Genomic DNA, 42,057 nt, shown 5'->3' on the forward strand with positions numbered 1-42,057 from the left:
TCCAGAACAGTTGCCTGATCTGACTTTCGCAGAACCGGATGGCGCGCGGCTCTATCTTGACGACACGCAGACCGAAATGGTTCCGACAGCCGATGGTACCGTGGCGCGCCGGGATTTTCAGATATCTGTCGTACCGACCCGTGGTGGTCAGGTGACATTGCCAGAGATTTCGGTCGAGTGGCTGAACACCGAAACCGACCAGACGGAAACCGCGACACTGCCCGCCTTGTCGATTGAGGTCGAGGGCTCAGTACCGGTGTCTGGCGCGGCCAGCACGGGGCCGGCTGATACAGACGTCGCAGCCGTGCCCGCGCAGGCAGCAACCGCTATGCCGATGTCACGCTTATGGGCAGGGGCGCTGGCGGTCGTTTTTGCCGCGTTCGGTATCTTTGTCTGGTATTGGCGCAAAACGCGCAGCTCGAATACAGCCGAGAAGTTTGAGGACCAAACCCTTACCTTGCGCCGTTGCGCCCACAGCGGTGACCAGGCTGGCTTTTATCAAGCCTTGCTGGCGCTGAAGGCTAATCCCGGTCAGGCCGATCCGGCGGAACTGGGAGAGGTGATCGCCGAGTTCGAACGCCTCGCCTTCGCCAGGGATGCCAAGGGTGCAAGGCCGGACCTGAACGCGATGCTGAAACGCGTACTTCCGCGGAAAACCTCAGGCGCGATCAAACCGTTTAAGAAGCAAAAGCACCTGGCACCGCTCTACCCGGCGTCCTGATCAGAGAACCGGGCCAATGGTGGCGATTACATTGTGCCAGATACGCAGGTGTCGGGGCCACGCCCGCACCTGCGACAACGCCACGGGTGTTGATCGCGAAACATAGTTCTGCTGCCGCTGATAGATGGTGGCGGTTGTGTCCACGTCCTGAAGCAGAATGTTGTTTTCGTAGTTCAGGTCGAAACTGCGTAGGTCGAGGTTCGACGATCCGATCAGGCTGACCTTTCCGTCGATTGTCAGTGTTTTGGCATGGAGGAGACCGCCATTGAACTCCTGTATTCTGCAGCCTGCCTCTAGCAATTTGCGGTAATAGCTGCGGCTGGCGGCAGCAACGATCCAGCTGTCATTCACCTTGGGAAAAATCAACTCGACCCGTACCCCGCGATGCGCGGCGGCGCATAACGCTTCGAGAACAGTGGCATCCGGTACGAAGTACGGAGTCGATAAGGTGAGTTCTTTTTGCGCGCAGGCTATCAGGGTTGAAAACAACTGTGGTGTTGCGCCCCGGCGCTCTGTGGGGCCGTCCCCCATGACCTGTGCCGGAAATCCGTTTTTGACAGGTTCGGATATCAGTTCAAAAGCGCTGAGATCTTCACCCGTTGCCTGCATCCAATCGCTGGCAAACAGCAGCTGGTTTTGTGCAACAACCGGACCCTCGAACCGCAGCATGATATCGACCCAAGGAGCGTATTTTGCCTTGATCAGGAACTCTGGATCAGCGGAGTTTCGGCTGCCGCAATAGGTGATGCGCCCGTCAATGACGGTGATCTTTCGGTGATTGCGCAGATCAAGCCTGCTGGTCAGGATTGTGTGGATCGGGCGATCAAGCGGCAAAGCAATTGCGAGTGTGACACCTGCTTCTTTCATGCGCTGCCAGAGATCGGATTTCAGCAGCAACCTCGACCCCAGCCCGTCAGCCATGGCGCGGCACGTTACCCCCCGCTGCGCCGCCCGGATCAGCGCTTCGGCAACGGCGGTGCCGGTATTGTCGGCCAGCCAGATGTAGTAGAGAACGTGGACATGATCGCTTGCCGCGTCGATATCCGCGACCAGTCTTTCACGCGTTTCCTCTGCATCTGCCATAAGATCGGCCCTGTTTCCGTCGACCGGATAGAAGCCGTTGATTGAACTGGCGTAGGAGAACCCCGGATGAAAAACGGGATCGATCAGTTCAGAGATGCCATCGGGATCGCCCATAAAATTCTCCGCTTCGCTGCGGATGTTCTGAAAAATCTCTTTGTGGGTTTGGTCCGCGTGCCGACCCAGGTCGATCTCGCCAAACAAGAAATAAATCGCGCTGCCAAAACAGGGAACAATGGCGATGACGGTAAACCAAGCCAATCGTGCAGGCGGCGAAAAATCGTCGCGAAGAAGGATGCGAATTGTGAAGACCAGGGCGAGGCTGATGTGTAACAGAAGGATCCACGTCATTTTGCGATGTCCTTTGTCGAGTGGTCAGCGTGCTGACGGTCCGAGATCTGGATGGCTTGGTCAAACAGATTGACGCCCCCTTTTACTCCGAAATCAAGTGTTGTGACGTTGTAAGCGAGTGAAATGGATTCTGCCTCGAACCTGTCGTGAATACCTACCACTGCGTCATTCATCGCGGTCAGGTAATCTGTTTCGCGGGTAAATTTGATCCAGAAACGTACCTCGAAATTGAAGGTGGAACTGCCAATGCCCGTAAAGTAGAAATCGATTTTCTCGTCTCTAAGAACGCTTTCGATTTTTTGAATTTCATCCAGTGTCACCTTGCGAACCTTGTGCAGGTCATCGCCGTATGAGACACCGGATTTTAGGGTGACGCGCCGTTTCCCATAGGTCGAATAATTCTTGAATGAGCCGGTATAAATCACCTGGTTGGGTATGAATACCAACTGCCCGGACATCATCTTGACTTCAGTTGTAATGGCTCCGATGCGTTCGACCGTTCCAAACGTGCCATCTATCTCGACCCAATCGCCGATCCGGAACGGTGATTGGGTGTTCAACAGCAAACCCGCGAAACTGTTGGCCGTGAGGTCTTTGACCGCGAAGCCGATCACAATCCCGACGACCCCGGCGCTGGCTAGTAGCTTTGTTAACGTGTCTTCTAGGCCCAAGGCGTTGATGGCAAGAAATGTTCCGAACAACAGGATGCCAATGTAGACGACCGTTGATGCGATTGAGGCCAGACGCTTGCGTGGCGTGGAGCGTCTCCCGAAGAACCGCCGACTGATCCGGCGGCTAAGGCTAGCCAGAATAAAAAATGCGGCGAAGGTGAGAACCCCCAGAACCAGATTAGGAGCAAATGTGATCAGCGCATTTTCCCATTGTTCCAACGTCTTCGATACCAGATCGGCTAAGTTCATAGGTCGTTCTTCCTCGTCCCGCGCATTTGAATCTGACGTACAGTTTAGCGTCTCATAAGGCTATAGGTATGTTTACTCTCTGTTTTGAACGGTGGCAGAGTGCGCCGGGCAATACTGAACTGAATTGGGGGCAACCGTTGTCGCACTGGCACTTAGAATCGTTGAATTGGTTGGATGCTCTGCCGGAACCGGCGCAAGACCGATTGCGGCAGCGGGCTCAGACGAAACTCTACAAAAACAAAGAAACAATTTTCGCCCCCGAGGTGGACCCCGAGCAGGTGTACATACTGGAAAAGGGATTGACCCGCATTTTCCGTAGCACAGAATCCGGTGGAGAATTCACACTTGGGTTTGTGGAACCTGGTGAAGTGTTTGGCGAACTGCCTGTTCTGAACAACGCTTCCCGCGAGAGTTTTGCCGTGGCAATCGACAATTGTTGTGTCTTGAAACTGCCGAAATCGCTGTTTCTGGACCTCATGGGCACCATGCCGGATTTCAGCCTTGCCGTGTCACGCCAGGTTGGAAAACGATTGCAGCGGATCGAAATCCGTGCCGAGGATTTGATTTTCCGGAGTGCCACATCCAGAATTGCACGAGTCATTTCAATGTTGGTTGATGATTTTGGCCAAGCAGATGACAACCATGTACTGGTCCATCTCAAATTGACGCAGGCTGAAATTGCTACCCTTGCCGGGTGTTCACGCCCGACTGCCAGTCTCGCAATTGCGGATTTTCGCAAACAAGGGCTGTTGGATCTGCGGTCCGGACACATAACTGTGTTTGATGTCGACGCGTTACGCGACATTGCTGCGGCAACAACGCACTCTTGAAATCTGCGTGTTGTATCTGTTGTCAGAGCAGACCCGATCTTGTGTTTGAAGTTCAGATTTCCCTTAAAATTTCGAGGCTTGGATAAAATCACGACCGATGAGTCTTTACATTTCGGGCCGACCCGTATCTTCTGTCGGCTGGTTCACAATATACTTGGGCCTTCGATTGATCTGTTAGTTCGCGAACAAATGACGCCACGGGGTTGGAATTTTGCCTAGCATGTTAGGCAGCGAACAGATGCCGAAATGGCCTGTCTTTAAGTAACTGACAAAGTTTCAGGATATAGCGCAGAGCGGCTGAGACGATCGAAAGCCAAATCGGAAAACCGGGAATATTTCATTGACCGAAACCAAACATCAAATCGGTGTCATCGCGCTGACATTGATAACCGCAGCATTGTTCATGACATTGCGCAACATGCCCATGATGGCACAGACCGGGATGAAGATGGTCATCTTCAATGCCATCACAATCGTCGCCTATCTTATCCCTGTGGCACTGGTGTCAGCCGAACTGGCCACCGGCTGGCCCAAGAACGGTGTGTTCCATTGGGTCGAGGCGGCCTTTGGCTCCAGATTGGGGTTTGCCGCTGTGTGGCTGCAATGGGCGCAGAGCATCTTTGGCATCACATCGATTGTTGCCTATGTCGCGGCGTCTTTGGCGTACGCATTTGATCCGTCTCTTGGGTCAAACAAGTACTTTATCGTTGCGGTCATCCTTATCGTTTACTGGGCTGCGACCCTTGCGAATTTCCGTGGATCAAAAAGCTCGGGGCTGATCAGCAGCGTCGCGGTTTCTGTTGGTGTTCTGCTGCCAACCATTGTCCTGATTGGCTTGGGCGCCTTATACGCTGCCGAGGGCAATACGCTGGAGATCGATACGGCATTGACCGCAGAGAACTGGGTTCCATCCTTGTGGGAGACGGGGAACCTTGTTCTGTTTCTCAGTTTCATATTCGGTTTCGTCGGTGTCGAGGTTTCCGCAAGCCATGCGCGAGAGGTCAAGAATGTCCACCGGACCTATCCGTTGGCTGTTTTTAGCGCTGCGGCAATCGGTTTTGTCCTGACTCTGCTTGGCGGTCTTGCTGTCGCCGCGATCCTGCCTGCAGCGTCGATTGATCAGATCAACGGTGCGATGCAGGCGTTTTCGGCCTTCTTCTCGCATTTCGGTCTTGTTTGGCTCACGCCAGTTGCGGCGGTTCTGGTTGCATTTGGCGCCGCCGGACAGGTCAGTACCTGGATCGTCGGGCCCGTCAAGGGCATCCTGGCGGCAGGCCAGGATGGAAATCTTCCGGTCTGGGCGCAGAAGGTGAATGATCAGGGTGTGCCGACGAACCTTCTGATACTGCAAGCCGCTTTGATTTCGCTGATCGCCATGTCGTTCTTGTTGGTGGACAACGTCAATACGGCGTTTCTTATTCTGACGTCGATCGCCGTTCTGATCTATTCCTTGATGTATGTCCTGATGTATGCCGCTGCGATCCGGCTGCGCTATAGCCACCCCGAGGTTCAACGCGCCTATCGTGTGCCGGGAGGAAATGCGGGAATGTGGATTACCGCCGGTATCGGTCTGCTTGCTGCCGTGGCCTGTTTTGGCATCGGATTTATCCCGCCTGCGGTCGGTGGCCTGTCAATCCTGTCCTTCGAACTTATGATGGTATTGGGTGTCGTGCTTGTTTCTGCGGTACCCTTCCTGATTTACGCGCTCCGTCGTCCCCAATGGGTTCGGTTCAGTGAGACACAAAATGCAAAAAAGGTAGAGTCATGACCAAGAAACCTACGCCTTCCTCTGATACTGAATCTGTTCTCACCCCGGCTTATGGGGGGCGTTTTATGCGCGAACCCATTCCCAAGTACAGTATGCCCGAAAACGAGATGGATGCGGATTCAGCCTATCGTCTGATCCATGACGAATTGATGCTGGACGGAAATGCCCGCCTGAATCTGGCGACTTTCGTGACCACATGGATGGAGCCTCAGGCAGAGCGGCTGATGTCGGAAACCTTCGACAAGAACATGATCGACAAGGATGAGTACCCGAACACCGCAATGATCGAAGAACGTTGTATCAAGATCGTGGCAAATCTGTTCAATGCACCAGAGAATGCAACCGGCTCGTCCGCCATCGGATCGAGCGAGGCCGTGATGCTGGCGGGTATGGCGATGAAATGGAACTGGCGTGCGCGGCAGCGTGCAAAGGGGAAGCCGACCGACAAGCCAAACCTCATATTGGGTACCAACGTTCAGGTCGTCTGGGAAAAGTTCTGCCGGTATTGGGATGTCGAACCCCGGTACGTGCCGATGGCCGAAGATCGCTACGTGATCGACCCGGAGGACACGATTTCCAAGATTGATGAGAACACCATCGGGATCATCGCTATTTTGGGAACAACCTTCACCGGCGAATATGAACCGATCAAAGAGGTGCACGATGCGCTGGTCGCCTCAAATTCCAAAACGGGTTTTGACGTTCCATTACATGTCGATGCGGCCAGTGGCGGCTTTGTCGCGCCGTTCCTGCAACCGGATCTGGAATGGGATTTCCGACTGCCGCAGGTGAAATCGATCAACGTGTCCGGGCATAAATATGGCCTGGTCTATCCTGGTGTCGGCTGGGTCGTCTGGCGCGACAAGTCGGAACTTCCGGAGGATCTGGTGTTCCATGTCAATTACCTGGGCGGCGACATGCCTACTTTTACCCTGAACTTCTCTCGCCCCGGGAACCAGATCGTTGGTCAGTATTACAATTTCCTGCGGCTGGGTCGGAACGGATATGCGCAAGTGATGGGTAATCTGGGTGCGATCGCCCAGCAACTTGCGGCGCGGATCGCCGATCTGGGGCCGTTCGAGCTGCTCAGCGATGGCAGTACTATCCCGGTGTTTGCATTCAAGGTAAAAGACCCTGACAATTTTACCGTGTATGACGTGTCCGACCAGTTGCGTCAGTACGGCTGGCAAGTGCCTGCGTATTCGATGCCCGAAGGCGCAGAGGATATCCATGTTCTTCGCATCGTCGTTCGCGAGGGTTTTAGTTTTGATATGGCTGAGATGCTCTTGCAGGACATGGGCAAGGTAATTGCGAAGCTGGAAAACCAGTCGGCCAACGGAAAGGACGGTTCGACGGTCTTTGCACACGTGTAGAGAGTCTGGCCAAGATCCGGTGGTGCGTTTTGTTCGACAAGGCGCGCCATCGGGCCAGAGGTATCTGTATCGTCCCGTTCTGCAATCTTGTAGGCGCAGCACAGTGACAACAGAGCGGCATTGTCAAACAGAGCCGAATTGACCGCTCTGTTTTCAACTGGGCAACTATTGGAAATTCAAAGATAAAGCGTTCCTGCGCAATCTGACAGGCAGGTTCCTTGGCGACACCTGCAGCGTCAGTTTTCGGCAAGTTTGTGACTGTCTTCAGCTGTCAAATCTAACCCGTAGGCTGCGCGCATCTGATCAATAAACTCGAGAGTATCTGCCTCGAAAGGTGACTTTCCCTCGAAGCTGTAGAGTACGATACCTTCGACCAGGTCACCCAGACTAATCTCATGCCGGGCCGCGACAGCCTTGAGGACCTTGAGAATGCGTTTATCAATACGCACCCCGGTCTGAACGCGTTCAACCTTTTTCCAGTTATCGGTCATCTAACTCCCTCTACTGCTTCTGGTGTGCCGTCGTACCGGCACCATAAGAACTTCATGTTCAATTCACAACGAACGTATTCCCAGACCCGGCCTGAACTTGGCGGCGTGTTTCCGTCGCCATCGCAAGGCCATCCACAACTGCCGTAAAGGTAGCCCCGCTCAGGATTTCAGCATTTGGAAACAGGTCTTTGAGGGATTGGCGAACAAGCTTCATTTTGCCGCCGCCGCCGACTTCGATAATCTGTGACACATCTTCGGCCGCGCAATGCGCCTTGGCCAATGTCTCTTCAATCTCGCGTCTCAGGATGTCCGAGCTTTTCATGATGGCCGCATCGAACTCATCAACGGTTATGTCTGTCGTCAGGCCCGAGTCGAGTAACGACAAATCAACGTGTTGATATCCCTGATCCGTCGTGTTCAACGCGATCTTTGTCGCCTCGGTCAGCATCGCAAGCTCGTGGCCGCTTTCGAACTCGATAACATTCTTCAAACGTTCAAACGGGCGTTTTTTCGGTGCCAGATAGATAAGCTCCCGCACCTCGCGAAGCGTTTTCGCATTATAGAGGAACGGGATTTTTTCCCAGGTCGATAGATCGGCAAAGATCGAGATCGGGGCGGTTACAGTTTCATCGGCCATCGCCCGTCGGATTTTTGATTTGTGCCCGAGATGGGGCATAAAGAAATTCAGGCTGGTTTGACGGTCGAAATCCGTTCCACCCAGCCGCAGACCATGTGAGGCCAATATGTCGATCAATCGGTATTCTGTTGCCTCTTTGCCTTTGCGGAACAGCGTGAAATCTGATGTTCCGCCGCCGATATCAACTACGAGACCAAGAGAGTTGCGATGCAGCTTATCCTGTTCGGACAGCGCAGCGGCTTCCGGTTCTGCCATAAAGTCCACATGCTCAAACCCAGCGCGCAGAAAGCACTGTTTCAGATCGGCCTCGGCCTGTGCGTCTTTCACTTGGTCGCGCGTGTGGAAATGGACGGGCCGACCCGCAAGAGCGTGCGAAAAGGAAAGGCCGGTGCAGTCCTCTGCCCGGGCTTTGATGGTGGTCAGATAGTCGCATATGATATCGAAGCCATCCATACGCCGTCCGTTCAGCAGCCGGCTTTCTGACATTATGGGCGACCCGAGAAGGCTTTTGAGTGATCGCATGTAACGGCCGGGTTCCCCTTCCGACAGGGCAATGTTTGCCGCGGTGCCGTAATAGGTCGAGTTGTCATCGGCGTTGAAGAACACCGAAGTCGGAATCGTATCACGGTCTGGCTCAAGCGGCAGCCGGGTGATCTTGCCGTCGGCAAGCATCGCCGCGGCAGAGTTCGAGGTTCCGAAATCGACGGCGAGGATCGGGGCCTTTTCCTGTACTGGCATTGGAAATGCCTCCTGCGTTTGACCAGTGATAGCGATAGTCGGTCCGACGGTTGATTCGACAGTGCCCGGAACCCTGTCGTACGGTTCGGTAAAGGTTGATTGGTACCAAGTTACCATATTAAGTGCAAGCAGAATCGAGTTCTGAACCTACATGTAAACGACACCGGGAGAGTCGAATGGAGCAATTGATCGGAAATCTCGGGTGGTTTGCTCTGACCGTGGTCCCGCTTATCCTGACACCCGGACCCGATATCCTGTTGGTTATGTCGCAGGGTTTGGCACTTGACCGCAAGGCGGTACTGAAGGCCGTCAATGGAATATCATTGGGGTACGGAGCCCATGCAATCCTGGCTGCAGTGGGAATTGCTGCCCTGATCAGCGCATCTCCCTTCCTGTTTGGGCTGCTCAAGATGGCGGGCGTTCTGTATCTTGCCTATCTGGCAACAAGCATGATCGGGCGGCATTTTCGGGCGCCGTCGCAGCGAAGGTGCAAAAGGCCAAAAAGCTGACAATCTGGCGCGGCTTTCTGACCAGCTTCCTGAACCCGAAGGGTATGCTGGTTTTCTTTCTCTGCTGCCCCAGTTTGTTGATGAGGCCGGCAGCAGGCCAGGGTTGCAGGCTATTGTTTTGTCTCTGGTTTTCATTGTGTTGTGTTTCGTGGTCTACCTGACCATTGGTTTGCTGGCCCGGGGACTGGCTGCGCGTGGATCATCCAGCCCGTGCGGACAGAGGATTGCAAACGGCCTTGGTGGTGGGTTGCTGAGTTTGGCAGCCGTGCGCATGGCCATAAGCTAGTCTGGAAGCGGAGTGGTTGATCAATGCAAATCAAGCGGTCTTGACACTTAGAGTTTAGATACTAAATATAATGCCATGACCGAGGATACGAACAAGACGATTGGGCAGATATTTGATCTGATAGATCAGATATTGTTCATGGAAAAGAAATCACGCGTGCTGGTAGGCGACGTAACATTTTTCCCGTCCGAAGTTAACCTGATCCTCTTTATTCACATGAACCCGGACGAAAATGTGACGCAGATGGCGACGCAGTTGGGGATTACCAAAGGCGCTGTGTCCCAGACCCTCGCCAGGCTAGAGAAAAAGGGTGTGTTGAGACGGTCCAAGATACCCGGCACCAAAAACGAGTCTCTGGTCGAGCTGCTGCCGTTTGGTCTGGACGTTGCCAACCGGTGTTTGCTGGTAAGGCGGGAACTGGATGCCAAATTCGGTACCTACCTGACAAACGTGTCAAGCGAAGAGAAAAAGACGATCTCTCGATTTATGGGCTATCTCATCGAAACCTTCAATGAGGAAACCGAGAAGCTTCAGTAGATCGGAAAAATTTTGGCCAAAGTGTTTAGCTTCTAAACGTATTCTGCGCCAATCACCTCTGCCAGAAGACCTGGCGGGCAATACTCTGAAAGGAAATGCTATGACCACCAAACTGAACACAGTGCCTTCGGATGAGAAGATCGCTGAATACGAAGCAGCGGGCCCCCAGTATGTGAGATCTTCTGGAAGGTATTACGCTTTCCGCATTCGAAGGTGCCTCGCCCTTTGCATATGCTGAAAGTCTGGAAACCATCGAACGGATTTGTGCTGCGTTTGATGTTGATCCTGCATCCTATGCAAATGCTGTTGGGGAGCCGTCCGAAGATGCTTGACTGAGAGATCTTTGTATTCGCCGCCGCTCTGGGTCTCGCTGCTGCCACACCGGGCCCCGGCCTAGCAGCGATCCTTGCGACCGCAATGGCGCAAGGTGCGCGCAGGACGATCTGGTTCTGCCCTAGAAGACTTGGAACGCCCCGGTGTCCGTTGGACCAGGCGCGAAACAATCGCGTCAAACAAGCCCGGTGACCCGTTTTCTGGGTGGCTTTGCCGTCACCATGGGTAATCCGAAGATGATGCTTTTCTACATTGCTCTGCTGCCCAGCGTTGTGCCCGCAGACAGAATTGACACGGGAATGGCTATTGCCCTTGTGATTACAACACTGGTGGTGTTGTCGGTTGTTTTAGGTATCTACCTTTTTGCCGCTGAAGCCGGTCGTAACGCGATGGCAAGCCGGCGGTCGGTGCAGAGGTTCAATCGTGCAACCGCAACCGTTCTCGGGGGTGCTGCTGTTTGGATCTTCAGTCGCCAGTAGCCGGGATTGAATTTCTACGTTGAGCCCTTGGGCCTCAAGCAAGTTCAATCGATCTTCGACGGAAGATAAATTCCCAAGAAATCCTTCATTCCGCCAGAGATACCCGCTGTGATCGGTAGGATCTGGGTGAGACCTTGTAAGATTTTGAAAAGGTGCGTGAAAAATGGGCGGGATCTGAAAACCCCGTATCCATGGCGATCTGTGTGATATTTCTGTCCGAGTTCAACAGCAGCCACCGTGCGTGTTCCAGCTGCATCGAGCGCCTGAACTTGCCGGGGCTCATTCCCGTATGCCCGATAAAAATCCGGTGCAATTGTGAAGTGCTCATGCCGATACTGGCTGCGATCTCACTAACGTCCAACGGTTGGCTCAGGTCTTCACGCATCAATTGGATGGCCATACGAATCCGCCCGTCTGCGCTGGTTTCGTATTTGGTCAATGGTGTCATTGCCATGTCGGTAGAAGCGCGGAACCTGTCGACGCTCATTTCAACAAGACCCTTCAATGCTCGTTGACGGCCCAGTTTCCGCGCGAGCAGGTTAATCGCCAGATCGATTGAGGCCGTTCCGCCTGGGCAGGTAATAATCCGTTCATCTTCTACGAATATGTCTCTGCTGCTGACCTGAACATTCTTGTAGCGCTCGATAAAGTCACGGCGATGCCGGTGATGTACAACCGCGTGTTTCCCTTTCAGTAGACCCGCCTGAGCTATAATGAACGATGCTGTGCAAAGCCCGACCACCGTCCCGCCACGTTCGTGGTATTCCCTCAAATACTTGAGGGTCGCAGATGGCACCTGGTCAATATGCGGCATCAGACCACCCACAATAACCAGGTAGTCGGGATCGGCTAAATCCCGAAATGCCACGTCAGGATAGACCTTGATGCCGGCGCTTGACGTGACCGGCAATCTGTCTGGCCCGCATATGTCCCACCGACAATATATCTGGCGATTGCGGTTATCGTCGTCGGCGGCATGGCGCAACGTGTCGACAAATCCGCTCAGTGCCAGAATCGGAAACGTGTGGGTCATGGTCAGCCCGAAACTGATTTCCGGTTTGCTTGGGCTCTCGCGCTGGCTGGCGGAATTCATCGAAGCAGTCATGCAGGTTTTCTACAAGAAAATGCGATAAAAATGCAAGTCTAAGCTGGATGCCTCGGTAGTCTTAAGACAGTGACGCGCAATAATAAGGATAACTCATGAAGCTGGATCGAGAAATTGAGCTGCTTGGTGTTCATGCAGAAGGTGAAATCGGTCGGGTTATCGTAAGTGGGGCGCCAGACATTCCCGGCGCCACGATGGTCGACAAGATGAACCACATCAACAATGTCGATGACAGCCTGATGCGGGTCTGCCTGTACGAACCACGTGGCGCGTCCCAGATGACAATCAACCTGCTGACGCCGCCCTGTCGCGAGGGTGCGGATATGGGGTTCTTTCCCATGCAGGCAGACGGTGCCCATGCCATGTCGGGTTCGAATACCATTTGTGTGACCACCGCACTTCTGGAGGCCGGGATCGTTCAGCCGACCGGGCCGAAGACTGTGGTGAAGCTGGATACGCCCGCGGGCCTTATCGAAGCAACCGCCGACTGGACAGGCGACAAGGTCGAGCGTGTCACGATCGACATGCCGGTGAGTTTTGTCGAGCATCTGGACCATCCGCTCGAGGTTCCGGGTCTTGGAACGATCCACGTGGATGTGGCGTTTGGGGGGTGCTACTTCGCCCTCGTTCGAGCCGAGGATCTGGGCTATAAGATCGCGCCGGAAGAAGCGCGCGATCTTGTCGAACTGGGTGCACGCATCAATGCAGCCGCTCAGGAGCAGATCGAGGTTCAGCATCCCGAGGTGGAAAGCTTCAATCGCGTCGAATATCCGATGTTCGTCGCAGGCCACGGCAAAGAAATCCGCAATGCGACGATCATCTTTCCGGGCCGCATTGACCGGTCTCCGTGCGGCACGGGCACCGCTGCCCGCCTAGCTGTGATGCTGGAGCGCGGAGAGATATCGGCCGAGGATGTGGTGTCCTCGCGCTCGATCATCGATGGCGAATTCATCGCAACAATCAAGTCGATGACAACCTGCGGAGATCGCACCGCGATATGTCCAACGGTCTCAGGTCGTGGCTGGATCTATGGTCGCCATTTCCTGGGAGTTCATCCAACCGATCCGTTTCCGCTGGGATACACGCTCTCGGACTGTTGGGGCGCAGAAAAGCCCCGCTAATCAAACCGCTACAGCCATGTAGCACATTAACCCAGACTTTAGGGAGGACTCGAATGTCTATTTTCTCAACTTTGAAACTCAGCGCTGCGGCCGTGCTTCTGCTTGGTGCAACCAGCGCCATGGCGGATGATGTAAAGCTGCGTCTCGCCGGTCAGCACCCCGTTGATCACAACGCGACAAAAGTGCTCAAGGAAACCATCGCCGAGATCGAGGGTGCGGGTGTCGGGATCGACATCAAGCTGTTCCCCGCGGGCCAGCTGGGCAACGGTGAGGTCGTGTTCGAAGACACCGCTGCCGGTGTCATCGATATCGGTCATACCTTTATCTACAGCCACAATGACCCGGTGCTTGAAATCAACTCGCTGCCTTATCTCGTCAGCAACTATGAAGAGATGGAGAAGGTCTATTCGCCGGGCTCCAAGTTCTACGAAGTCTATGAAGAACACATCGCTGCACAGGGCCTGAAGCTTCTGGGCGTGTTCGCCGAAGGCTTTATCGGTGTCGGATCGACCAAGGTGCCGGCTGACGTGGGCGGCGTTGGTGATAAAGACCTAAACATTCGTGTCTGGAGCGCCGAAGTCGGACGCCTGACAGCGCAGGAAATGGGCTTCAAAACCACCACGATGAACTGGGGCGATGTCGTGCCCGCGATCCAGCAGGGTGTGATCGAAGGTGTGATCGGCGGAACCGCCGAATCCAACTACACCGTCTTTGGCGATAGCGTGAAATACTTCACGCCCTACAACGCCTTTGTTGAAAACACAGCGTTCTACATCAACCAGAACGTCTGGGACGGTCTTTCGGCCGAGCAACAGTCGGTTATGACTGATGCATTTGCCAAGGCCGCCGAGAAGTCTTTTGCGCTCAGCAAGGCTGTCGACAAGGAATACCTCGTACGCCTGCCGGAAAAAGGCATCGAAGTGGTCACTCTGTCGGATGAGCAGTTGGGTGGCATCGCCGAGCATGTTCGCGCGACCGTCTGGCCTGCACTTGAAGAGAACCTGGGTAAAGAGCTTCTCGATGCGATCAAGGCAGACCTGAAGAACTGATCAAATCATACGAGACGGGGCGGTTTATCCGCCCCGTTCACCTTAGGGGAGGATCTGCGATGGGCCTGCTGGTCAAAATAGAGCGAACAATAGTATTCACCTGCAGCCTGTTTCTGGCGTCAGTGTTTTTTGCCGTTGTGCTGATGCGCTATGTCTTTGAAACCGACCTTTTCGCGTATGAAGAATGGGCGCTGGTCATCGCATTTCTGATGTATTTCGCGGGTGGGGCTCTGGCGTCGAAAACCGACAGCCACATCAAGGCGGATCTGATTTCCGAGATAATCAAATCGGAAGAAGCAAAACGGATTTATACCGGGATACTCCAGCTGGTCGAAGCGGCGATCCTGATCGGTCTCAGCTATTTCGCGATCAAGATGTTTCTGCATGAGTTTGCCCGCTGGCCCAATATTCCGACGTCGACAGTGTACAAGATACCTCTCGCTGTTCCCCGTTTCTTTATCACTGCCGGATTCATCCTCATGGCGTTTCACGCGCTGGTGAATGGCATCCAGATTCTGCGCGGACATTCCGTCGAAGAGGAGACTGCGTTATGACGCTCTTCATCGTGTTCATCATGCTCTGCGTGCTGCTGGTGGCAGGGCTTCCGGTACCGTTCGCCTTCGGGGCTGTTCTGCTTTATCTCGGCTGGGTTGCCGAGACCGATGTCGCCAATTTCCTGTCTTCGGGCCACTGGCGCATGAACAATATCGTTCTGCTGGCGATCCCGCTGTTTATCCTGTCGGGCTCCATCATGAACCGGGGCAAGCTGGCCGAACCGTTGGTCGATATCGCCGCCGTCTTCCTGGGCCGTATCCGGGGCGGTCTTTCCGCCGCGGCAGTTCTGGCCAGTGCGGTGTTCGGCTCGATCTCCGGATCGGCAGCCGCAACGCTGACCTGCATTGGCGGTGTGATGCTGCCCCGTCTGGAACGCCACAAATATCCTAAAGGCTTCTCCGCCGCGCTGATCGCCAATGCCGCCCCATTGGGGCTGCTGATCCCGCCCAGTTCGATTCAGATCATCTATGCCTGGGTGACGCGCCAATCGGTTCTCAAGTGTTTTCTGGCGACGGTTGTCCCAGCGATCATCCTGATCACACTGCTTTGCCTGGTGAACTGGATCATGATGCGCAAACGGCAGGAGATCGAGCTTGAAGAACTGCCCGACGATTTCTTTGTCGAGACCGGTCGTCGTACCTTCAAAGCGACGCCCGCGCTGTTGATGCCGCTGATCATTCTTGGTGGTATCTACGGCGGTATCATGACCCCGACCGAAGCGGCGGCGATAGGTGTGTTTTACGCCATTCCTGTCGGGTTCTGGGTGTATCGGGGTCTGAATTGGGAGACCTTCAAAGAGGCGGTGATCGAATCCGGCGTCACGACAGGCGCGGTCATGGTCATGTTCTTCATGGTGATGATCGTAAGCCGCCTGCTTGTTTTCGAAGATATCCCGGGTATCGCCCAAGCGTTCATCTTCTCGATCTCGGAAAACCCGATTGTCATTCTCATGATGATCAACCTTGTGCTTGTCGCGATCGGGATGCTTATGGATGACGTATCCGGCGTGTTGTTGTCGGCCCCGTTGTTGCTGCCGATCGTTCAGGACCTTGGCGTTGATCCCGTTCAGTTCGCTGCCATCATCGGTGTCAATCTGGGTATGGGCAACATAACGCCGCCAACCGCTCCGCTGCTCTATCTCGGCGCGCGGGTTGGGGAAACGTCGGTGCAGTCGATGCTCAAGCCCACTCTGATCATGATCGCATTCGCGTGGATTCCGACGCTGATCCTGACCACATACATCCCGTCAATCGCTTTGGCCCTGCCAAACTACGTTCTTGGTTACTGAGGAAATCCAAATGACCAAAAAAGCAATCTCAGAAAACTTCGCACAACATCTCAACAACCAGTTGGACGATCTCAGAACGAACGGTCTGTACAAAACCGAGCTTCCGATTGCCTCACCGCAACAGGGTGAGGTGACTCTCGAAGACGGTTCGCGCCGGATCAATCTGTGCGCCAACAATTACCTTGGCCTTTCCAACCATTCCGACCTCGTAGCCGCTGCGAAAGGGGCAATGGACCGCTTTGGGTTTGGCATGTCTTCGGTGCGCTTCATCTGCGGGACGCAAACCCCTCACAAAGCGCTTGAGCAGAAACTGAGCACGTTTCTGGGCATGGAAGACACCATTCTTTTCCCAAGCTGTTTTGATGCCAATGCCGGCCTTTTTGAAACGCTGCTGACCCACGAGGACGCGGTGATCTCGGATTCTCTGAACCACGCTTCCATCATCGATGGCGTCCGGCTGTGCAAGGCCATGCGCCTGCGGTATCGCAACCGCGATATGGCGCATCTGGAGGAACAGCTTCAGGCCGCGCAGGATTGCCGCTTTCGGTTGATCGCCACGGATGGCGTGTTCTCGATGGACGGGTATATCGCAGATCTCGAAGCAATTTGCGATCTGGCGGAAAAATATGACGCACTGGTGATGGTCGATGACAGCCATGCTGTTGGTTTTATGGGAAAGAACGGTCGCGGCACCCATGAACATTGCAATGTCATGGATCGGATCGACATCCTGACCGGCACGCTGGGCAAGGCACTTGGCGGGGCGTCCGGCGGGTATGTATCGGCTAACAAGGAAATCGTGGACTGGCTGCGGCAGCGGTCACGGCCCTATCTGTTTTCCAACACTCTGGCACCTGTCATTGCCGAAACCAGCTTGTCCGTGCTGGATCTTCTGGAAAACGAACCGGAACTGCGTGAAAGGCTCTGGCGCAACGCCGCGCATTTCCGCACGGAAATGACGGCGCTTGGGTTCGAGCTTTTGCCCGGTGAGCACCCGATCATTCCGGTCATGCTGCGCGACCCCCAACTGGCCCAGGACTTTGCAGCCCGGGTGCGCGAGCTTGGCGTTTACGTCGCGGCGTTCTCCTTCCCCGTGGTGCCGAAGGAGCAGGATAGAATCCGCACGCAGATGTCTGCGGCCCATTCGATCGAAGAGCTTGATCGCGCCATTGCAGCCTTTGCCCAGGCAGGGCGCGAACTTGGCGTGATAAATTGAGGACAGTTTGATGTTTACACTTCAGGGACACACCGCAATTGTGACCGGCGGAGCCAGCGGCATTGGTTTGGCGACGGTGGAAATGCTGGCGAAACTCGGCGCAAACATTGTCATCGCCGATCTCAACGACGATGCGGGCAATGAGGTCGTTTCAAAACTGACGGCCACCGGATCTCAGGCCCTGTTCCACCGCACCAATGTGGCCGAGGCCGACGACGTGAATGCGCTGATTTCCGCAACCCTTGAGCGGTTCGGCTCGCTGGAAATCCTGATGCATTTTGCCGGGATCGGTCTTGAGCAACACGCGCTTGATACAACTCGTGAAAACTGGGACCGCATCATCGGCATCAACCTGACGGGCAGTTTCCTCGTGATGCAGGCGGCGGGCCGCGCGATGGTGGACAAGGGCTATGGCCGAATTGTTGCGATGTCGTCAATCGCAGGCATACGAGGCGGCACGGGCCGAACCGCTTATGGTGCGTCTAAAGGTGGTGTGGCGGCCATGATGCGCGTGATGTCGATGGAGTGGGCCAAATCGGGTGTGACCGTCAATGCGCTGGCTCCTGGCGCAATCGAAACGGCTCTGGTCAAGAAAATGCATGATCAGGAAACCCGGCGTGCGTATCTGGCTGGCATTCCAATGGACCGTTATGGAACCCCTGAAGAGGTAGCCGCAGCCGCCGTGTATCTGGCGCTTCCTCAGTCGTCCTACATCACGGGCGTAAACCTGGCCGTCGACGGGGGCTTCGAAGCAGCGGGTGTGATCAAGGAAACGTAACGTACGCCGGGATACTAAGACTGTTTGACCCTAAAACCCCCGGGTCGAAACCAATTCGGATTACCATCGCGGTTTGCGATGCCTTTGGAGAAACTAAAACTCAGGGTCCCTCCCAGCACTGTTTAAACAGTGCACCAGGTGCTGCCAATCTACCCCCTCTTGGCAGCACCTACCAACAAAATATTACTCACTACGCGTCCCCAAACTTGTTGCCACAGTGGCTGTAATTGCCGGACGCTTGCCTGAAAATACTTCAAATTTGATGATGAATAGCAGAATGCCTCTTCTTGGAGTATTTGTTTGCGTCCCTCGGCGGTTCGCTTTGTCTTCGACAGATGATCATTGATTAAGAATTCTGCCGGCCCTACTCGTTTGAGAAACTACCCACTTGCAAACGAAGAAAGTAAACATCAGCCCCCACGTCGCTGAGAACAGCATCGCATCATATTTATAATGCTGCATAATGTGTTGATATCCAAAAACATACCAAGATCCGTATGTCGCCAATATCCACAGTAGTATTAAAAAACTGCGTTTATCTTTGGAAAATAAGCACATCACCACTGTCAATAGCACCACTAAAAACCTTGAAATGGAAAATATGTCCTCAAACGCAAAAGCATTTTCAGTCATGCGAAATGCAATAATCTTGAAGAAATCGAGTGACATTGGAAAGGGAACTCGATCTAAAGACGCAATGCGCAGCCCAACATTCTCGAAAACATAGCGCGAAGCCGCTGAGAACGCGACCTGTTCCACCTGCATGACACGATAATGGTGGATCGCAACAGCTATCAGAAATGAAACGCAAACAGCGGCGAAACCAGCACCACCTACCCATATCGGTTTGGTTGTTGTCTTGGTCGACGCCAATATGACCGGCAGGAGCCACATCAGAGCAAATGTCGTTGCGAACTCGTATCGCACAGAAAAATAAAGCAACCCGAAGAGGAAACCCATTAAAATAAAAAGAAAAGTCCTGCCTGCAAGCAGAATGGGGAGCGTCAGCAGTGGTGTAAACATCATCCAATACGTCCAGTAGAGATTTGCGCCAAACAAGGCCAAGCCAGCCGACATTGACATTAGACACGTTGCCAGAAGGGCAATCACACGAGATGAAAGTAGGGTGAGAAAGAATATATAAAGAATGCAAACGGCGATAAGGCAGTTCATCAGCCGAAAGCTCTCAAATAGAATAGATGAATTGGCTTCCGTAAGTTGACCGCGAAATTTAGCGATCACTTTATATATTTCCACTTGTAGACCGAGTTGCGAATGGTAACGCCGGGTACCCACCGGGTCGTAAGCAATATTGGATGGATATCCGCGGGTCCAGATGAGCGATCCGCTTACATTCTCGTCACCTACAAAAGCATTGACCACGGTGTTACGGATGATCTGCTCGGAGTATGCATCACCCCTGTCAGCGTAGTTGGGGTATCTTTCTGGGTCGCCCTGTCTTGAAAGTCCAGTCCAGATCGAGGCTGCGATCAGGAAGATCGCAACAGGGACGATGACTATTCGGAATAGAATTCTATCCTGAAACGACTGGATCATGGCTTAAAGCTCCCCAAAGCGGCGAGAACCGTCTGTCGAAGAATCTTTAGTTTCCCGGAGAGACCTGTGATCTTTGTTGGCGTTTTACCCATCTCCGGATACCGCCGTGTGACTGGTACCTCACCGACACGAAAGCCAAGCTGTCCAGCGCGAACGCTCAGATAGAAAAGCAACTCATAAGAGACAAACACATCGCGAAATGGCTGAACGCGTGGAGCGAGTAGGTAACGTGCCGAATAAGCGCGATAGCCGTTGGTCGTATCTGTGAGCCGAGTACCGGAGGCGAGGCTAAGCAACGGAGCATGGATTAGGCGATTTGCGAGTGTGCGCTCGAGTGGTGTGTTCTTATGCCCGCCACTAGGAAGATAGCGGGAACCTTGAACGTAGTCGTAGCCGGCAGCGAGTTTGTCCAGGAACAGAGGGACAGCCTCCATTCCATCTTTGCCGTTGCCATCGACCGTCAAAATCCCGTGATACCCTTGCCTGAGAGCCCATGCATAGGCCATGCGAAGTTGCGCACTCAGCCGTCCTTGGCCGGTCTTGGTAAGCAGGGCTCGAACTCTGACCTCGGTTAAGAATGCGGGTTCGAGTGATCCGTCAGTCGAACCACCATCGGCGACAACTACGTCTACCGGATGATCAAGCGAAGCAAGGACCCGCAATTGGCTTTGAATGCGCTCGCCTTCATTCAAAACCGGAATGATGAGGACAGCGTCATGGCATTTCGGCGCAAGCTCAAGAACCTCAAACTCTGGTATTTCCCAGTCAGTATCGTCGACGTATGTGGCAACGTCAGGCATGGATATCATCCTCTTCGTCTTCTGATGGCTTATCATGCCGGGAGAACACCCAGTTTTTTGAAAGCAGGAAATTCACTACAAAGGACACCGCAGCAGCGGCAATGAGAATTAGCAAAGGCCGGCTTTGGAACCGTAAGGCTTCTTCCAGTATCCAAACGGTCCCGGCCCTAACTGCCATAGTGATACCCAACGCTCCGAGATAGCGCAGAGGGCGCGCAACGGCGGTCACATTCTTTGGCCCCGCAAAGGCCCAGAGTTCTAAGAGAATGTAGTTAAAGACCGCGCCGGCAGCGACCCCGATGATAGCGGCCAATTCAAGTTGTAAGCCAAAAGCAACCGCTGTGCGTGCAGCGGTCAGGTCAACGGCTAGGCCGAGTGCGATAGTGATGCCGTAACGCAGGAATTCACGCCGAGGCTGTGACATGGCGTTTCCAGTCCGAGACCACATACCGAAGATCGGCCTTCGCAAGGTGCGGGCTCACTCTGCTTAGATGGGAAAAGAGGTCATAGATGTTGTCGATCTTACCACCAAGAACAGAGGTCACGCGTCCGATCTGAGGTTCCTTGTGGACAAGGATCGGCCGCCCGTCGTCGCTCTCGTTTTTCATCAAGACAGTCTTGACTTCGTAGATCGATTGCCCGTTCCTGATGCTGCCGACGCATGGCATATAACGAGCTGCATCCAGGACCATGTGTTTCAAACGGCTTTCAAGAGGGCTTTCGGCCATAACTGCATAAGGTGGCACAGGCTGCGTCTGATCTGTCCAACTTAAGTGTGGCGTATAGCGGACATGCGTAATCGAGTATTTGTCCGAAGACGGATAGGGCATGAGTGAGAAAAACGGGCCGTCCATGACGGTCACGGCATAGCGCTGTATTTCCTCCGGCGGATCAATCAGGCAAATTTCGGTTAACTCATGCTTTAGCCGAGCTAGTGGCAGCCCGGACTGCCTGAGCGTATGATTGATCTGTGAATATGTGACGTTGAACACATGGCGTGCATTTATTGTGCTGCCGTCGGAGAGATGAACCACCGCGCTGTCGGAGCCGGGGAGATCATCAACCGACACGACTTCCGTGCCGAGCCGTATGTCCAGGCTGACTGCGTCAAGCCGGGATGCGAGGCCGCGCGCGAGTACAGAGTAGTCGAATGCAAATTCGTCTGCGCGAAACACGGCCTCGATCCGGCGCTCATCGAACAAAGCGACTTCGCTTGGCAGCGCCGGAGTGATGGGGGCTTGCATGTTCTCAAACATCATGCGGAACCGATTGGCTGAGACTTTCGACCGCTGCCGGGCTATGGCGTAGAGCATTTGAAAGTCCGATACGATTGCTTCCGGGAAATCTTGCGCAAACTGTCGGCAGAGCTTACGGGATTTGAGCGCCGTCATCATCGATCGGGGGTAGTGGAAGCCGGAGTGTAGCCGCGCCTGATTAACTCGGGACGCGCGGGTCATAATGGCTTCTTCCGCCTCAACGAGCACCACATCACGGACGGCCGAACGTAGATACAGAGCGAGGCAGCACCCATAGAAACCACCCCCGATTACCACATAGTCTACGTTTCGTGACGCATTCATGCGCCATTCCTTCCGGACCGAGAGGGCGCGTTGATTTCCAAAGGCTCGGCTGGGAGCTCCTGATGGTCTCTATCGTCGGTATCCACGTTCAGAGCGTGGGCAACACTTTCAAAAAGGTCGACAGAGCTATGCTCGGCAATCAGATAATCTGTTGCGCCGCCACGAGTGGTTTCGGCCACTTTGCGAAGGGTGATAGAGATGGCGAACAGAGTGATGCCGAGGAAGCCCAGCATCCCCGAAATCGCAAGTGAGAGGGTCGTCCAGCCTTCGGCGATGTCCGCTTTGGTGAAGTAGACGATCACGACATAGATCGCGAACAGGAAGGCGCTTATGGAAATCACAACAGAAAGAAGTGCGACCGCGCCAAGGATTGACGGACCAGCTTCAGTGACCATTCGCATGAGTAGGTCGAGGCGGGAGAAGGCCCTTGCTGAGCGCCCCTGTATGGGCGGTGTTGTTCTAGTGGTGTCTTTGCTCTGCGCCTTGCGCAGGACCGAAAGCGATGAATCGCGCGGTGGAAAGCGAATTGCAAGCACCGGATTGGGGTGGCTTAAAAGCCGGTTCAGGGCGGTGCGGGGAAAGGCTACCGTCTTCATGTCGCGGGTACTGGCCTGGAATCCGCTGGCTCGGCCGAGTGCTATGATCAAGGGCTCTGCAGCGGCCGTCGCTCGACGTAAGCCAAGGATGACCGCGTCGTTAGCATTTGCCTCTTCGATCATGGCGGGGATATCCATCGTATCGACCTCTTGCAGGGATGTAATCACCACAATATCGCCGATCGCTTCGGACGCCGCGACCAAGCGGCGTTGGCTGTCGTCGAGACCCTGCGCCACCGAGAGATAGCGTAGGTTTGGAAGCGCCATCAGCGTCTCCTCGAACTCCTCTTCAAGGCCAGCTTCGTTTACGATCAGGATTTCCCAGTAGCGGTACCGCGCCTTAAGAATCTCCACCAAAGCCGCGAGGCAGGCGTGGGTCGGCTTGGGAGCATTTGCATCCGAGAAGCAGACGGATATCAGTATGTCATCTCGCAGATTCAGCAATTTCTTGCCCTTCCTGTCGCAGACGCTTCAAGGATGTTCCGCGCGACAGCAAGATTCCGTAAGGCCTCGTCGAGCCCGGTCAATCCATTCTCGGGCTGCCGCATCTCAATGGAAACGGCGTGTTTGTAGCCGATATCTTGCAGAGCGCACAGTACGCGCCCGGCCTCGGTCGGATCGGCAGGTGCCAGAGAGAGAAACGGCTCACTGATGTGTACATGGCTGATCGTATCCCCCGCATCTTCGATCAGGCAGTTCACTTGGGCAAACGTACCCGTAAGGTAGCTCGCGCCGATATCAAAATTGAGTGCAATTGCAGGATGTGCGGCATATCTCACGAAGGCCAGTGTCTCGTCCGGGGTTGTCAGGAAGTTCGTTCCGTAGTCCACTGGGTTGCATTCCATGGCAATCCGTATCCCGCTCGCAGCGGCCTTGTCGGCCAAGGGCCGAAGTATTGCCGCAGCGTGCTCCATTGCGGCCTCTGAGGTCATGCCTGCTGGGCGGATGCGTTGCTTTGGAGAACCCAACACGAGATTCGGGAGGCCGAGACGCGCGGCCAGATCAATAGCTCTTCCTAGCCCTCGGCTGAACGCGATTTGCCCCTCGGCATCTCCAAACAAATCCGCTCCAGAAACCCCAAATAGCAGAGACTGCATCGATACCAAGCTCAACCCATACGCTGAGATTTCATCCAAGACCGCTGCGAGCTCGCGTTCGGTGGGTAGGAAAGGGTCCTCACTGTCCGAGAACAACAACCCCGGCGCGACCTCGAGCCCGGTTATCCCGGCCCTCTCGAGACGTGCGTAAGCCGCCCGTCGGTCTGACGCCTGCCAAGCGATGTTCGATACCGCAAACTGCATCCTATTAACGCTCCAATTCGGCGTTAAAAAACGGGGTTAGCGTGTCAAGTACATCCTCGGGGCGGTTCATATAGGGTCCGTTACGCCCCCAGAGCTGAGCATGAAGCGTTCGCATGTCCTCGTTGTGAACGCGGCCATGGGTCTCTGGCATCTCATGGCCCTTGAGCGCGCTGTATATTCCAGATGTTTTGAGAGGGGCCGGGGCTAGGTGAAGAACATCCAGCCCGGCACCCAAAGCGAGATCAATGTCGTCAACCAGTCGAGACATATCGTAGAACTGAAAAGTGGTCTCCCGGTTGTGGAACATCATAGCGTTAATTCCCAACTGATCCGCTTCCGCCGTGAGGGCTTCACCGTCGGGCTGAGTGCTGAGCGCTGCGCGATTAATCACATACATCCCCAGAGTCGTATCAAGCGCATAGATTGTTTCAAGCGATGGTAATAGCGATGCCGAAAGGCCACTTTGTAAGGTCTGATAGGCCTTCTCGTTCAGCATCGTCGGCATCGGATTGATGAGGTCGAATATGAAGTTCTTTGCCAGCCCCGGTCCAAAGAGTGCTGGGAGGCGCACCACTAAACAACGAGGGAAATGGGCATGGCAAGCAGCTTCCAAGCGCCTCCGGTTAACGCCATATGGCGTGGTCTCCTGGTAACGGTGGTCTGTCTCGGTACGGCCTGCATCAAAGGCGTCGAGCACAGCGATCGTGGAAATCAAAACGAAACGTTCGGTGTGCATACGCGAGATTGAGGCTATAAGTGCATCAATGCGCTTCGCATCCCGCTCTGGATACCTGTTCGCCTCGAACATCGAACCGGGTGCAGCCGCGCAATAGAGCGTCTCGAAGTTGGCGTTTTCAGCTTCACCCACGGTGCGCGAGTTAAAGCCCTGCGCTGTCGTAAAGCTCCGCGCGATTGTTGAGCCAACAAAACCCGTGCTTCCCAGTATGCCGATGTTACGCGGCTCTAACATTTACTATTTCCGTACGTTAATTGATTCCAATTTATGCGCAGCGAGAATTGAATACATCTATACTATACCCGTCAAATTCTTTGGCGTTTTCGGTAGCGTCGATCACGCCCCCGGCGCGGCCTCCGGCGGCTATCAGGGGGTCAACAAAACGGGCGACCGACCGCCTCACCCGGTGCCGCATCGCTCTGATGTTGCTGTAGGTTCCGTTCGCGGCCCTGTCGATGGGCCAAGATTCGCGTCTTGGATACCCCCTGCAAAATTGTGCTTTGTGTGATGTTAAGTTCGCACCGTCGTGCGATATGAGATGGGATTGCCACGCATCCGCCTTAGCCTCTGGCGATGGCCGAAAGGGTCCGGAGACGATATCTGTATCCAGAATGATCAAACCGCCGCTCAGTCGAAGCTCGGCGGTTCATGAATGGGTTCAGGCAAAGCTGCAGTGATCTCCTCCTTGTTCGGACCCACGCAGCGATTGCGCCGCTTTGATGTCTCGCCGCCGATGGCGTGGCGCAGGGATTCTCTCATATCCTCATCTATCGAATGCCCATGCCCGGAGCCTCGGGCCCGCTTCTTCGATCTGTCATTCAGATTTCGGATCATGATGCTGATCACAGGCATCTCCCCTAGATTTGGCTCAGTGTAATCAATGATTACATTTCAATCCAGCCTTCTTGAATCCGGCGTCAGTCGGGGTTTGTGTTCTCAGCTCTCATCTGTCCACTCTTGCTTCCCGTACTTGTCTCTGAGTGGCTGTGCGGGTTTCCTGGCTGCACGTACCCTCGCTGGATAAAAGCAGTAAAGTTCGCGCGGCTGCGCAGCATTCCCATATTATTGGATCACCCCGATGATTTGTTCGTAACCAAATCTGTGTTTCATAGCGCGCCCAGTGCTTGGGCGGACTACCAACACCTTGATCGACTGGTTTCAGAAGGCAGCATCAACCGTTGTCGGAGTCCTCTCTCCTGAGTAAGCTAACCCCGGCGCGCCCTTCAAGTTAACGCACTGACAGTGGTTTCAATCGTCCCTTGATGTGATCATAGTATCAGTTAAGAGAGGGGCATTGTCAGCAAGACTTCGCGGGCAATCGAGCTTCGCACAAGCAAACGGGTGCCTGTCAATGTTGATCTTCCGCGTCATTCTTACAGTCTTGCTAAGTATGTTTTCGTTCGGGGCATCGGCCCAGTCTGCCAGCGAAACTCACCCAGAGATTTCGTTGGAACTAAACTCTGTTCAAGAAGTTGATGGGGCGTGCCGGCTGTCCTTTGTCGTAGACAACCAGACCGGAATGGATATCGATGAAGCGGTGTTTGAGACGGTGATTTTTGACACCGAAGGCGGTGTTGTTACGCTGTCGCTTTTCGATTTTCGCGAACTACCATTGAACCGCCCGCGCGTACGCCAGTTTGACCTGCCGGGGATGGCTTGCGACTCTTTAGGGCGCGCACTGATCAATGGTGCGAACTCGTGTGTGATAAACGGCTCTCAGAGCGATGTCTGCCAATCGGCCTTGTCGCTCAGCAGCCGGATAGAAGTGGAGTTACTTGGATGAGCGTACTGACGTCTCTTCGGGAGATTCTCGCTCTTGGCGGGCCCGTTGTAGCAGTCCTTATCGTCATGTCGGTGCTGACCGTGGCGGTCAGCCTGTACAAGCTGTGGCAATTCGCGGCGTGTGGCGTGGGTCGGCACAAGATTCTGTCGCAAGCTCTTCAGGCATGGGATGCGGGTGACCGGCCCACTGCACGTGCGCGCCTTGCTCAAAGCAGCAGCTATCTTGCCCCTCTCGTCGAGGCCGCGATGGATGCGCCGGACGCTTCTGATCTGGATGCCCGGCTGGATGCCGAGGCCGGGCTTGCTCTGGCCGGGTTGGAGCGCGGGTTCCGTCTTTTGGACACTGTTGCCCAACTTGCCCCGTTGCTTGGATTGTTCGGAACGGTTCTGGGAATGATTGACGCGTTCCAAAGCCTTCAATCCGCAGGCTCGTCGGTCGACCCGTCGTTACTGGCGGGCGGTATCTGGGTTGCTTTGGTAACCACAGCGGTCGGCCTTGCCGTCGCAATGCCAACCTCAATGGTATTGTCCTGGTTCGAAAGCCGAACCGCGCGGGAACGGGTTTTTGCGGACAAAGCGCTGCGCACGGTTCTGGTGCCGACCCGATCGATCGATCCCCAGACAGGCGCCAATGAGAGTCTGAGCGCAGAACATGCGTAACACGGCACCCTTTGTCAGACGACCGATGTCGATGACACCGCTCATTGATGTCATCTTCCTGCTGTTGCTGTTCTTCATGTTGTCTTCGACCTTTTCGAGGTTCGCCGAAATCGAGCTGAGCAGTGCAACAGCAGGAGCGACAACAACGGATGCGCCGGTAGAACGGGTCTTCATCCAAATCGGTGCCGAGCGGATCGTTTTGAATGGTGAGACGGTGACTCTGGACGAGCTGTCAACACAGATCGGTACGGGGCAGGCTTTGGTCAGCCTTGATGCCGATACATCAGCTCAGCGACTTGTGGATCTGCTGGTTGTACTGCGTGGTCGCGATGGCCTGACCGTGACGGTGTTGGAGTGAGCCGATGATCCGCTCCGTTCGCCCAAACCGCAAACGTGACTCGACCATACCTTTGATCAACGTCGTCTTTCTGATGCTGATCTTTTTTCTGATTGCCGGTACAGTGGCGTCGCCCCTTGATCCCGAGCTTCAGCTTGTCGACACGTCTGAACTTGAGGGACGCGACCCTCCTGACGCGCTTGTGTTGAAAGAAGACGGTGTGCTCAGTTTCCGTGGGGTGCAGACCGATCCTGAGACTTTCATGGCCAGCCATGATGAAGGACCCGTCAGGATTGTCCCGGACCGTAACGTCCCGGGCCAGCGGTTGATGGAAGTCACCGGCGACCTTAAGAGATACGGCGCGCCATCGGTGTTCCTCGTGACCGAGCAGGCTCTGAAATGATCCGGAAGTCGGCTTTGGTCGCCACAGCGGCTGGTTTGCTGTCCCTCTTTGTACATTTCCTTGGGATCAGCTTTTTCGGGCCAAATCTGCCGGAGCTTCGAACTGATGGGGGCTCCAAAAACTCAGTTGAGCTGGGCAATTCATTCGAAGATTTTACCGAAGTGACACCCGACCCGGTCGAACCGGAACCTGCCGAAACGCCTGAGCCCCCGGTTGAAGAGCTTGTCGAGCCTGAGCGTGCAGCAATCCCTATCAGCGAAACGCTTGTCGCTTCTCCCGATCCACAGCAGGTAACGTCGCCGGATGTCGGATCAGCTGCGTCTCCACAACCTGAGGCACCCGAAGAGGCGCTGACCGAACCAGTCGCTCCTTCCCGCACCGAAACGGCAAAAAACGCGGAGGCTGAGGTAACGTCACCCGTCACTCCTGAACCGGATCGGCTGGCCGCGTTATCACCGACAGACGAAGCATCTGCCCCGGTAGAACCGAGTGAGAATACCACGGTTGCTCCGGAAATCCCGAGTACAATCGATGAGCCGACACCCGAAGAACCCCGCGAGGAAACCGACGCTTCCGAACAGGCTGTGACTGTTTCGAAACGCCCGCGTCTGCCGGACCGCAGACCGGTACCCGAAACGCAACCCAGTCTCGACGGGTTCAGCAGCTTCGAAAATTTGCGCAACCCCGAGCGAACAGTGGAATCGCCGCTCAGTCGTTACCAAAAGGAAGGAGCTGACCCATTCAGAACCAGTAGTGCGCGAAACCCGACCACTGGTCGCGGCAGGGGAAACTCCAATACAACGAACTATGCGGGTCAGGTCCTGGTCCATCTGAACCGGGCGCCCGTTGTCTATGTACCGGTCCGTGGGTTCGCTCAGGTGTTCTTTGAGATCAACCCGGATGGATCATTGGCGTGGGTCGATATTGTCGACAGTTCAGGCTCCCCCGAGATCGAGCGCGCCGCCAGAGAGCAAGTCATGCGTGCAGCTCCGTTTCCGCGCCCACCGAGCGGTTCAAGCCGCAAGCTGTCGTTTTATTACCAGAACGGTTGAGTAGGGCTCAGGCCTCATTTATTTTTATCTGTCAGGTCAGAAAACGCCCGCGCGTTCGATTGGCGAAAGCCACAAGAGACAGCATTACGGGGACCTCGACCAAGACACCCACCACCGTTGCCAAGGCCGCGCCCGAATGCAGGCCGAACAAGCTTATTGCGACGGCAACAGCCAATTCAAAGAAGTTGGACGTGCCGATCATTGCGCAAGGCGCTGCTATCCGGTGCGGGACCTTCAGGGCATAGGCCACACCGTAGGCCAGGGCAAAGATACCGTAGCTCTGGATCAGAATCGGAACCGCGATCAACAAGATCACCAGCGGTTTGGCCAGAATGGTTTCACCCTGAAGCCCAAACAGGATCGCCACGGTTGCGATCAGCCCCACGACAGACCAGGGCTTTACACGGATAGCGAACGCATCAATCGCGGGCTGCGATCCCAAACGGCGGCGGGTAAGCAGCCCGGCGATCAGTGGCAACACCACATAAAGTACCGTCGCCATCACCAAGGTCTGCCACGGTACCGAAATCTCGGTGACCCCAAGCAGGAATGCTACGATGGGGGCAAAAGCCACGACCATGATCAGATCGTTTACAGAAACCTGAACCAGAGTGTAGGTCGCATCCCCTTTGGTCAGTTGTGACCAGACGAAAACCATCGCGGTGCAGGGGGCTGCGCCAAGTAGAATCAGCCCGGCTGTGTATTGTGCGGCATCTTCCGGCTGTATCCACGGTGCAAAAATATAGTCGAAGAACAGGACCGCAAGAAAGGCCATGGTAAAGGGCTTGATCAGCCAGTTGACGACCAGTGTCACGATCAACCCTTTCGGCTGACGCGCCACGCCTGCCACCGCACCGAAGTCGACGCTGACCATCATGGGGTAGACCATTGCCCAGATCAGCAGAGCAACAACCAGATTGACGCTGGCGATCTCGGCCGACGCGACCAAACCGACCAGCCCCGGCGCAACGAGTCCGATCAGTACGCCACCTGTCATGGCGAGTGCGACCCAGACGGTCAGGTAACGCTCAAAGATACTCATGAATATGCCTCAGATGCTTGATCAGTCAGTTTGCCAGAGGCCAGTGCCGCCAGCGCCACCATTGCGGCAGCTGTTCCCAGAACCAGCGACAACCCGCCAATCTGATAGGTCAGGCCGGACAAGACGGTGCCGAACAGGCGGCCCGATGCGTTGGCCATGTAGTAGAACCCCACATCCATCGTGACGCGCTCGGATTTGGTGAACGCGAGGATCAGATAGGAATGCAGCGAGGAATTGACCGCGAAGATCGCTCCGAACACCAATAGGCCCAGAACCAGAGTGGTTGTCAGCCATGTCTCGGGGCCCGAGGACACAAATACTGCGGCTGTCAAAGCGGCGGGCACGCAGAACAGGGCAGCAGCCCAACTGCGCGCGGCGCGGATCAGGTCACCTTCACTGCGGTCCGAGGCGTGAAGGATTTTTGGCGCGCTGGCCTGAACCGCCCCATAGAGGATGACCCAGACGGCCATGAAGGTGCCGATCATGAAAAAGGCCGCGCGGTTGCCGTCTTCGGTACCGTCCGACAGGACAGCATAGAAATAGATCGGGATACCAACCACAAACCAGACATCCCGCGCGCCGAACAAGAAGACCCGAGCCGTCGATAGCCAATTCACATTGGCGGATTTCGAGAACACTTCGGAAAACTTCGCGCCTTTGCGCCCTCTGGGCAGGCCCGGTGGCATGTACATAATGACGGCAATCAGGATGGCGGCCAGCATGATCGCCATCGACAATGCCGCCCAGGTGAAGCCCAAAATGGCTAGCAGCACGGCGCCCAGCAGAAAACCCAGGCCTTTAACCGCGTTCTTGGAGCCGGTCAGAAGGGCGACCCAACGGAACAAGCCTTCGCTTTCGGCGGGGGCCAGAAACTTTACGGCGGATTTAGAGGACATCTTCGCGAGGTCTTTGGCCACGCCACTGGCTCCCTGCACGATCATCACAAACGCTACGGACATTCCAATCGCCCAGTTCGGGTCAAGTTGCGTCAACGCCAACATAGCGACAACCTGTAACCCAAGCCCGGTGTAAAGCGTTGAGGTCAACCCAAACCGGGCCGCGATCCATCCCGCCGTCAGGTTCGTTACCATTCCCGCGATTTCGTACAGAACAAACAGATAGGCCAGTTGCACCGGAGAGAAGCCCATTGTGTGAAAGTGCAGCAACACCAGCATACGAAGGGCGCCGTCGGTCAGCATAAAGGCCCAATAGGCCGCCGTGACGGCGATATAGGCCGACAGGGCTTCGGGCCGTCGGCTCACAGCGCGGCACCAACCATGAGTGCCACATCCGCCAAACGGTGCGCATAGCCCATCTCATTGTCATACCACGCATAAATCTTCACCTGCGTGCCATTCACGACCATAGTGGAAGGTGCATCGACGATCGAAGATCGTGTGTCGTTGGTGTAATCAGCCGAAACCAAGGGGCGGGTTTCAAAGCCCAGAATGCCGCTCAGTTCGCCTTCGGCGGCGGCTTTGAAGAGTGCGTTAACTTCATCAACCGTCGTTTCGCGCTCGACCTCGAAAACGCAATCCGTCAGCGACGCGTTTAACAGCGGCACCCGCACCGCATGGCCGTTCAGACGCCCTTTCAGTTCCGGGTAGATCAGCGTGATAGCGGTGGCCGATCCGGTGGTGGTCGGGATCAGCGAGTTCAGAGCCGAGCGCGCCCTGCGCAGATCCTTGGCCGGGCGATCCACGATGGTTTGCGTATTGGTCACATCATGGATCGTGGTCATGGAGCCGTGGCGGATGCCGAGCCTCTCGTGGATCACTTTCACCACAGGTGCCAGGCAATTCGTGGTACACGAAGCCGCTGTTACGATGTGATGCCTGGCCGGGTCATAAGTGGCCTCGTTCACGCCCATGACAATGTTTGCCGCAGGGCCATCCTTGACTGGGGCCGAAACGACAACTTTTTTTACACCGGCCTTGAAATACGGGGCCAGCTTGGCCTCGGTTTTGAAGGCACCTGTGCAGTCGATTACCACGTCCACACCGTCCATAGGCAGATCGCTCAGATCCCTGGTGCCGATAAACGGCAAGCGAGTGCCGTTGATCGTAACACCGTCGGGGTCATGTTCGAAAACAGCATCCCAACGGCCATGCACCGTATCGAACTCAAACAGGTGCGAGTGCATCTCGGGATCACCGACCCCGTCATTGATCCAGGCGATATCCGCGCCTTGTTCCAGCAGCGGCTTCAGGGCCAGCTTTCCCATCCGGCCCAGGCCGTTCAATGCGTAAGTTGTCATCTTAAGTCCTCAGGCGTTCTGCCGATGTCATCGACAGCGGTTTGCAAGGCGATCTGATCGAGGCTTTCGGCAGGCAAAGATGCAAAGGCCTGAATCCGGCGCCTGAGCGCTCCGTAGGCGTTCTGGAAGGCCAGGCTTTTCTCGGCGTCTGTCCCTTCGGCCCTGACCGGATCAGTCATGCCCCAGTGCCCGCTGATTGGCTGACCTTCCCAGGCTGGGCATTCCTCGTTCGCGGCGTTGTTGCAGACCGTGAACACGAAATCCAGTTCCGGTGCGTCAGGACCTGAGAACTCGGTCACGTTCTTGGAGCGCAGAACTGAGGTGTCGTGCCCTTTGTCGTTCAGAACCTGCAGGGCAAACGGGTTCAGTTCCGAATAGGGCATCGTCCCTGCTGAATAGGCGTTGAACCGGTCGCCGGCGATATCCCGCAGCAGCGACTCGGCAAAAATAGATCGCGCAGAGTTTCCGACACAGATGAACAGGACATTGAACTTGCGATCCGTCATTGTCCCTTTTCCGCGCTCCAAAGGCATACAGATGTCAGGGCGACCTCGGCAGCAATCGTTCAGCAGAAAGCCGAGCATTTCCTGCACATTCTTCAGTTCGACCGAATACAGCAGCGAGGTTCCCGACCGCTCCTGCGTTACCAGCCCACATCGCTGCAACGCGTTCAGGTAGTTCGACAAGGTGCTGGGCTTAATGTCGAGTGCCTCTGCCAGATCGCCCGCCGCCACCTGATCGGGAATGCGGCGCATGAGCGTTCTGAACACCGAAAGACGTTGCGGGTGCCCAAGCGTGGCAAGCTGATTCGATATCATATTTTCCATATTTCATGGATTATAGAAATAATGATCATCTATCAAGGTAGATCATCCGCACTGAAGAGCTTTCTACATGAACTGGCTTGATCGTAGAAAGCCGCTCATTAACGCTAAGTGCATTAGTTCATCGCGATATTCTTCTGTTTATCATGATCCATGATCAGGGCGTCTGCTGATCAACGAAAGTCGTTCATGTCATCGACTTGTTTTTTTGACTGTAAAGCCTGCGACACTGAGAGGGCCGAAGAGGCCTGCGTCTAGGATCAAAAACGCGGATGAATTCAGCTAGCACGATCCGCGAAAGGTCCAACATCATCTATTAAACCGGATGCTCTCATTGTCTGATCAAGACGTTTTAGGAAGTTCTTTGGAGAAAGTGTGTCGAGCAATCTCATCCGTGCAGTCTCGGCCATACGCTCCAAAGCTGCTGTATCTTCCAATATTGAAGTGCACTTTTCTCCAAGGTCGCTGTAGTCCCAAGCGATTGGGATGTAGGTTTCTCCGGGGACGAAAAGGTCCGGATAGGTCATGATGTGGGACATATCCGGCTTCACCAGCACGCTACCGCAGAGAATGGCCTCAAAGTCGCGCCAGCAAAGCTCTCCGAATCCGAACGGGCTGACGGTGAGGCGCGAATTGAGCATCTCGTTGTAGTACTCCTGCTGCGGAACTCTGTCCGTCGGCGCATGTACCTTGAAGCTTCCCTGCAGCGCCATGATAGCCTTTACCGCATCATTTCGGATACCGTACGTCCATTGGTCAGGTCCGACACTCGCCCTGCAAGAGATATCCACGTTTCGGGTCAGACGGAGTCTATCCGGACTTATATCACGCGCCAGAAAGTGAATTTTATCGTCCAGAGCGATGTTCCAACCAAGAACAATTTTCCCTATTTGATCTTCCGTTAGAGCGCGTGTTTTCGGAATGATGTCCGCAGAAAAATCGACACCGTAGTTGCGCGCAGCGTAATCTGTGAGGTTGCTCTTGCCGATGAAGGGTTTCGTGTACGCATTCAGGTCGGAAAAACGGTGTTTTTTGATATAAGCATCGCAGGCTGTAATGACATCCGGCCAGAGGACGCATTGATCGTCATCCCCGTCGAACACGAGGCAACGGGCCTCGACGGAACGTGCGGTTTCGAAAAATTTCTGGGCTTTGGCTACAGCGACGGGCGCAGGCGTTTCGAAGGACATTTTCAGCCCGACAGCATCGTATGCTGAAACCTGATCGGCGCTGATCGCATCAATCTCGTCAACAGACCCGAAATCAAAAAGGATTCCAAGTTTGCCCGCAATGGCCTGACGGTATCTCTGCAAAGGTGCAAACTGCTGTTCACTTGTTCCGGCGCGACCATCGCTTAAGATTAGTATCCTGCAAATTGGCCGACCTGAGTGTTTTGCTCGAAAAGTGGCTATGCGATCCGCGATACGACTGTTCGAAATAACTTTTACGGCCCGTCGAGAAAACTGAATAGATGGCGGAGGCAGACCGGCCCCAGTTCCAAGAAACACGTTACTCATATTCTACCTATAGAACCACAAATCCAGTTTTTATTGTAGGCTACATAGCTTAATCTCTCTCATAGAACAAAGCATTGATTGGGATAGACATGCACATAGGAATGGCTGGCGCTGGTTTGTCCTGCGCGGTGATCGGTCGGGCACTCGCGGAAGACGGGCACAAGATCACGATGCTCGAGTCACGAACGCATGTTGGCGGAAACTGCCATACTGAACGGGACTCTGAGACCGGAATTATGGTGCACACCTACGGCCCGCACATCTTCCATACCGACGACGATGAGGTCTGGGATTACGTCAATCGCTTCACGACATTCAAACCTTATGTGAACCGCGTGAAAGCCACAACCAAGGGCCGAGTTTTTTCTTTACCTATCAATCTGCTGACGATTAATCAGTTTTTCGGAACGACTATGTCGCCCGACGAAGCGCGCAATTTTCTGGAAGAGCGTGCGGACACGTCGATTGTGGAGCCAAAGAACTTCGAGGAGCAGGCACTCCGTTTCATCGGGCCCGAGCTCTATGAGGCCTTTTTTCTCGGTTACACTCGTAAGCAATGGGGGAAAGAGCCAACAGAAATTCCTGCCTCGATCCTCAAGCGGCTGCCTGTCCGTTTTAACTACGATGACAACTACTTTGCGCATCGCTATCAAGGAATGCCCGAACATGGCTATACCGCGATGATCGAGAACATAATCGATCATCCGAACATTGAGGTGCATCTGGATACCAAGTTTGATCCCGAGAATGTGCAGGACTACGATCATGTTTTTTGGTCAGGTCCGATTGACACTTACTTCAGTCACAAATTTGGGCGGCTTCAATACCGTACTCTAGACTTTGAACGGAGCACAAAAGAAGGTGACGCCCAAGGGTGTGCTGTGATGAACTACACGGATGAAGAGGTGCCTTGGACACGTATCACAGAGCACAAGCATTTCAGCCCGTGGGAGGACCACGATGACACTGTGATCTTCCATGAATATAGCCGTGCCTGCGGGCCGGATGATATTCCCTACTATCCGATTCACCGTACTGATGGAGATGATATTCTGGACAAGTACCAGAAGGCTGCGCAACAAGAAGAAGCGGTGACTTTTATCGGAAGGTTAGGCACTTATCGCTACATGGATATGGACGTGACTATTCGAGCCGCGCTCGATTCCCTATCGGAATGGTGTATGGAACGAGGTCTATAGATCATACGGGTTTCAGGCTCGATGAGGTGGCGTATCTGACTATGACAAAGCTCTTGCGGTCCAGATCTGATGAGCAGCCTCATCTATTAGGGGACGCGCAGCTACAGAGTAGCCCAACTAAGTCCTTTTTTGTGAATGCAAGGCCGCGATGGTCTGTGGCTGAGCCTCTACCGACAAAAGTGGTGGAAATGATCCGTAATACGCAAGCAGCTTCGTGAACGGAACAGCCTTGACCGGAACGATGGGAGTTGGAACTGGGTCAGGTATTGTGGCAGAGGCAGCTTACGAACCGGCGAATTTTTGAACATATCACAATATCAATAATATGCGTCGCGAGCCAATGAGGCACGCTATAACGGTACGGCGATGAAGTAACCTCATGTTTTTCTGCGCAGCCGCAGTTCCTGGGAGCCAGAACCAACCATATGATCGCGAAATCGCATCGACAGCAATGTGGCTTGGACTGCACAAATCTTTGCAATAGATTCATTATAAGCCTAACCCGGTATCGGCGCGCTTAGCGCTTAAGAAATCGCCGTCACATCTTTGTCGACAAACGCCCCTAGAAAACGCGTCGACCAACAAACCTGAAAGGTGTCTTATGTCCTTTTCCAATCGTAATTTGATTTCACGCCGCCGGTTTCTTGCAACAACGACAGCCGGCGCGGCTGCGATTACCCTGCATCCCTATTCCGTTGCTGCAGCCAACAATCAGGCACATCTCAGGATCATGGAAACTACTGACATCCATGTTCATGTGTTTCCGTATGATTACTACGCGGACAAACCACGTGACACGGTAGGGCTGTCGCGCACCGCTTCGATTATCAACGAGATTCGGTCCGAAGCGACAAATTCTCTTCTCGTCGATAACGGTGATTTTTTGCAAGGCAACCCGATGGGCGATTACATTGCCTACGAGCGTGGGATGAAAGAGGGTGACAGACACCCGATTATCACCGCCTTCAATACGGTTGGCTATGATGCTGCCACCCTTGGCAATCACGAGTTCAACTACGGTCTCGATTTCCTCGAGAAAGCGCTTTCTGGTGCAGACTTCCCGGTGGTTCTGGCCAATGTTGCCAAAGAGAAAGGAGCATCGCCTCGCGATGATGCGACGCTGGTAAAACCCTACGTCATACTCGAGCGAGAAATCGAAATGGGTGACGGCAGCAAGCATCCGATCAAGGTTGGTGTCATTGGGTTCACTCCGCCGCAGATTATGAACTGGGATCGCAAGCATCTGGAAGGCAATGTGCAGGCTCGGGATATCGTCGAGACTGCAGAGGCTTATGTACCCGAGATGAAAGAGCAGGGGTGTGACCTGATCATCGCGCTGTCGCATTCAGGTATCGGTGATGCCGATCACTCGGAAGGAATGGAAAATGCCTCGGTCGTGTTGGCTGGCGTCGATGGTATCGATGCGCTTGTTACCGGCCACAACCACCTTGTTTTTCCGTCACCCACTTTTGCGGACCGCCCCGGAATTGATGTCAACAAGGGCACCCTGATGGGCAAACCGGCTGTTATGGGCGGGTTCTGGGGGTCGCATCTCGGCCTGCTGGATCTGCTGCTTGAGCGTGACGGAAATGTATGGCGGGTTGTGACGACCACATCCGAGGCGCGTCCGATTTCAAAGCGTAACGAAGACCGTTCGATCACCGCACTTGTCGGGGACGATGAGAAGGTGTTGGACTCGGTGGCGAAAGATCACGACGAAACGCTGGCTTATGTTCGCCGGGCAGTGGGCAAGACGTCTGCCCCGCTCCACAGCTATTTTGCGCTGGTCGCAGATGACCCGTCCGTACAAATCGTCTCGATCGCGCAGAAATGGTACGTGGAAGAGATGCTGAAAGGCACTGAGCACGAAGGTTTGCCCATTCTGTCGGCTGCCGCACCTTTCAAGGCAGGTGGGCGTGGTGGTCCGGAGTACTATACCGATGTCCCGGTTGGTGACGTCGCAATCAAAAACGTAGCGGATCTGTATCTCTACCCGAACACCGTGCGCGCGGTGCGTGTGAACGGGGCACAGGTTCGTGGCTGGTTGGAGCGCTCGGCGGGCATGTTCAATCAGATAGACGCGGGTTCCGAGGACGCGATTCTGCTGAACCCGGAATTCCCATCTTACAATTTCGATGTGATGGACGGTGTAACCTACCAGATCGACCTGTCCCAGCCCTCGCGCTTTGGACCCAAAGGTGAGGTGGTCAACCCTGATGCAGCCCGGATCGTGAACCTCGAGTTCAATGGTGAGCCGGTGACCGATGACATGGAATTCATCATCGCGACCAATAATTATCGCGCGTCGGGCGGAGGGTCTTTCCCCGGCGCGATGGGCGATACGGTCGTGTTTGAGGCGCCCGACACCAATCGCGACGTGATCGTGCGTTACATTGTTGAACAAGGAACAATCGATCCGAAAGCTGATGCCAATTGGTCATTTGCACCGCTTGCTGACACAACGGTGTTGTTCGAGACCGGGCCAAAAGCCCGCGATTATATGAGCGATGTCAAAGGTGTGGCGATAGAAGATGCCGGCGAAGGAGCCGATGGCTTTGCGGCATTCCGTATTAAGCTGTAAGTGCCGATCAGACTTTGAGCGGCCGTCTCGGATCAATGAACTGACGGCTGCTCGAACGTATCTTGCAGATATGGAGAACCCATTTAACCTTCATCCTGCAGGGGCAGCCGGTCGCGCACGAGATTGGTCCAGAATTCAGCGCCTATCGGTAATAGAGCGTCGTTGAAATCATAGTCGTTCGAGTGCAGGGGCTGTCCGTTCGGGCCAGACTCGCCGTTACCCAGAAGGACGAAGCATCCGGGTACGGCTGCGCTGAAATGTGCGAAATCCTCGGAAAAACTCATTGGCTGACGATCAGGGATTGTTTCGAGCCCGGTTTGCCGCGCCGCGCGGATGGCAGCCTCGGTCGGGGTTGGCGCGTTGATCGTTTCGATGAATTCGGTCTTGAAATCCACTGTGACTTCCACTCCATGGGCGGACGTTATGCCATGTGCAATCTGGCGCATGTGTGCTTCGATCTTGTTCCGGTCTTCAGGGCTGCGCGCCCGCGCATCACCCTTTAGTGTTGCCGTTCCGGGCAGAACGTTGCGTTGCCCATCGGTCAGAAACTCGGTTACCGACACAACGGCCCCCGCCCCGGGGGCGAGCTTGCGTGCGACAATCGTCTGCAGTGCCAGAACGATCTCTGACCCGATGGTAAGCGCGTCGCGTCCTGCCTGGGGCATCGATGCATGACCACCTTGTCCCTTGACCGTGATTTCAAACAGGCTTTCCGATGAACAGATCAATCCGTTTCGTGTGGATATCTGTCCTGTCGGTGCGCCGGGCAGATTGTGTATGGCGTAGACTTCTTCGATTGGAAATCGTGTCAACACATTCTCATCCAGCATCGCTTGGGCTCCAAGGCCAAGCTCTTCATTCGGTTGAAACAGGAACACAACCGTGCCGCTGAAACCGGGATCGGCAGCCAAGGCTTCTGCTGCGCCCAAAAGCATGGTCATGTGGCCATCATGGCCACATGCGTGCATCACACCGGGATTCCGGGACACGTAATCATGCGCGCTTGCCTCCTGAATCGGCAATGCATCCATATCCGCGCGCAGACCGATGGCGCGATTGCCCTTGCCAGCCCTGAGGATACCGACCACACCCACGCCTTCATGTACTTCAAGCCCGTATTGACGCAACAACGCTGCGACCTTTGCCTTGGTTTTCGTCTCCTCAAATCCCAACTCTGGCGCTTGGTGGAAGGACTGCCTCAGTCGGCGCAATTCGGGTAGGTTCAAATCCATGGCTGCCTCGGGTTATTTGAAGGGCGCGGTCTGAGCTACGCGAACTCAGAAGTTGAAGCTGATTGGTAGAGCACGATAACAGCCGGGTCTACTGGAATGAGTTTGAAGCAGGGGGCACAGTTAACTTTTCTGCCTGGTCCAACCCCGTCTGAACGATGTCGGTGCCTCGCCGTACCGTTTCTTGAAGCGAACGGTAAGCTGGGTCGCACTGCCAAAGCCGGTGGCCGCCGCGATTTCTGCGACCGTCATCTCGGTTTCGCTCAGCAAAGCGTAGGCGCGTGCCACGCGCAGTTCAATGTAGAACTGAACCGGCGAGGTCTCGACATATTTTTGAAACAACCGTTCCAATTGTCTGCGAGAGATCTGCACGATCTCGGCGATTTCGGAAATATCCAGAGGGTCTTCCAGATTCTCATGCATGATCTGCATCGCGTTGATCAGGTACTGGTTCCGACTACCCAGCGCGACGGAAAAGGCAGATTTCTGAAGCGTTTTCCGGTTGTTGGAGCGAAAATGGATGCACATATCCGAGACGATGATGGCCAGATCTTTGCCAAAATCCGTTTCTATCATATCCAGCATCATGTCGGTGGCCGCATTGCCGCCTCCACAGGTCATCAGGTCGTTGTCGATCTCATACAAGTTCGCCGAAGGCTTAAGGTCTTCGAAATGCTCGACGAAGGCAGGCTGGTTTTCCCAGTGCAAGGTGAATTTCTTACCGATCAGAGCCCCGGCCTTGGCGAGTGTAAATGCGCCGGTGCAAATGCCACCGAGTTTGCACCCAAAGGCTTTCTGTCGGCTGATCCACGAAAGGATTTTGGAATTACTGCTCTCCGAGGGCTCGATGCCCGAACATACGAATAATCTGGATGATCGCGGCAGGGTATGCAGGTCTAGGTCCGGTGTTATCTTGACCCCGTTGGAGCACCGCACGGGATTTCCGTCTTCGGAAATAAGATACCATTTGTAGAGTTCCTTGTTGGTAACCTGATTGGCGATCCGCAACGGTTCGACCGCGGCGCTGAAGGCGAGCATGGTTAGCTTCGGAAGAAGCAGGAAATAGATCTCTTTGGATGGCCCGTCATATTCGATGGCAAAACTGGCGGCTCCTTTGGGGATAAAGTTCCTCGGGTTCATGCTTCTCCTCCCAGAGCGGACCAAGACGGGTATTAAGCAACAATACCTTATGGCAACGGGGTAGAAAGGTCAGGCGTTCAATTGCGAGACACTCACACCACGTATCTGCAAATGGCCAATAGGGGCAGCGTTTACCGCAGGTTTTCAGAGTTGTCATCGGAGATAATAAAGGCAAGTCCGATGACAGCAGAATGTAGCAGCAATTGCCTAGGCAGCACATCCCGAAATGCTGCCTGCAAATCGGCGGTTGCGTATGCTCTCGGGTGTTGTCTTGTAATGATCCCGAAACGCGCGCGTCAAAGCACCTGCTGATGAAAAGCCCGTGGCCGCCGATACTTCCAGAAATGACATTTCTGTATAGAGAAGCAGGCTATATGCGCGTTCGAGACGCAGTTCCCGATACGTTGTCAAAAGCTTTACACCTGTTCTGTCCAGAAATCGCCGCTGCAACTGGCGCGTGGATGTGCCAAGAGCCATGGACAGGTCCGGTATCCGAAGCGGGTCCTCAAGATTGTTCTGCATTTTTTCGACGACTTGTCGAACCATCGGGTCGGCTTTCGAACGTCGAATGATCCGGGTTGCAAGCTGACTTGTGCAGGCAGGTTTCCCGTCAGTCAGGCCGATATAGCTGCGCACGGAATCGGCCAGATGCTCACCGTGGTCCATTGCGATAAAGTCGGACATCAGCCGTAACGCACCCAATCTGGTCGAGGCACTATGGGTGCGGCTGTCTTGTGACAGATATGTGCCCGAGCCGCTGTCGATCAGGCCAACCTCTTGCGCTGCGGCAGAAAAGTTAGGGTGCACAGAGGCCATCGCGCTTGTCTGGCGACCCGTGTGGGTAAGAACAAAAACTGCACCACCGACGAGTACCGAGCGAGGCGACAAGTTCAAAATCTGCGCTATCCAAGCCCTGTCCTGCGCCGTCAGTTGCCAGTTTTTGTAGATATCTCCCCAGAAAATCGCAGTACGACCGGCCCAGTGCAGGGGGCCGCCCGCGGCCCCGTCGGCTATGGTGCGAATGTTCGTGACATACGTATTGTCGTCAGACAGATCGTTCAGGGCCCGATAAAATTCGACAAGCATATCTGTTGAAGATCTTGCGTCGCCCTCGGCCAGAATGATCTCGATCTGGTGCTCTCGTTTCGGCTTCTCCGATTTGGTTTCGGCCAAATGCGCATGGTCATTTGTAGGGACATAGTGCTTCATTTCTCCTCCACCTGATTTACACGGGTTCGGTCGGTTTCAGCCGTTCCCTTTTTGGGGTTGAGGTTTTTATTCTGCGGCGTCTTGGTATTC

41 protein-coding genes (1 of these 41 running past the window's edge) are annotated in these 42,057 nt (G+C 54.7%); 20 read left to right on the plus strand and 21 right to left on the minus strand.

Annotated features, from left to right (window positions below; all coding sequences use genetic code 11):
* Positions 1 to 721: the end of a BatD family protein gene (locus RA27_RS18010; protein ID WP_039542282.1), read on the plus strand. It extends 968 nt beyond the left edge of the window; only the last 721 of its 1,689 coding nucleotides appear in the window; its start codon lies beyond the left edge, outside the window; its stop codon occupies positions 719 to 721.
* Here RA27_RS18010 and cls read toward each other — a convergent pair whose 3' ends face one another.
* Together cls and RA27_RS18020 are read right to left on the minus strand one after the other, a co-directional pair.
* Positions 722 to 2,152, minus strand: coding sequence for a cardiolipin synthase (gene cls, locus RA27_RS18015; RefSeq protein ID WP_039542285.1), 1,431 nt, complete (start codon positions 2,150 to 2,152; stop codon positions 722 to 724).
* Positions 2,149 to 3,072 carry a mechanosensitive ion channel family protein gene (locus RA27_RS18020; RefSeq protein WP_052265366.1) on the minus strand — a complete coding sequence of 308 codons (924 nt, stop codon included), beginning with the start codon at positions 3,070 to 3,072 and terminating at the stop codon, positions 2,149 to 2,151. The genes cls and RA27_RS18020 overlap by 4 nt, the downstream gene beginning before the upstream one ends.
* 26 nt (positions 3,073 to 3,098) lie before the next feature.
* Here RA27_RS18020 and RA27_RS18025 point away from each other — a divergent pair, with 26 nt between their 5' ends.
* The 3 genes from RA27_RS18025 to RA27_RS18035 all read left to right on the plus strand — a co-directional run bounded on the left by RA27_RS18025 (position 3,099) and on the right by RA27_RS18035 (position 7,043).
* A complete protein-coding gene (locus RA27_RS18025) occupies positions 3,099 to 3,902 on the plus strand; it encodes a Crp/Fnr family transcriptional regulator (RefSeq protein ID WP_152610738.1) in 804 nt (267 codons plus the stop codon).
* 340 nt (positions 3,903 to 4,242) lie between these two features.
* Positions 4,243 to 5,670 carry an amino acid permease gene (locus RA27_RS18030; protein ID WP_241484103.1) on the plus strand — a complete coding sequence of 476 codons (1,428 nt, stop codon included), beginning with the start codon at positions 4,243 to 4,245 and terminating at the stop codon, positions 5,668 to 5,670.
* Entirely contained in the window at positions 5,667 to 7,043 is a 1,377-nt protein-coding gene (locus RA27_RS18035; protein WP_039542292.1) for a glutamate decarboxylase, read from the plus strand. Before RA27_RS18030 ends, RA27_RS18035 begins: the two co-directional genes overlap by 4 nt.
* Before the next feature lie 236 nt (positions 7,044 to 7,279).
* Here the strand turns inward: RA27_RS18035 and RA27_RS18040 are convergent, their stop codons facing one another.
* Together RA27_RS18040 and RA27_RS18045 are read right to left on the minus strand one after the other, a co-directional pair.
* Complete coding sequence (locus tag RA27_RS18040) at positions 7,280 to 7,534, minus strand: hypothetical protein (protein WP_039542295.1); 255 nt, start codon at positions 7,532 to 7,534, stop codon at positions 7,280 to 7,282.
* A 58-nt stretch (positions 7,535 to 7,592) separates the two neighbouring features.
* Positions 7,593 to 8,909 (minus strand): Hsp70 family protein, encoded by a 1,317-nt coding sequence (locus RA27_RS18045; RefSeq protein ID WP_052265368.1) that lies wholly within the window; start codon positions 8,907 to 8,909, stop codon positions 7,593 to 7,595.
* A gap of 176 nt (positions 8,910 to 9,085) precedes the next feature.
* On the opposite strand from RA27_RS18045, the gene RA27_RS23270 reads away from it, so the two are divergent.
* The 3 genes from RA27_RS23270 (at position 9,086) to RA27_RS18060 (ending at position 11,053) form a co-directional block, all read left to right on the plus strand.
* A complete protein-coding gene (locus tag RA27_RS23270) occupies positions 9,086 to 9,418 on the plus strand; it encodes a LysE family transporter (RefSeq protein ID WP_052265369.1) in 333 nt (110 codons plus the stop codon).
* Between the two features lie 424 nt (positions 9,419 to 9,842).
* Positions 9,843 to 10,241 (plus strand): MarR family transcriptional regulator, encoded by a 399-nt coding sequence (locus RA27_RS23275; RefSeq protein WP_193746542.1) that lies wholly within the window; start codon positions 9,843 to 9,845, stop codon positions 10,239 to 10,241.
* A 476-nt stretch (positions 10,242 to 10,717) separates the two neighbouring features.
* Positions 10,718 to 11,053, plus strand: a complete 336-nt coding sequence (locus RA27_RS18060; RefSeq protein WP_082025184.1) for a LysE family transporter — start codon at positions 10,718 to 10,720, stop codon at positions 11,051 to 11,053.
* A gap of 85 nt (positions 11,054 to 11,138) precedes the next feature.
* On the opposite strand, the gene RA27_RS18065 is transcribed toward RA27_RS18060, so the two are convergent.
* Positions 11,139 to 12,158: a GlxA family transcriptional regulator gene (locus tag RA27_RS18065; RefSeq protein ID WP_082025185.1), complete on the minus strand. Its 1,020-nt coding sequence runs from the start codon at positions 12,156 to 12,158 to the stop codon at positions 11,139 to 11,141.
* A 95-nt stretch (positions 12,159 to 12,253) separates the two neighbouring features.
* On the opposite strand from RA27_RS18065, the gene RA27_RS18070 reads away from it, so the two are divergent.
* The 6 genes from RA27_RS18070 to RA27_RS18095 are packed head-to-tail and all read left to right on the plus strand — an operon-like array spanning position 12,254 to position 18,165.
* Positions 12,254 to 13,279, plus strand: a complete 1,026-nt coding sequence (locus RA27_RS18070) for a proline racemase family protein (RefSeq protein ID WP_039542302.1) — start codon at positions 12,254 to 12,256, stop codon at positions 13,277 to 13,279.
* A 53-nt stretch (positions 13,280 to 13,332) separates the two neighbouring features.
* A complete protein-coding gene (gene dctP / locus RA27_RS18075; RefSeq protein WP_039542304.1) occupies positions 13,333 to 14,328 on the plus strand; it encodes a TRAP transporter substrate-binding protein DctP in 996 nt (331 codons plus the stop codon).
* Between the two features lie 59 nt (positions 14,329 to 14,387).
* The gene (locus RA27_RS23280; RefSeq protein ID WP_052265372.1) at positions 14,388 to 14,882 is read left to right on the plus strand and encodes a TRAP transporter small permease; all 495 of its coding nucleotides are present in this window, start codon (positions 14,388 to 14,390) and stop codon (positions 14,880 to 14,882) included.
* Positions 14,879 to 16,171 (plus strand): TRAP transporter large permease, encoded by a 1,293-nt coding sequence (locus RA27_RS18085; protein WP_039542307.1) that lies wholly within the window; start codon positions 14,879 to 14,881, stop codon positions 16,169 to 16,171. Before RA27_RS23280 ends, RA27_RS18085 begins: the two co-directional genes overlap by 4 nt.
* Before the next feature lie 10 nt (positions 16,172 to 16,181).
* Positions 16,182 to 17,387, plus strand: coding sequence for a glycine C-acetyltransferase (locus tag RA27_RS18090; protein ID WP_206540004.1), 1,206 nt, complete (start codon positions 16,182 to 16,184; stop codon positions 17,385 to 17,387).
* Between the two features lie 10 nt (positions 17,388 to 17,397).
* On the plus strand, positions 17,398 to 18,165 hold the full coding sequence (locus RA27_RS18095; protein ID WP_039542309.1) for an SDR family NAD(P)-dependent oxidoreductase: 768 nt from the start codon (positions 17,398 to 17,400) through the stop codon (positions 18,163 to 18,165).
* A 339-nt stretch (positions 18,166 to 18,504) separates the two neighbouring features.
* Here RA27_RS18095 and RA27_RS18100 read toward each other — a convergent pair whose 3' ends face one another.
* The 8 genes from RA27_RS18100 to RA27_RS18135 form a co-directional block, all read right to left on the minus strand.
* A complete protein-coding gene (locus RA27_RS18100) occupies positions 18,505 to 19,722 on the minus strand; it encodes a hypothetical protein (RefSeq protein ID WP_039542311.1) in 1,218 nt (405 codons plus the stop codon).
* Entirely contained in the window at positions 19,719 to 20,522 is an 804-nt protein-coding gene (locus RA27_RS18105; RefSeq protein ID WP_241484104.1) for a glycosyltransferase family 2 protein, read from the minus strand. Before RA27_RS18105 ends, RA27_RS18100 begins: the two co-directional genes overlap by 4 nt.
* The gene (locus tag RA27_RS18110) at positions 20,515 to 20,946 is read right to left on the minus strand and encodes a GtrA family protein (RefSeq protein WP_052265373.1); all 432 of its coding nucleotides are present in this window, start codon (positions 20,944 to 20,946) and stop codon (positions 20,515 to 20,517) included. The genes RA27_RS18105 and RA27_RS18110 overlap by 8 nt, the downstream gene beginning before the upstream one ends.
* Positions 20,927 to 22,102, minus strand: a complete 1,176-nt coding sequence (locus RA27_RS18115) for an FAD-dependent oxidoreductase (RefSeq protein WP_039542315.1) — start codon at positions 22,100 to 22,102, stop codon at positions 20,927 to 20,929. Before RA27_RS18115 ends, RA27_RS18110 begins: the two co-directional genes overlap by 20 nt.
* Positions 22,099 to 23,142, minus strand: a complete 1,044-nt coding sequence (locus RA27_RS18120; protein WP_039542317.1) for a hypothetical protein — start codon at positions 23,140 to 23,142, stop codon at positions 22,099 to 22,101. Before RA27_RS18120 ends, RA27_RS18115 begins: the two co-directional genes overlap by 4 nt.
* A complete protein-coding gene (locus RA27_RS18125; RefSeq protein WP_039542320.1) occupies positions 23,136 to 23,999 on the minus strand; it encodes a sugar phosphate isomerase/epimerase family protein in 864 nt (287 codons plus the stop codon). Before RA27_RS18125 ends, RA27_RS18120 begins: the two co-directional genes overlap by 7 nt.
* 4 nt (positions 24,000 to 24,003) lie before the next feature.
* On the minus strand, positions 24,004 to 24,969 hold the full coding sequence (locus RA27_RS18130) for an NAD-dependent epimerase/dehydratase family protein (protein ID WP_039542321.1): 966 nt from the start codon (positions 24,967 to 24,969) through the stop codon (positions 24,004 to 24,006).
* 393 nt (positions 24,970 to 25,362) lie between these two features.
* On the minus strand, positions 25,363 to 25,581 hold the full coding sequence (locus RA27_RS18135; RefSeq protein WP_152610741.1) for a hypothetical protein: 219 nt from the start codon (positions 25,579 to 25,581) through the stop codon (positions 25,363 to 25,365).
* Between the two features lie 505 nt (positions 25,582 to 26,086).
* Between RA27_RS18135 and RA27_RS18140 the strand changes: the two genes are divergently transcribed.
* Genes RA27_RS18140 through RA27_RS18160 form a run of 5 tightly spaced genes read left to right on the plus strand, consistent with a single transcriptional unit; the run spans position 26,087 to position 28,969 of the window.
* On the plus strand, positions 26,087 to 26,518 hold the full coding sequence (locus RA27_RS18140) for a hypothetical protein (protein WP_039542325.1): 432 nt from the start codon (positions 26,087 to 26,089) through the stop codon (positions 26,516 to 26,518).
* Positions 26,515 to 27,177 (plus strand): MotA/TolQ/ExbB proton channel family protein, encoded by a 663-nt coding sequence (locus RA27_RS18145; RefSeq protein WP_039542327.1) that lies wholly within the window; start codon positions 26,515 to 26,517, stop codon positions 27,175 to 27,177. Before RA27_RS18140 ends, RA27_RS18145 begins: the two co-directional genes overlap by 4 nt.
* Positions 27,178 to 27,208: 31 nt before the next feature.
* Positions 27,209 to 27,535, plus strand: a complete 327-nt coding sequence (locus RA27_RS18150) for a biopolymer transporter ExbD (protein WP_039542441.1) — start codon at positions 27,209 to 27,211, stop codon at positions 27,533 to 27,535.
* A gap of 4 nt (positions 27,536 to 27,539) precedes the next feature.
* Positions 27,540 to 27,917 (plus strand): biopolymer transporter ExbD, encoded by a 378-nt coding sequence (locus RA27_RS18155; protein ID WP_039542329.1) that lies wholly within the window; start codon positions 27,540 to 27,542, stop codon positions 27,915 to 27,917.
* Positions 27,914 to 28,969, plus strand: coding sequence for an energy transducer TonB (locus tag RA27_RS18160; RefSeq protein ID WP_039542331.1), 1,056 nt, complete (start codon positions 27,914 to 27,916; stop codon positions 28,967 to 28,969). The genes RA27_RS18155 and RA27_RS18160 overlap by 4 nt, the downstream gene beginning before the upstream one ends.
* A gap of 31 nt (positions 28,970 to 29,000) precedes the next feature.
* Here the strand turns inward: RA27_RS18160 and arsB are convergent, their stop codons facing one another.
* The 5 genes from arsB to RA27_RS18185 all read right to left on the minus strand — a co-directional run bounded on the left by arsB (position 29,001) and on the right by RA27_RS18185 (position 34,609).
* The gene (gene arsB, locus RA27_RS18165) at positions 29,001 to 30,011 is read right to left on the minus strand and encodes an ACR3 family arsenite efflux transporter (RefSeq protein ID WP_039542333.1); all 1,011 of its coding nucleotides are present in this window, start codon (positions 30,009 to 30,011) and stop codon (positions 29,001 to 29,003) included.
* Positions 30,008 to 31,273, minus strand: a complete 1,266-nt coding sequence (gene arsJ, locus RA27_RS18170; protein ID WP_039542335.1) for an organoarsenical effux MFS transporter ArsJ — start codon at positions 31,271 to 31,273, stop codon at positions 30,008 to 30,010. The genes arsB and arsJ overlap by 4 nt, the downstream gene beginning before the upstream one ends.
* Entirely contained in the window at positions 31,270 to 32,268 is a 999-nt protein-coding gene (locus tag RA27_RS18175) for an ArsJ-associated glyceraldehyde-3-phosphate dehydrogenase (protein WP_039542337.1), read from the minus strand. The genes arsJ and RA27_RS18175 overlap by 4 nt, the downstream gene beginning before the upstream one ends.
* The gene (locus RA27_RS18180; RefSeq protein ID WP_039542340.1) at positions 32,265 to 33,095 is read right to left on the minus strand and encodes a metalloregulator ArsR/SmtB family transcription factor; all 831 of its coding nucleotides are present in this window, start codon (positions 33,093 to 33,095) and stop codon (positions 32,265 to 32,267) included. The genes RA27_RS18175 and RA27_RS18180 overlap by 4 nt, the downstream gene beginning before the upstream one ends.
* A 275-nt stretch (positions 33,096 to 33,370) precedes the next feature.
* On the minus strand, positions 33,371 to 34,609 hold the full coding sequence (locus RA27_RS18185) for a glycosyltransferase (RefSeq protein ID WP_152610742.1): 1,239 nt from the start codon (positions 34,607 to 34,609) through the stop codon (positions 33,371 to 33,373).
* 89 nt (positions 34,610 to 34,698) lie between these two features.
* Here RA27_RS18185 and glf point away from each other — a divergent pair, with 89 nt between their 5' ends.
* Complete coding sequence (gene glf / locus RA27_RS18190) at positions 34,699 to 35,808, plus strand: UDP-galactopyranose mutase (RefSeq protein ID WP_039542341.1); 1,110 nt, start codon at positions 34,699 to 34,701, stop codon at positions 35,806 to 35,808.
* Positions 35,809 to 36,409: 601 nt separating this feature from the next.
* Positions 36,410 to 38,389: a bifunctional 2',3'-cyclic-nucleotide 2'-phosphodiesterase/3'-nucleotidase gene (locus RA27_RS18195; protein WP_039542343.1), complete on the plus strand. Its 1,980-nt coding sequence runs from the start codon at positions 36,410 to 36,412 to the stop codon at positions 38,387 to 38,389.
* 83 nt (positions 38,390 to 38,472) lie between these two features.
* Here RA27_RS18195 and RA27_RS18200 read toward each other — a convergent pair whose 3' ends face one another.
* The 3 genes from RA27_RS18200 to RA27_RS18210 all read right to left on the minus strand — a co-directional run bounded on the left by RA27_RS18200 (position 38,473) and on the right by RA27_RS18210 (position 41,967).
* The gene (locus RA27_RS18200; protein WP_039542345.1) at positions 38,473 to 39,621 is read right to left on the minus strand and encodes an amidohydrolase; all 1,149 of its coding nucleotides are present in this window, start codon (positions 39,619 to 39,621) and stop codon (positions 38,473 to 38,475) included.
* A gap of 120 nt (positions 39,622 to 39,741) precedes the next feature.
* Positions 39,742 to 40,758 carry a GlxA family transcriptional regulator gene (locus RA27_RS18205; protein WP_039542347.1) on the minus strand — a complete coding sequence of 339 codons (1,017 nt, stop codon included), beginning with the start codon at positions 40,756 to 40,758 and terminating at the stop codon, positions 39,742 to 39,744.
* Between the two features lie 207 nt (positions 40,759 to 40,965).
* On the minus strand, positions 40,966 to 41,967 hold the full coding sequence (locus tag RA27_RS18210) for a helix-turn-helix domain-containing protein (RefSeq protein ID WP_039542349.1): 1,002 nt from the start codon (positions 41,965 to 41,967) through the stop codon (positions 40,966 to 40,968).
* Between the last annotated feature and the right edge of the window lie 90 nt (positions 41,968 to 42,057).

Origin of the sequence: Ruegeria sp. ANG-R (assembly GCF_000813985.1) — a bacterium.
Lineage (GTDB): Bacteria > Pseudomonadota > Alphaproteobacteria > Rhodobacterales > Rhodobacteraceae > Ruegeria.

Excerpts from the sequence above, each read along its gene's own strand:
- cls (WP_039542285.1), bottom strand. The coding sequence starts at position 2,152 with ATGACGTGGATCCTTCTGTTACACATCAGCCTCGCCCTGGTCTTCACA.
- RA27_RS18020 (WP_052265366.1), bottom strand. The coding sequence starts at position 3,072 with ATGAACTTAGCCGATCTGGTATCGAAGACGTTGGAACAATGGGAAAAT.
- RA27_RS18035 (WP_039542292.1), top strand. The coding sequence starts at position 5,667 with ATGACCAAGAAACCTACGCCTTCCTCTGATACTGAATCTGTTCTCACC.
- RA27_RS18040 (WP_039542295.1), bottom strand. The coding sequence starts at position 7,534 with ATGACCGATAACTGGAAAAAGGTTGAACGCGTTCAGACCGGGGTGCGT.
- RA27_RS18045 (WP_052265368.1), bottom strand. The coding sequence starts at position 8,909 with ATGCCAGTACAGGAAAAGGCCCCGATCCTCGCCGTCGATTTCGGAACC.
- RA27_RS23270 (WP_052265369.1), top strand. The coding sequence starts at position 9,086 with ATGGAGCAATTGATCGGAAATCTCGGGTGGTTTGCTCTGACCGTGGTC.
- RA27_RS23275 (WP_193746542.1), top strand. The coding sequence starts at position 9,843 with ATGGAAAAGAAATCACGCGTGCTGGTAGGCGACGTAACATTTTTCCCG.
- RA27_RS18065 (WP_082025185.1), bottom strand. The coding sequence starts at position 12,158 with ATGACTGCTTCGATGAATTCCGCCAGCCAGCGCGAGAGCCCAAGCAAA.
- RA27_RS18070 (WP_039542302.1), top strand. The coding sequence starts at position 12,254 with ATGAAGCTGGATCGAGAAATTGAGCTGCTTGGTGTTCATGCAGAAGGT.
- dctP (WP_039542304.1), top strand. The coding sequence starts at position 13,333 with ATGTCTATTTTCTCAACTTTGAAACTCAGCGCTGCGGCCGTGCTTCTG.
- RA27_RS23280 (WP_052265372.1), top strand. The coding sequence starts at position 14,388 with ATGGGCCTGCTGGTCAAAATAGAGCGAACAATAGTATTCACCTGCAGC.
- RA27_RS18085 (WP_039542307.1), top strand. The coding sequence starts at position 14,879 with ATGACGCTCTTCATCGTGTTCATCATGCTCTGCGTGCTGCTGGTGGCA.
- RA27_RS18090 (WP_206540004.1), top strand. The coding sequence starts at position 16,182 with ATGACCAAAAAAGCAATCTCAGAAAACTTCGCACAACATCTCAACAAC.
- RA27_RS18095 (WP_039542309.1), top strand. The coding sequence starts at position 17,398 with ATGTTTACACTTCAGGGACACACCGCAATTGTGACCGGCGGAGCCAGC.
- RA27_RS18100 (WP_039542311.1), bottom strand. The coding sequence starts at position 19,722 with ATGATCCAGTCGTTTCAGGATAGAATTCTATTCCGAATAGTCATCGTC.
- RA27_RS18105 (WP_241484104.1), bottom strand. The coding sequence starts at position 20,522 with ATGCCTGACGTTGCCACATACGTCGACGATACTGACTGGGAAATACCA.
- RA27_RS18110 (WP_052265373.1), bottom strand. The coding sequence starts at position 20,946 with ATGTCACAGCCTCGGCGTGAATTCCTGCGTTACGGCATCACTATCGCA.
- RA27_RS18115 (WP_039542315.1), bottom strand. The coding sequence starts at position 22,102 with ATGAATGCGTCACGAAACGTAGACTATGTGGTAATCGGGGGTGGTTTC.
- RA27_RS18125 (WP_039542320.1), bottom strand. The coding sequence starts at position 23,999 with ATGCAGTTTGCGGTATCGAACATCGCTTGGCAGGCGTCAGACCGACGG.
- RA27_RS18130 (WP_039542321.1), bottom strand. The coding sequence starts at position 24,969 with ATGTTAGAGCCGCGTAACATCGGCATACTGGGAAGCACGGGTTTTGTT.
- RA27_RS18140 (WP_039542325.1), top strand. The coding sequence starts at position 26,087 with ATGTTGATCTTCCGCGTCATTCTTACAGTCTTGCTAAGTATGTTTTCG.
- RA27_RS18145 (WP_039542327.1), top strand. The coding sequence starts at position 26,515 with ATGAGCGTACTGACGTCTCTTCGGGAGATTCTCGCTCTTGGCGGGCCC.
- RA27_RS18150 (WP_039542441.1), top strand. The coding sequence starts at position 27,209 with ATGACACCGCTCATTGATGTCATCTTCCTGCTGTTGCTGTTCTTCATG.
- RA27_RS18155 (WP_039542329.1), top strand. The coding sequence starts at position 27,540 with ATGATCCGCTCCGTTCGCCCAAACCGCAAACGTGACTCGACCATACCT.
- RA27_RS18160 (WP_039542331.1), top strand. The coding sequence starts at position 27,914 with ATGATCCGGAAGTCGGCTTTGGTCGCCACAGCGGCTGGTTTGCTGTCC.
- arsB (WP_039542333.1), bottom strand. The coding sequence starts at position 30,011 with ATGAGTATCTTTGAGCGTTACCTGACCGTCTGGGTCGCACTCGCCATG.
- RA27_RS18175 (WP_039542337.1), bottom strand. The coding sequence starts at position 32,268 with ATGACAACTTACGCATTGAACGGCCTGGGCCGGATGGGAAAGCTGGCC.
- RA27_RS18180 (WP_039542340.1), bottom strand. The coding sequence starts at position 33,095 with ATGGAAAATATGATATCGAATCAGCTTGCCACGCTTGGGCACCCGCAA.
- RA27_RS18185 (WP_152610742.1), bottom strand. The coding sequence starts at position 34,609 with ATGAGTAACGTGTTTCTTGGAACTGGGGCCGGTCTGCCTCCGCCATCT.
- glf (WP_039542341.1), top strand. The coding sequence starts at position 34,699 with ATGCACATAGGAATGGCTGGCGCTGGTTTGTCCTGCGCGGTGATCGGT.
- RA27_RS18195 (WP_039542343.1), top strand. The coding sequence starts at position 36,410 with ATGTCCTTTTCCAATCGTAATTTGATTTCACGCCGCCGGTTTCTTGCA.
- RA27_RS18200 (WP_039542345.1), bottom strand. The coding sequence starts at position 39,621 with ATGGATTTGAACCTACCCGAATTGCGCCGACTGAGGCAGTCCTTCCAC.
- RA27_RS18205 (WP_039542347.1), bottom strand. The coding sequence starts at position 40,758 with ATGAACCCGAGGAACTTTATCCCCAAAGGAGCCGCCAGTTTTGCCATC.
- RA27_RS18210 (WP_039542349.1), bottom strand. The coding sequence starts at position 41,967 with ATGAAGCACTATGTCCCTACAAATGACCATGCGCATTTGGCCGAAACC.